Origin of the sequence: Vibrio sp. 10N.239.312.D08, assembly GCF_041466145.1 — a bacterium.
In the GTDB taxonomy this organism is placed as follows: Bacteria; Pseudomonadota; Gammaproteobacteria; order Enterobacterales; family Vibrionaceae; genus Vibrio; species Vibrio crassostreae_C.
In genome coordinates this window covers 1-50,088 of record NZ_JBFSSD010000039.1, presented here as the reverse complement: position 1 = coordinate 50,088, position 50,088 = coordinate 1, and the positions used below count along the sequence as shown (strand labels likewise).

Genomic DNA, 50,088 nt, shown 5'->3' with positions numbered 1-50,088 from the left:
GCTTGTACGGTGGTGTGAGAGGACGGAGGCCGTGAGGCCTCCTCCTACTCGATTTGGAGAATCAATCATTTCAAGCTGAGAGGTAAAGATCGCGCCAGCTAACCAACAATCCACATATAGACTTTCTATTATCGTTGTTGAATATCTAAGTTTTGGTTCTATTTGTAACGCCAGTAATAAACTTATCTACTTCCGCATAGAACTTGGCCGGATCGTTTTGCACCCAGTGGTTTGCGCCCTCAAATGAAACGTTGTCTAACGTACTAATAAACTCTTTCGCACGCTCACAACCCTCTAGGCTGTCAGCACCCCAAAAATATACTTTAGGTATGGATAAGTTTTCGAAAATTTGTCCCCAGCCAACCACGCCACGGATATCTTGAGTCGCATGTTGTCCGTAGATTTCACTGGCGGTTTGACCAAGAACCTCTGGCTCACATCTTCTAACTGACGAAAGATACTTAACACCTGCTCCGTGTCCCCAAGCCATGGGAAAACGTTTTGAGAAACCTTCTCCTTTCACCCAGTTCGCAAACTCGTCAGTGCTTAGTTCAGAATATGTATCTGCAATAATCTGGGATAGGATGATGCTTTCTTCGTGCAGTCCGCCTTCAGCATTAATGAAACCACGCACGATGCCTCTCGTGTCGTATTCACAAATCAACGTCGATGTATCGCCTCCCCAAGAGTGCCCAAGTAGAAAGCAACCATGGATGCTCAATAAGTCGAGTGCTTTCAATATTCGATTTGCTTGAGTTTCTGTTGAGTGGGATATATTCGAAGCAGGAGAATAGCCATAACCACACAGGTCGAACATGACTAAGTTGTAATTCGGTAGCCAGTCAAACACATCGGCAAAACATAAATGCGACTCACCCAACCCATGAATCAACACCAGTGTTTCCTGAGACTCTTTGATATCAGTCGACAAGCAATAAAGCTGATCACCATCGATCTCTAACCACTTTTCTATCAACACATTATCCTCACACTTCTAATCGCAGACTTTGGATTTATCTTAACGAATCCAACACGATAAGAAAGGTTAATTTGGTTAAGTTTTATAAACTTATTGACCTTACTGTAAGGGGAAGGTTTAAGGTCAACTCACGAGCTCAATATAACTAGGAAACGATTATGGGATGTTGCAATAAAGCGCCAAAAGGTGGAGCCCCTCTTGGCTTACTTTTAAAAGTCACGCTTGGAATTGGGTTATTTGTGTTTCTGCTGGCATTGTGGCAATAGGAGAGTTATCCAGCACTAGATTTGAAGCTAAGACGTGGCGGTATATATCAGAGCAACTTGAACTCTATAAATCCAATGCTTGACCCTATACGGTAAGGTGTTTATATTGTCGCCCGCCCAACGGGGCACATCCTAAAATGCACACCGGCCATCCTGCCATCATTCGTGTATTTATATTGGTGTTGTGAACTTCCATGCTAACGAAACTTCGTCCTTTTACTCGTGAATCGGGTGCGCTTATGCATCTTTCGATTCCAATCATTTTGACTCAAATAGCTACCCAAGCGATGGGATTTGTCGATACGACAATGGCTGGCCAAGTAAGCCCTGCCGATCTTGCCGCTATTGCACTCGGCACTAGCCTTTGGATCCCAGTGTTACTGCTACTGCGTGGCGTGATTATGGCGTTAACGCCGGTTGTCGCTTACCACCGCGGCGCACGTGACTTTCAAAGTATCTCTGTTGAATTTTTTCAGATGGTTTGGTTGGCATTAATTGCGAGCGTATTACTCATAGCCTATTTGGTGAGTGCGAAACCGATCTTAGAGTGGATTGGTGTAGCCGCTGAGATCATCCCTATCGGCAGTGACTATGCGTTTGCCCTCGCCTTTGGTGTGCCGGGTATTGCCCTGTTCTACACTTTGAACGGCTTCTGTGAAGGGATGAACAATACCAAAGTACCAATGATCATTTCTGTGGTTGGTTTGTTGGTGAACATTCCGGTCAACTACGTGCTTATTTACGGTAAGTTTGGCTTCCCTGAAATGGGTGCTGTGGGTTGTGGCTGGGCAACAAGCTTGGTGTATTGGTTGATGTCGGGAATGCTGTATTCCTACATTAAAGGCCATCACCACTACAAAACTATTATTAGTTTTACAGATGCGAAGCCAAAAGCAAAAGAGATGCTTCACCTTCTAAGATTAGGTTTACCTATCGGGATGAACATCGCGGTGTGTGGCAGTATCTTTGCGGTAATCGCACTGATGATTGGTCGTATTGGTGCAGAGAACGTGGCAGCGGCACAAATTGCTCTGAATATTTCGAGCCTGACTTACGTGATTCCTATGAGTATCTCATTTGGCATTACGATTCGTGTTGGACATGCACTAGGCGAGAAAGACGAACTAGGCGCAATTGAACGCAGCAAAGTCGGTATCTTGGTTGCGGCGTTGATATCGTTGCTTTCGGTTGCGATGTTCTTGCTGTTCCCTGAGTGGATCATTAGGCTTTACACCACCGACCCTGCAATTAGCGCAACAGCAGCAGTATTGTTGACCTTTACGGCGATGTACCAATTCAGCGATGCATTGCAAACGTCTGCTAACGGCGCACTGCGTGGCTATAAAGACACTAAGATCCCGATGATCTTAGCTATCGCTTCATACTGGGGCTTAGCACTACCATTAGGTATGGTGTTGGGCTTAACAGACCACATTGTTCCAGCAATGGGTGAAGAAGGCTTTTGGATTGGTATCCTAACGGGCTTGAGCGTTTCAGCGACGCTGATGTTAATTCGCTTACGACACGTGATTAAGAAACGTGACTTGCCACCAGCAAGTGCTCCATTGGCAAACTAAGATAGGCCAATAAGCTAGTAGAAAAAAGCGCGTTATTGCTACTCGGCAATAACGCGCTTTTTTATTGAATTTCTATAAACCAGATGATGTGCTTGGTTTAACAATCATCATTTACAACGCGGACGGTACATTCACAGCCGCCCTCAGGACATTCGCTCCCATTCGTTCGACCAAAAGAATCATAGATAACATAACAACCCGAAGGTAAGGCATCATCAGTTATGTTATTGCTGTTAAGGTCAGCTTCACTAAATGAATGAGTGTATCCAACGACAGTGTGTCGATTTCCAACAGCTGATGTTAAATCGTCATCTTCAGATAGCGTCAGAAAATCAATCATATCAAGTTTGTCACCTTTGTCGCCTTCACTTTCAGGGCAAAGCGTCCCCCAATCTACTTCAACGCGACCGATACCGAAATCGATAACATAGTCACCTTGGTCATCTGGATTTTCCGCACTAGGATCAAGCCCAACAATAATAGCTTTAGAAGTCACCTGCGTGATAACGCCTTCCATCGCACCAGCAACACCTTCAAGTACCGCTTCTCTTGCTGACTCTTGAATATTGAGGAACCTCGGGGCTGCTGTAACGGCCAATACTCCAAGTATCACGATCACAATGATTAATTCCATTAAAGTAAATCCGTTTTTCTTCATGACATCCGCATCTTTTGATAACTTAAATATTCAATAACCCAATGAATTACCTATAACTATACACCTCAAATAGGACTCATAACACTCCACGGCTATCGCTTTTTATAACGCTGGTTGTGGTATTTGTTCCCTTTAGAGGCTGAAAAGATAACTGGAAGCGTTATCACATAAGGTGTCAGCGGGTTTAAATTCGATCAAATGCGTGGTGCAACTGAAAGTATCGATGGAAGAAGGTTTAATTGATTTATTTGAACTGAGGCTCGCTGCGTATAATCAAAGTTAGACCATTTTTGAGTCGCCCTTTGTGTTTCTACACTTAAGAAAGCAAGAAATGAAATAGAATCCATAAAAAAGCGCGTTATTGCCATTTGGTAATAACGCGCATCTATAATCATTGTACGACTATCGCAACATTAGTTCACTGCTTTCACGTAAGGAAGCACTCGGAATCCATCACGTACTTTTTGGCTTGGAATGTAATGACGGAAAGCTAAGTTAAACACACCAGAATCGTTTTCTGTTTTGATGTTGTTTACTGCATCATCACCACAACCAAAGCTTACGGTGTAAGTGCCGTCTGCATTTTTCTCAGCCGTGTTTGAGCTTACGTTCGCCACTTCACCAAACATGAAACCTTGCTTGTTGTAGACCGTTACCGACCAAAACGCTTGGTTCTTAGGATCATCAAAGGTTGCCTGATGACAAGTGTCTGCTGGGAAGTTACCAGAGACTTCGTAAATATTGTCATCTAACTGCGCGCCACCCCAACCGATAGCCGCACCCACTGCGTACTTCTCTTTGGTAAACATCTCTTTTGAAGCATCTTCAGGGCTGGTAAACATACCAAACGTCGCCTGAGCACCATCGCGTTTCAGTAGTTTCGGCATTTCCATTTTAAGGTTTTTCTCTACCTCATCGAATGATTTCTCATCCACTTGCATTGCCATAAATTTGCCGTCTGCTTTTGCATCAATGCTCATTTTATCTTGGATTTCATGAACTTCATTTTTCGAGAATGTCGCGTCGGTACGAACAATGACGTAAACGTGATCACCGCTATGAGTAGAAAGATCAAACGTACCTGAACCGTATTGCATTGGCTGAATGCGGTGATCTTCAGTAATCACTTCCATCGACATGTACTTGCCTTCAGGGATCTCAGGTAACGTGACGGTCGCCCCCTTTGATACATTAATTACTGCCATTGAGTAGTAGGTGTCTCGGTTCATTCGAACCACAGGCTGTTTATCGGTTGGCGTGAGTTCGCGTTTGTGTAGGAATTTATTAACGCCAACAAGCTCTTGGTTTTTCAAATATTGGCGTGACGTTTCGTACACCGCGTAATTGTCGACGGTAGTCACTTCACCATCGGCATTGAAGAACTCTGTCAGAGTTGAAACTTCTTCAGCTGCGTAAGAAGAAAGAGAAACTGCGCTTAAACCTAAAACTACTAATGCTAATTTTTTCATTGTTGACCTCTAATAAATCGATAACGCTAAATCAATACATAGTCCATTTGTTTTTGTTCGAACAGTTAGTTCGTTAACCGCTCAACTTGTGAACAATGTTATCAAGGCAGCATAAATTCACAAATGACATCGCCGTATAAGAGATATGCATGAAAGTTATGTCACCACTATCGATTTATTCTTAAGATGAACGATTACCTTCAACAGGCTCACTGCTTAACAATAGACAGCTAGGGTAATTAATCCAGTTTAGGGCTGTCGTTGAAATTGGCTGAGCGCAAACCAACTGATGATTAGAAATAATAAAGCAGGAAAGGAAGACGTCATGTTATGAATCACAGGCGCTGAAGTATCTAAACCAGATCCATATGAAAACTGGAGGTCGGTTATTGCTCTAGCTGGTTATTGCTTAGGCCAGCTCTAAAGTCCGTAGCCTTAATCAACTGTCACAAACAACGTCTTCAATCACGGACACGACTAAGTTCTTAAACCATCGGTGTGCTGGGCTGGTAACGGTTCTCTTATGCTCAATCAAAAACAGTTCGAACATTAATTCGGGAACATTATCTAGAGAGAATATCGGCACTATCTTGTCGCCTATTCCCTCTAGCTCCGTCAATTTGTGGGTCGCAACCAAAATTGTATCCGAACTCTGCATCACTTCCACCAGCGTAAGAAGCTGTCCGCTTTTAAAGGCAATATCTCTCTGCATTCCATTCTTAACTAAGTAAGTGTCTACAGGGTGTTGCAGCCCGTAATTCGAGCGAATATCGAGCGTGAGGTCAACAAAACGAGATTCGAGGCACTGCTCAAGCGTTACATTTTCAGCTTTGGCTAAAGGGTGATGTTCAGAAACATAAAATACCGGATAGATCTGCCCAAGACTCACGTATGGAAATTCGATTGGATTGCTAGGGGCTTCGATGTGAATAGTAAAATCTACATCTCGTGACAGCAGTTGACTGGTGGGCGTTTTCGCAATGGGATATTCGATAAGACTGGCGTTTGGAGCATCGTGCATGAAGCGTTCAGCAAGGGGAACAGAAAGCATCCGACTCATTAATGGCGGTACAGAGACAACAAAGGTTTGAACACATTCAGCAGGATCAAACGCAGATTTCGTTACTAGGCTTCGCATAGCCAATAGCAACTCTTCTAAAGGTGCTTGTAGCTCTAGCGCTTTTTGCGTGGGCACTAAGCCATTAGACTCTCGATAGAACAGTGGGTCATCAAACAACTCTCGCAAGCGACTTAAGGTACGACTCATCGCAGGCTGAGACAGATACAAGGTATTGGCAGCTCGCGTTACGTTCCTCTCTTTGATTAAAACACTTAACGACACCAATAAGTTTAGATCCAGCCGAGAAAGCTGTTGTTCGATAGTCATCATAAGACATGCATCTGAGTAATATCACTCGTTAAATAATTGCACCATTGTGACTAACAAACAAGTCTCTGTTTAAACGATGGCATTTATATTGTCTCGTCCTAAAATACGTTGACAGTATTTCTACTAAGCCAACAGCATCAGCTGTTGGCTTTTTTCATGCACCTCATTTGGAGTTTTCATCCTGAGACTAAGGTGCGGCCTCATATTGTTATAGGTACTTATAGACTCTTTTACTAGTTGTTTAAGCTCTCCGAGGTTTTTACACTTATTAAGTAAGAACTCTTGTTTCAGTATTCCATTTACTCTCTCTGCTAATGCATTTTGATAGCAGTCATAACCGTCTGTCATCGAGGGGCTTATGCCGCTACTTTTCAACTTATCTTGATAAACACCGGAGCAATACTGGAGACCACGATCAGAGTGATGGATACACGAACGATGATATTGACGCCCCTTAATAGCCATATCTAGCGCTTTCACAACATCCGTCGCCTTCATTTCGTTGCTCAGCTCGTAGCCCATAATTTTCCGACTAAACGCATCAGTTACCAATGAGAGATAGTGAATGCCTTCATCTGATTGGATATAGGTAATATCACTTACTAACACACCCTCTGGAGTGCATGGTTTGTAGTTCTTTAATAAGTTCGGATGTTTTTTCATCCAATGCTTACTGTTTGTCGTTTTCGTAAAACTACGTTTAGGTCTTACCAATAACCGTTCATCACGTAAGTAGTTGAAAAGAGCATCCCGACCTAACTTGATACCTTGTTCTTGCAACTTTGGCTTAAGTAAAAAGTAGAGCTTTCTAGTGCCAACCCGAGGCATATAACGTCTAATATCCAACACCATTTGTTTGATGGGTTTAAGTTCCAACTGGCGATGAACAGCTCGCTTTTCTCGTTGATAAACGCTTTGTCTCGTTATCCCGCATAGCTTACATACTCGAACTAAACTTATTCCTTCTTGTTCTTGAAGGCTTCTTGCTCCTTGGTGAGATACTTTTTTCTGAGGCTAGTTCCGTGTTCAGCATCAAGAATATCAACCACTCTATTTAAAAAGAGATTCTTGATTTTTTCGTCTTCCAGCTCTTTCTCAAGACGCTTTATTTTCTGTGCTGGTGACTCTTTAGGCTTAGTTGATTGGTGCATGGTATTCATCCTTGGAGTTTGCGCCCAATTCATCTTACCGTGCTTTCGAAGCCAAGTTAAAACAGTTGAACGGCCTTGGATACCATAAATGGTTTGGGCTTGTTTATATGTCATATCGCCTCTTTCTACAGCGGCGACGACCTGTAATTTAAAGCCTAGTGTGTAATCACGCTGAGTGCGCTTAACGTAGGTATTATTTGAAGTAGCCATAATTCGTCCTCAATGTGTAAACACATTTCAGGACGGGACATATCCAACTAAAAAGGCGAACCCATCGGTTCGCCTTTTTGTTTAAAGATTCGTATTTATCGATTGATCGCCAAATATGAGCCAGCAGCAATCATTATTCCACCAGCACTTTGGTTTAACCTTTTATGTGCGCGTGGCGTTTTTAACAAACCTGCCATTCTGCCCGCGCCCACAGCGATAAGCATTAAGCCTGACATCAGAGCAACAGATGCTAAAGCAGAAACTAATACGATATCTTGTGAGCGCAGAACAGTCAGATCAATAAAAGTCGGCAAGAACGAAATATAAAACAGAATCACTTTAGGGTTCGATGCTGAAATCAAAAAGCCTTGCGCGAAACTCGCGAGTTCAGATTTCTGACTCTGTTTGGCCGCAAGTTCCGCAGAGCCTTGCACTTCAGGCAGGCTCTTAAACATCTTGTAGCCCAAGTAAATCAAATAAGCTGCACCAACATAGCGAATCACCTCAAACGCAATCGACCAATTCTCGGCAATCGTTGCTAGACCGAAACAGGCAAGCGCAAGGTAAATAAGATCACTGCATATCATACCTAACGAAAGCGTGACGCACTTTCGCCATCCTTGAACCATAGCACGAGCTAAAATGGCAAAGACGCCAGGCCCCGGAGTAATACCAAATACAAACATGGCAATAAAGAATGTAATCGCACTTTCTAATGACATTGGACTGTCCTTTTCTATAACCCAACATAATTGATCATGAACGTATCATGGAGCTTCGATTCTGGTAAAGAACGTTTTTTACTAAATACGATTTACACAACTCATGTATTGAATAAGTGTCGCACGTAATTTACCCACCAGACTTAATTAAACCTAAACCTAAGTACTTTTCGTTAGGGCATAAAAAAGGCGAACCTATTGGCTCGCCTTAATCATTTTGTTCGCCAGAATCGTTTAGTCGTTACGAATGGGTGATAACAACTCGGGGTTAACCACCAAGTTTCTCACACCGTGGGCGTGATCTTCGTTAAAGTCATTGCCTTCACACCAGCTACCTACTGTCGCGATATTTACTTTCGCGACTTGTGGTCTAACGCTCCATGTTACTTGGAAAGGTGAACCTTGCTCATTATAACCAGGACCCGTTGTAGAGCCTGCGTATTGGATCGCTGAGCCCGTATCTTGTGGGATGTTTGGTGCTTGGTGTAAGCCGTTCACTTTTGAATGTTTAGCGAGCGCTTCAAAGTCGGGTGCTTTGTCGTCATTCACTAATACGTATACTTGGGTTTCTACACGCAGTTGCGGGTTGGTAATCGCATCGTTAAAACAAGCACCCAGTGTTTCACCCGGTTCAACTTGCGCCGTTGAATAAACATAGTGAACTTCAATGGTGTCACCCGAATGCAAAGAACCATGCTCGCTCGGACAAACCTTGCCCTCAAATGGTTTCAGCTCAGCAGAACTCAGCTTGCCTGTGTATTTAAAGCCACTCTGGAATCCCTTACCATCACCGTTACCAGCGTATTGAGTAAACTCTCCACCTTTATGCTCAGCATTTTTATGGAAGTGAATATTACATAAGTTCATCGCTGTTGAATCAGGGGCATCCGAGAACAGCCTAGTATTTTTACCTTCTAATGAACCCAAATCTCGTGGAGCTTGCGGTCCAAAACCTTGCCCTTGGGTGTTTTCAGAAAGCTTCGCTCTTTGTTCTGCGATAACACCATCTGATACAGACTCATGGCTCGCGTCTGATGCATTTGCATGAGCAGATAACATCACCACCGCGACGCTTAAAAACACACTCTTGTTGTTCATATTTCTTCCCTAGAATATTGATAACTAAACCTAACCGCACTTAACAGCAAACATCTTACTATGCTCGTAAGTGAATATAAGATTTGTCTTTGTAAGATTAGATTTTATTGCTTACTTTGGGATGAGTATTAGAACCCTTGATGCATATAACAAGTCAAACAAGGTAAATTCGGCGAGTCCCTTCCAGAACTAATAATTTCCTATTTTCGTTAACCGTCGCCTGACTCAAATGCCTAGATAAGTGAACACGATGATTAGGCGCAACGATGGCTAGATTTAAAAGATCAAAAAAGGCGAACCACTGGGGTCGCCTTCACGTTTCATTCTATCTATTAGGTTGGCGTTCTTGGTTAACGGTTTAACCATTACCGGTGGCAAATATTCCAAACGTCATGACGTTCAATGCATCTGTCACGCCCTCTAGTGATTTAATCACCGTCTTAGTCGGTTTATTATGACGAATAAAATAGCTTCCGATGCCTTTTTCACCGCCACTCTTAGCATCGCTTTCAGTTGTTTCTGTCGCTTCTATTTGAGAAGGCTCCACTGATTCTGGCTCTGCATTGGCGTGAGCTATCGTGTCTTTATTTGAATCAAGGTTAGTGAGTGGTTGATGATTAACGATTGAATCATGGGAAGAATCAACGCTGGTCTCAGCGTTTGTATCCTTTGAAGTCTCGAGATTACTCTCTCCCTCTATACTTTTCGACATAGCGTCTTCGTTGCTCAATGTCTCGTCGTCTAGCTGACGATTACTCGTTGAAGAACAGGCTGTTAAGAAGAACAGGCTAACGATGAATATGAGTAAGTTTCTCATCATAGTGATAAAGCACGAATTAATAAAACGTCGTTCGATTGTAATTTATTTGGTTGACTACATCCAGCACCAAGCAGCGTAAAAGTGAAATGTCATGTACTTGAAGAGTAAAGAAAAGCGTACGATTGTAGGTCTAAAACTAATAATTCGAGACTTCAATGAGGTTGCCATCAGGATCTCGAATATAAACAGAGACAATTTTTCCCGTCGCACCGGTTCGCTGTACTGGTCCCTCTTCTATCACGACGCCTTGTGCTTTGATATGTTCAGTGGCTTCAGCAATTGGCATATTGGTAATAAAGCAGAGATCTGCACTACCGACCTGCACACGCCTTGCCTTTGGCTCGAACTCGCTACCTCTGAGGTGTAAATTGATCTTCTGCGTTCCAAATGACAACGCCAACCTGCCCTCGCCAAATTCGATAGGCTTCATTCCAAGTACCCGTTGGTAAAAGTCGACCGTAACTTGTAAATCTTTCACGGTTAAGACCAAATGATCCAACTGACTGATTTCCATCATTACCTTCCTGTAACTAAGAGTGATAAGGGCTTATTGGCGGTGACTAGGCACAGTTAGGTGAACAATGTCATTCGACAACCCACATAACTCATAACAGAAATGTAGGTTGGAATTACTGAACTTAGCCTTTGCGCTTACTGAGCGTGTAGGAAACTAGACTATCATCACCAATCTTGAACACCCAAACATTCTCGCCATCCACAAACTGAAATTGATTGGTTGATTCAGTCAGCTTTAGTTTCCCAATAAATTCAGACAATGCTGGCTTGTTGATGATGAAGCTTCCTTCTGAAGTATTCGCATCCAGATCGTTATTCACTTCAATCTTCACGGTAGATTTAGGCAAAATGTCGGGTAACCAACCTCTGTCAAACAATCGCTCTTGTTTGGCTTGCGCATAAGTCGAGTACTCATCGCTGACCACATCTGAACAGCCAGACATTAAAACCAAAGCCGAAAATAAGATAGAGAATAAAACGTTAATTTTCATTTGATTACCATAACTTGAAAGCTGGAGTTTGAGATTATGCGTTGCCATACAACCTCATTTACATTCACCGAAATCTATTTTATAAATCAATCGTACTCGGCATTCAAATTAATTGACTTTATTTACACGTAACCAGTGCTAGATAATATTCAGACCAAAGGCGTCTTTTACATCGAACAGTACCTTTTGCGTTCTTTCCCTAGAGACTTCGCTACCATTTCGCAAAATATCGATGAGCTGCGCTTTATCATCCAGTAACTCAGCTCTTCTTTCACGAATAGGACGAAGCATCTCCTGTAAGCACTCTTCCAACACTTTCTTAGTTTGTCCATCGCCTAACCCACCTCTTTGGTAATGTTCTTTTAGTTGACTTACATAGTTAGCGTCACTGTGAAAAGCATCAAGATAAGTGAACACGATGTTCCCTTCTACTTTGCCTGGGTCTTCAATTCGTAGATGATTTGGGTCGGTATACATGGATTTAACGGCAGCTCTGATCTCTTTCTCTATTGCACCCAAATTAATGGCGTTGCCCATCGATTTAGACATCTTACTTTTACCATCGGTACTAGGGAGACGAGATGCATTGCTGAGAAGCGGTCTGCATTCATTTAAGATTGATTTGCCAGCGAGCGAATTCACTTTCCTTACTATCTCATTGGTTTGTTCTAACATCGGCAATTGATCATCGCCAACAGGCACTAAAGTCGCGTTAAAAGCAGTGATGTCTGCCGCCTGTGAGATTGGATAAGTGAGGAAGCCAGCTGGAATAGAGCGACCAAATGCCTTGTTCTGAATCTCGTTTTTGACCGTTGGGTTGCGCTCCAAGCGGGCGATAGAAACAAGATTGCTGTAGAACATGGTGAGCTCAGCTAACACCGGCAACTGTGATTGCAGACAAATCGTGGTCTTGGTCGGGTCGATACCCACCGCAAGATAGTCAGCGACTACATTGAGAATGTTGGAAGAAACCTTCGAAGGATTATGGGCGTTGTCGGTAAGCCCTTGCATGTCAGCGACCAATATCGTTTGGTCGTGAATATGCTGCAAAGAGACTCTTTGTTTAAGTGAACCGACGTAATGACCCAAGTGCAAAGGCCCAGTAGCTCTATCGCCAGTCAGAATGATTTCAGGCTTGTTGGTATTGTTCTTACTGCCAATATTATTGCTGTCGGTATGGCTGTTTGAGTTGGTATTCATGGTGTATCTCCAAGTTAAAAAGGCTACTGGAGATAAAAAGAGGCGACATTTTTGATGACATTCTTAGCTACCGTCCAGCAGCTAAAGAATGTAAGTATTCCGTGCTGCTCTATTGAGAGCACCACCAAAAGAAAATTGAAGTTGAAGCAGAATTAAATTTCATGGTTAAAACCTATCAACAATACAGACGAGCGACAACTGTTATTTACGCACACCAAGAAAATAGGTTTAAGATTAACAGTTTATAGGCTTAATCTTTACTGGAACACAGTTCAGAGATTCGGTCACACATGGCTTGGTTGACTGCGAAATGGGTGTTGAGGAATGCTAGTTGGGCAAGTGCCGATTCAGCGGTGCGCTCGTAGCCTTGGGTAAAGGTTGGTAGCAATTGGGCAAACTTAGGGAAGCGTGCTTCTAGCCTTCTATCCGACATAAATTCATCAACGAATTCAGGCTCAGACTGTTCAGTTTGATCCACAAGATCGATCAAACGATCGAGTGCGTAAGATTGAACGAACCGACTGCCCGACAGCTTTTCGCCTCGGTTATAACGAGACATACCCACATAAAGATTGGTTAGAGCCTCACCAATGATCCAATCTTGGGAATTAGTGTCTGTCTCCCCTTTTATTGGTGAAACACAACACTGTGTATCAAATTCATGTTGCTGCCAAACAATACGCCCTTCAGCAAACGAAATGTGCGCTAACTCGTGGGGTTCAAACACTGCAAACTCACAAAAGATTCCGTCAGCGTACAGAACTTTATAGCCATCGACGGTATTTCTCACTGCGTAGTCGATTGAGTGAATATCAGATAGCCAATGCAAACTGTCTAAGAAATACTGCTTGTGCCCTGTTTGCACTATTGCGAAAAAATCGACATCTGAATACTGATCAAGTCGTTCTGTTTCAATACCTACTGAGCCCAATCCCAGCAAAGCATGAGCCTTACCCGATGCTTCCAAAGACTCCCCAATCGCATCTAAACGCTGGAGTAATTTTTCTGGTGTGTTTATGTGTCTTGTCTGTATCACTTTGTCCGTCTGCATTGCTCAATCCCTATCAAGTTGAATGCCACTCAACCTAACTGATAGTTAGAACATCTAAGAAGCTTAATTTATAAAATGTGTGTTTTGGATAACGATCTGTGCAAGTTATTGTTTGAATTAAGGTGGGATTTAGAGGTGAGAAAGAGTGTGTACAAGCTATAAACAACACTCTTCTATCATGACTTATCTTTTTAGCAGCTCATATTTGCAACAACGTTGACGCCATGCTCACGAAGTTTGCTTTTCTTCCAAGATCTCGCGTCTGCCGACATATGAACAGAGACAGTAAAGCCCAATTTTGCACTCATGATACCGATCGACATGCCTAGATTACCCGTTGAACCTACCGCAATGCTGTATTGTTGGAAGAAGTTACGAAACTCAGGTTCGAGCAGCTTGCTGTAGTCATCGCTCTCACACAGTAACCCCGCTTCAATCGCAAGCTTGTCGGCATGTGTTAGTACTTCATAAATACCACCACGCGCTTTGATTGAACCTGAAATCGGCAAATGGCTGTCTTTCTTCATCATCAAACGCCCTTTTATTGGCTGCTGATAATGTGCTCCCAATGCTGATTTCATAGATGGAATGTCAACAAGCTCAGACTCGATGATGCCATTGGTCGCTTGAGTTTCAGGAAACGCCTTGGCTAGATAAGGAGCAAACCTTTGCAGCCTCATGCTCGCATCGTGAATATCTTGTTCGCCTAAACCCACATAAAGCAAACCGCGCTCCAGAGTCGTCACATTTGGGTTAAACCAAACCACTTCTTCCAATGCAATAATTGTTGAAGCAGTGGGAAGTCCGAGATGAGCTTGTCGATATTTAATACAGTCATGGGTGACTTTTCTGGCTAAGCGCGTACTGCGCAGGTTCAATCATTAGTAAACCTATTTAAACGGTATTTGTGTAATCATTCAATGATCTGTAGGCTAGCCTGTCTTCTCATAAGCAAACAGTAGAACAACCTATGAGCGCCTCTCTTCGTAATAGCATTTTCGTGATGTTAGGGATTCTATTCCTAGCACTTAACCTTCGTGGGCCTTTTACGAGCTTGGCTCCTGTGCTTTCTCAGGTTATGGAAGGCCTCAACCTTACGTCATCGGCTGCAGGCTTCTTAACAGCTTTGCCACTGTTAACTTTTGCCTTATTCTCACCATTAGTCACCAAGATATCCCAACGAATTGGTCTAGAGCCTAGCCTGTTATTAGGCTTAGTTCTGATCACTACGGGTATTACACTGCGCTCTGCTGGGTTAACCCCAACCTTGTATATCGGCACGGTGATGATCGGGCTTGGTATCGCGATTGGTAATGTGTTGTTGCCTGTAGTAGTGAAAGTTAGCTTCCCGACACGCATCGCTACTGTGACTTCTCTGTACATCTTTACGATGGGCATCGGGTCGACGTTAGGCTCAAGTTTGATGGTGCCGTTTTCAAATCTAACCTTATTTACGATCACGGGTTGGCAATTAGCACTGTTAATGAACCTAATATTCCCAATATTAGCTTTGATGATCTGGTTGCCTAAAATCAGAAAACGCTCACCTTCAGCCAACAATAACAAGCAACAAGACAAACCTCTGCCGATGAAACAGATGATTAAAAGCGGCGTAGCGTGGCAAGTAACGTTAGCGCTTGGGCTTAACTCATTTACCTTCTACTCTTTGGCTGGCTGGTTGCCACAGATATTGAACGATCTTGGCTACAGCGAAATCGACGCGGGCTACATTTATGGATTTCTGCAATTTTCGACTATGGTTCCGGGGCTGCTGTTACTGCCGTTCTTAGCCAAAAGTGACAATCAACAATGGCTCATCACTCTATGTGCATCGAGTGTATTTGTTGGATTGATTGGTCTTCTGTATTTGCCTGAGTTTGCGATTTTTTGGGTGGGACTGTTCGGATTAGCCAACTGCTCGACGTTTATTATCGCGCTCTCTTTTGTTGGCTTGCGTACATCGAATAGCAGCCAAGCCGCATCATTGTCGGGTATGGCTCAGGGAATCGGTTATGCGTTGGCAGCCACTGGTCCAACGCTGGTGGGTAAGCTTCATGCCCAGACAGATTCTTGGAGTGTGCCGATTCTGCTGATCGCATCTGTTGCCTTTGCGTGTACGATTTTCGCGGCATTGGCAGCACGAGATAAGAAAGTAAGCGTTTAGGCCAAACAGAATGATTATGGCGTCGCGACTTTATTTGCTCGCGACTCTATGGCTGACGACGGTTTTGATGTATTCACTTGGCGACAAACCAAATTTGCCTTTAAAGCGCTGACTAAAACGCCCTTCCGATTGGTAACCGCAAGACTGAGCCAACATCGCCACATTCTGCTGTCCGTTTTGCATCAGATAAAGCGCGTGACTCAAGCGAACTTCAGCCAGTACCTCTCGATATTGCATGCCTTCCAGTTTGAGCTTCCGAATCAATGTCCCTCGGCTCATCGCAAATCGCTCCGCCACCGACTCTAATGGATGTTTCTCATCTGGTGAATGTGAAAGGTAATGGCTGAGCTTTTGGCTAAACGAGACGTTGGCACTGACAAACAATAGATGCAACACCCCTTTTTCAGCTAATTGCTGGTACAAGCCCTGCAACCAAAACTGTTGAGTCTCTTTGCTCATGCTCTGTGTATCAAAAGAGAACAGAGCATTGAGTGAGTCTTGTAAGTTTCGATCCGCTTTTACTGTAGGCAGTCCCAGATCATTCGAGCGTTCCTCACTTAAATCAAGCATCGCCTGAGAAGGTTGGAATTGAAAGCTGAACACTCGCGACAAGAAGCGCCCTTTGTGGGGCATGTTCTCAAAACTTAGTGAAGCTGATGCCTCACACAACAACAGCTCAGAATGTGAGAGCTCTGCCGCTGAATCTTTCCAAAACAGGCGCTTACTGCCTGTAATAATCTGAATGATACTAGGGGATAGAATCCTCACATTACGCAGTTTTTGTAACTGCTCTGCACGAAAGATCGTCACTTGATATTGATGATTCATCTCATCCCCTTGTTTACTTATTATGTACGTGTATAAGCTTTAACGTACATAAGCTATTAACGTGTATAAGTTGCGGTCAGTTTAGCTTTGTCTAAAGCCATGCTGTTCAACGTGAATCCAACCACAGCCGACGGCGTATTTTCGTCGAGGTTAAGTTTGTCCGTTGGTAATGCCCAAACCGTGAACTGGTAACGGTGCATACCATCTTTTTCTGGAGGACAAACGCCACCGTAGCCAACTGTACCGTAATCAATGCGACCTTCTTTGCCACCGACTTTAGAGATGTCGACACCGCGAGGTAGCTCGTTCACAGTTGCAGGGATATCAAACGCAACCCAATGCCAGAAGCCACTTTCAGTCGGTGCATCTGGATCATAAGCTGTGATAGCAAAGCTTTTGGTACCTGCTGGTGCATCTTTCCACATCAATTGTGGTGATTGATTATCGCCGTCACAACCCCAACTAGAGTATTCAAAAGTCTTTGCCATTGGGTGACCTTCTTGAATATCGTTGCTGGTTAATTCGAACGCATGAGCAGAGCCTGTAGCCAAAATACTGATTGCCAATACTGATTTGATGATGAGTTTCATGATGGTTCCTCTTATTAGGTATGAGCCCAGTATAGTCCCCTCATTTCGCCCAATAATGACAGTAAGTACACAATTATCTATTTTATTTCAAATAAATGATACTTACTGTATTTGTACTTTATTATTTAAAAGCATGACCCACTCGACAATTTGTTGTTAAAAGAACACTTGTTGACATTCAGGTTACAAATCGCGCCCAAAACTCTTTAGACTCGCCCCACGACTTTTAACGAGAATGATTGGATGCGCAGGTTTACATTAGCTCTTTGCTTGATCTTTTGGCTCCCAACCCTAGTCAATGCCCAAAGTTTGCAAGATAAGTGGCAAACTCTGTATCAACTGAGCTGGCAATCATCCCCACTCTTAGTATCTCAACAAGAGTTGGCTCAGTATCCGAAAGTTCTGCTCCATGAAAATAGCCGCTATCCTGATTTCAACCAATTCAGTTGGGACGACATCGCAGCGTTAGCGTCAATACAAGATCACTGCCAAGCGATTGAAAGCAGTAACCCTTCATTACATGAAGCCATCGAGTTCGAGCTCGCTCTGTGTCAGCAACAAACATTGGATTCGATTTGGTTTGCAGCACACTCCAAACGTCACCCTGCCGGTGGCAGCTTTGCTGGTCGTTATTTAGCCGCTTACCCAGATATGACCGAGCAGATACGCCCATTTTTGAGTCTTACCAACCCTCAGCACCCTTTATATAACAAACTAGAAAGCCTAAGTGCACAAGGCAGAGAAGCACTGCTCAATGGATACCGCGCTTGGCAACAAGATGATGTGCTTTGGTTAAGTGGCGAACAAGGCTGGAAAGCTATTCCCTTAGATGTTTGGCAACCTATCGCAGAGCAACAAGAGGTATCTTTGGCAGGTGAAACCTGTACTTTTCGTTACAGTAACGTGTGCTTAAACGAGCCTAGCAATGACAATCTGATCATGAAAACGTTGATCTTTACATTGCTGCTAACATTGCTTTCCGGGCTCGCTAGAGTCTTATACCTAAGAACAAAACAACGAAAAGAGAGGCAGTTCGTTTTACAGCTTCTTACTCATGAACTGCGCACGCCTATTACTAGCCTAGGCTTAACCGTCGAAATGTTTAGAAATCGCTACGATGACTTTTCTGATGAAACTCAAAGTGCGGTTTGGCGTTTAATATCTGACTATCAAAGGCTTTCTCAGCTCACCGAAAACAGCAAAGTGTACCTAAGTTCGGATCAGTCAGAGCCTTTGTTGAAGCAAAACGCTTCATTAGAAGAGTGGCTCGATCATGTCTGTGAAAAGCACAATATTTCTTATCAATGTGAAGCGCGTGAAGTTGAACTGAACCTTCCCTATTACTGGCTAACCATCTGCTTGGATAATCTAATCAAGAATGCCAAACAACATGGTAAAGGTGAGGTTTTGGTAAAGGTCGAACTCGGTGACAAGCTGACGATTGAGGTACAAGACGAGGGGCACTTCCCTTCACCGATACAACGGCTCATGTCTGGTGTCACGCCAAGTGAAACGCACGAACTGGATAACATGGGCATTGGCCTGACTATTGTCGAGCACTTGATGAAGCAAGCGAATGGCCGCCTCATTATTCTTCGTAACCCAACCCGATGTATTTTGGAAATTGCTTATGAACACCCTACTGCTGATTGAAGACGACCAACTGCTTGGACAAGGCCTCGTCAGCATCTTTGAATCCAATGGTTACCAATGCCTTTGGGCGAAGGATTCAGAGAATGCCAGTAAGAAATGGTTTCGAGCCGATCTTGTGATACTGGATCGACAGCTTGAAGATGGGGACAGCTTGCAACACCTTCCAAACTGGTTGCTCCTCAAAGCGCTGCCTGTGATTGTGTTGACCGCTAAAGTAGAAGTTCAACAACGTGTTGAAGGTTTAATGGCGGGTGCCAAAGACTATGTGACTAAACCATTTTCGAACGACGAATTACTCGCTCGAGTCATTACCCAGCTACGTCCGTTAGGTGTGAGCCTCTTAACTTACGCAAATATCCAAATCAACTTGTCGGAACGGATCGCTTATCTGGATGAAAGCCCTGTAACACTAAAACCTAAAGAGTTTCAGCTATTGGTACTGTTTGTTCAGAACCAAAGTCGTGTGTTTCACCGAGATGAATTACTCAATAAGATTTGGGGATATCAGGCTTTTCCTAGTACCCGAACTATTGATAATCACATACTGCGCTTACGCCAGAAGCTGCCAACATTGAATATAGAAACACATCGTGGCGTTGGTTACCGCTTGGCCGGGGAATCATAATGAAAGTTACTTCGTTAACCGCACTGATCTACACATTGCCGCTCGCAAGTCATGCGGCATGGTTTACCGACACGCCATTGCAGCACACCTATCAATCTCTACTTGATGACCAACCTCAAGTTGCGTGGCAAGAGCTGCAAATCGCACTCGATCACAAATCACTCGATAGTGAGCTTTGGCTGCCAGTCAAACAAGAGATCCTGAGCCAGACTCAATGTGGAACCTTACTCAAACAAAGTGCTGAGCCAAAACACCACATCCAAGTCAGCTTCATTCGACGCTATGGCCTGTCGTCGCACGGTTATCAAATCAAAGTCTCTGCCGAGCAACTCAGCAAAGGCTCAGAAACTCAAACTCTTTCTTTGGTATCGCCTAAAGGTAAAGTCCTTCTCGATGGACAACTCGCTTCCAATAATGAGTATCAAGAGATTGAAACCAATGAAATGTTCATCAAACCCGAATCTGGTGTTTATCAACTAAAGATAGGTTCAAATCACTACCCTATTATTGTCGCTTTAAATAACAGTAATCGATGGCTGACGCTCGAAAGTAAACTCAGCGAACCACATATCGTGCTCTCGCCTCCAAAGGTGATCGACAACTGCCCCGACGCTAACGTGAGTTGGCAATGGTTTGATGAAAACTACAACCTGCTGGGTTACAAAGTGCCAATCAAAACAGCGCAAGCACCCGTTCCCACAGAAAGTCCACTTGGAACCAAAGCCAAGCACTTGAGTGCTTCGGTTGAAATGTTTGAATACCAAGGCGCTATTGAAGTCCAATATGTGCAGCGCGTCGCCGTGCCTTTCTAATGGAAAACCACTAAAGCCAAACAGAAAATAGAGACATATAGGTGACAAAGCACTAGCGCTACTTAGGTGTAATAACCGTAGTTACCCTTTACGGAATCTAAATATGCTCAGCGTACGTCACCCACTCAATCTTTCTAATTTTGCCATTGTGGCTTTAACAACAGCTTGTCTGTTTTCATCCAACGCACAAGCGAGCCAAATAACGCTCACCAGTAACAACAATACCGTCGCTACCTCATCGAATACTTTAGAGGTCGATTGGAACGGCTTAAGCGTTAACAGTGCTGCTCTCACCGTTGATAGCCAACCACAGAAAGCGACCAATCTGGTCATTGGCTTTTCCGATAAAGCTGACTCAGCAAAAATCGCCACTTGGACCTTAGTACCCAGTGGAATAAACGTTAAGGCAGAGCTTAATCAAGACCAGCTCACTTTTCAGTTCAGCTTACCTTCAAATATACAGGTGAAACGAAACAAACCCATCGAATTGGCGTGGTTTGATCTTGCCGAACAACAAACTCAGACACTATTTCTTCCGTTTAGTGAAGGTATGCGCGTGCCTACTGACAACAAGCTTTGGGCAAGTTATCTCGTCGGTAACCATTCTGGAAGTAACACTACTCAAGACTTGAAGATGCCTTTTTGGACAGTACAGCAAAACAATCATTTCATTAGCTATCAAATGGTTAATGCAACCAACAATCAACTGTTCTTTTCAGATGCATCCTCTAATGCTTCCTCAAATACAAAAACCAATTTCGAATACGTAAAACAGCGTGCTCAAGACATTATGAGATTCGGCAACTTCAACAGCTTGTTCTTAGATGTTGATGCAACCGCCATGGCACGTGAAGATTACCGCGTCTCTATAGACAGTAATGGCAATACAAACGACGAATCAGACATGCTTTCTGCGTTCAACAACCGAATGAAGTGGCTTAGCGAGCAACCTTCGTTAGTATTAGGCTCTGAAGACGGCAACAGCCTAACAACAAAAGGCATCGCGTTTGCACACGGCTTAGAAACGGTTGGTTTTGGTTGGACAGACAAAGACATGAAAGAGAACCGCCAATCTCCCTATTACTTAGGTCGTTGGTACCCAGACCACAAGCCCGACTTCTTCTTTAAGCCGGCCGAGGTTAAAGAGCCCTATAAGTCGCTACTGTTTTCGCCTCAATATCGAATTCCACTTTACCAAGCCGTTTTCCATGATGAAGTAATCAATACGCACCATTGGCATTCAGACAGCCTTAAGTTCACTAATGTACAAGCAGAACGTGACTTAACCGCCATGCTGTACAACACACCACCGATGGTTCACTTGACCAGAGATGAAGCTTTATCAAGTTCAAGCCAGAGAATCAAAGCACTCAAACACTATCAAGATGGCTTTGAACCAATGCACGAACAGTTATGGGATAAACAGTTAGTCGATTCCGAATGGTTAGATAAGAGCGGCGATGTTCAACAAACTGAGTTCAGTGACGGAAGTAAGATCATTGCCAATTTTTCAGATCAAACCTTTCATCAGAGAGGCCTTAAAGTCTCGCCGAGCGCTATAAAAGCCGTATTGAGCAACGGACAAACGTTAGAGTGGAAATCAGAGCCTAACTAGTTTGAACGTGCCGTTTTTAAGCCTCACCTTATTCACTATTACGGGTTAGCAGGTAGTGTTGTTAACGAGCAAAAATCCACACCTTTGACACTCAGGTACCAATCCCAATCGACACCTAATTCTCTCTATTTTTGTACAAGAAAATTGGGTGCCGACCACAATTTCAAACACAGATGTTTTCACATAAATCTCAAAAGTGATATCAATGCTTATATTGAATGATAATAATACAAAAGAGATATTTTTGATGAAAAAGACCCTACTCACTTGCTGTGCCCTTCTTGCCTTTTCTTCTTCGGCAATCGCTAATGTTCAGTTTTCGAATCCAGAAGGAGCTTTAGGCGAACCTTCTAATTACTCTCAATACCAAAATGTTTTGTCAGTTTCTGAACTTCAAATTTCAGATCCAAACGGAAAGAAAGGCAACAAAGACTATTTTGCGCTCGATAATAACTACGACGGCATTGTGAACAACAACTTCTATGTCGACAAAGAAAGTGAAGCGCTAGTCTTTACCATGAAGAATGACCACCTGCGCAACGAGCTACGCGTTCAGGAAAACTTCCGCACAGACTTAACAAATGAAACATACACATTAAGTTCGGAGGTGGAGATCATAAAACCTGAAGAGTCGATGAAGAACTCAGACTCTAAGCAAGACGAGATTACATTCCTACAAGTACATAACAAAGGCTTAGATGATCTTGGTACTCACAATGTCCCTCACCCTTTGCTTCGTGTTGTATGGAAACGTGACAATAATGGTATTGAAGGGCATTTCTGGGCAATCATTAAAAACAACGCTGTAATTTGTAAAGGATCGTTCGGCAAGAAAAACCAAGACAAGGAAATGTGCAAATCAGACGTAGCATATTCTCAGTATGATTTAGGCAAAGCACCACAAGGCAAACCAACAGCGTTTGATTTAATCGTGGGTGATAAGAAACTTATTGTTGACGTAAACGGTGAACGTAAAGTTGAGCAGGATATTGACTACTGGCGTCACCTATTAAGCTACTTCAAAGCTGGCGTATACAACCAATTTACGAATGGACAAAGTGAAGCTCACTTCTACAAGCTAGAGTACACAGAGAAAAAGAGCTAGTTCGGTACTTAGCCTACAACTACATTAGCAATCAGAAAAAAACGAACTTGTTAACAAGTTCGTTTTTCTCTTTTCAATGTTATTGGTCATTGTCAATGAATTACAACTAATCAACAGTTAGGCAGCCGATTCCTTCTGTTGCTCCCAATACAATATGCCTTTATTTCGTTATTTGATTGGCTCTATTTTGAAAAGCAGTCAGTAGATAGTCGATAAAGACCTTCTTACGTTTCGGCATCAACTGCCTGTCTGCATACACTAGGCTTACTGAAACTTCCGGCATCTCATATTCAGGTAGCAAACGAATCAACTTACCTGTCTTGAAGTGCTCACGACAAATGAATTCAGGAAGCACCGCCAAGCCGAGCCCATCTACACAAGCTGTTAGGCATGCCGTGATGGTATTCACCCGTAACTGACACGGCAGATCGATCAAAATCGACTCTCCGCCTTCTAATTGTAAATGCCACTTGGGTAGACGCGCGGCCTTGTTCACCACCTCAATCATTCTGAATGGCGGTTCAAGATCATCGGGTGAAGAGACGTCATCGAACTGCTCTAAATACTCAGGGCTGGCTGCCAATACACGCTTTGATGTTGTGAGGTAGCGAGAAACCAAGCTCGAGTCCACTAGCTCACCAATTTGTGCGTAAAGATCGATCCCCTCCGCAATGATGTCGACTTCTCGATTCGACAGTTCTAAGTTCAAAGTCACGTTTGGGTGCTCTTTTAGGAAGCTGTGGATGTATTTAGCTAATACTTGATGCCCCAATTCGACAGGCAACACAACATTTAACTGCCCTCGGATCAAATCCTGATTGGCTGAAACCTCTAGCTCAGCTTGGTTCATGATCTCTTGCATCTGCATGCTCGACTGATAAAAGCGCTCACCCTCTGGCGTTAAGACTAAACTTCGTGTCGAACGAGTGATCAACCTCACACCTAGATGCTGTTCCAGCTCGTCTAGCTTTCGGCTGACGGTCGACTTGGTCATGTTCAATGCTTCAGCTGCGTGCGTGAAACTCCCACAATCAACAACTTGTGTAAAAACAGTCACAGCATTTAAGTCCATCGTACTTCTCCCAAAGCGCCATTAGTTAGATTTTTGCAACAGTGTTTCCCTTTTTTCCTATCTTATCAATCAATCGAATTCATTTACAATTCGTTACATCTAAATAAAAACAAAATGAGAAAGAAAAAATGACAGAGAACAACAACGCTTCGCAAACAGTAAGCACAAAAAAACGTAAAAAAGCTCCGCTTATTGCTACTGCGATCATGCTGTCATTGGGTTTAGCCGGTGCTGGATACTGGTACGGCTATGGCCAGTACTTTGAATCTACCGACAATGCCTACCTACAAGGCGACATCACGAATATTAGCCCTAAGGTCTCTGGCTATATTGTTAAGTCTTATGTGAGTGATAACCAATCGGTTAAAGAAGGTGATTTGCTGGTTCAAATCGATGACCGTGATTACCAGTCAGCACTCGCTCAAGCAAACGCCCATTTAAGCGTCGTGCAATCAGACGTCAAAAATCTAGTGGCACAACAAACGTTACAACGTAGCAAGATCAATCAAGCAGAAAGCCGCGTTGATTCTGCACAAGCTGAATACGAACGCGCGATTCAACAAGTGGTACGTTCTCGTAGCTTACTAAAGCGTAACTACGCGTCTCAAGATGAAGTCGATAGCATGGTTGCACAACAAAAAGTAACTCAGGCAGATTTAGAAGAAGCAAAAGCAAACCTCGTTGCAACCAATGACCAATTAACCGTTATCGCTAGTGAGATTGAGCAAGCAAATGCATCCGTGACCGAAGCTCAAGCCCAGAGAGATCAAGCACAGCTTAACCTTGATTACACCAAAATTTACGCGCCAGCAGATGGCGTGATTGGTAAACGCAGCGTACGTGAAGGCTTGCTGATTCAAGCAGGCGCACCACTGATGAGCTTGGTACCAAACAACCAAGTGTGGATTGAAGCCAACTTCAAAGAGACACAGCTAAGTGGTATTCACAAAGGTCAGACGGTTGAAGTAGAGCTGGATGCGTTCCCGGGGCAGCCTCTTGAAGGTGTGGTAGACAGTTTCTCCCCTGCGACTGGCGCTAAATTTGCGCTCCTACCACCAGAAAACGCGACCGGTAACTTCACTAAAATCGTTCAACGTGTACCGGTTAAAATTACTATTCCAGATCAGCAAGAGTTGAAAGGTCGACTGCTTCCTGGTTTGTCTGTGGTAGCGACCATCGATAAACGAGGCTAGACCATGAGTAACGCTGGTGTTGTCACCCAAACAAATGATGATGACGAGGTTTCGAGACGCCATTGGATCGCCCTATTTGGCGGCTTGATTGGCGCGTTTATGGCGATCTTGGATATTCAGATCACCAACTCGTCTCTCAAAGATATTCAAGGTGCGCTATCAGCCACCTTGGATGAAAGCTCGTGGATCTCTACGTCTTACCTAGTCGCAGAGATGATCGCTATCCCACTCAGTGGTTGGCTTTCTAAAGCGCTCGGTAAACGCCGTTATATCACGTGGACGACAGCCATTTTCACCATTTCATCTTTGTTGTGTTCGTTCTCTTGGAACATGACCTCGATGATCGTTTTCCGCGCGATGCAAGGCTTCAGTGGTGGTGCTCTAATCCCGCTTGCTTTCTCGCTGGTGATTCAGTTATTGCCGGTCAACAAGCGTGCTGTGGGTATGGCACTGTTTGGTGTAACCGCGACCTTTGCTCCATCGATTGGCCCTACCTTTGGTGGCTGGCTGACGGAGAACTTCTCGTGGCACTATATTTTCTACATCAATATTCCGCCAGCTTTGCTTGTGATCACCATGATCCGATATGGCTTGGACGATGAAAAGCTCGACCTTGGCACGCTGAAAAAAGCCGATTGGTTTGGTATCGCCACCATGGCATTAGGGCTAGGTTGTTTGGAAGTGGTGTTAGAAGAAGGTAACCGTGAAGAGTGGTTCAGTTCGAGCTTTATTATTGGCTTGAGTATCGTGTCGGCGGTGAGTTTGGTTTACTTCGTGATAAACGAACTCCAACACAAGAAGCCATTGGTTAACCTGCGGCTATTGCGGGATGGGCAATTTGCGATGTCTTGTATCGCCTATTTGATTCTAGGAATGGCATTGCTCGGCTCTATCTATGTTCTACCGATGTATCTCACTCAAATTCAGCAATATAACGCGATGGAAATTGGTGAAGTGCTAATGTGGATGGGTTTCCCACAGCTTCTGATATTCCCAATTGTGCCAAAGCTAACACAGATCATTAAGCCTAAGTACTTGGTTACCTTTGGCTTCGCGATGTTCGGTTTTAGTTGTTACGTAAATACACACATGACAATCGATTTTGGCGGGCAACAGCTGATTTTATCTATGGTTCTGCGTGCTATTGGTAGTCCGTTCATCATGGTTCCGCTGTCTTTGGTTGCCATGAAGAACATCAGCAAAATGGACACGCCAGACGCATCAACGTTAACCAACGTAATGCGGAACTTAGGGGGCGCTTTCAGCATCGCGATTATCGCTACGCTATTGGATAACAAAACCCGTGAGCACTTAGCACACATCAAGGAGTCGCTACCTTCAGTGAGTCAACTTGGTTGGCAGACGCTTCAGCAACAACAAGCGTTTTTCATTCAGTCAGGAAGTGATGCCGCAACTGCGATGCAACAAGCACAAGCAAGTTTGCTCGGCACAATGCAACGTGACGCAGCCATCATGGCTTACAACGATGTGTTCTTAATGATGACGGCGTTCTTGGCTCTAGCGGCAGTATTGATTCTAAACATGCGTGATTAACGCTAGAGTTTCGGTAAATAAAACTTCAAGCAAAGAACAACATTTCGAATAAAAACTCGAACAATAAAACAGATAGGTGAGCTTATCGGCTTGCCTCTTTTTTATTTCTAAAACACGTATAACCCCACTAAAATCAGGTAAAAGTCACCTGCGTTTGAAGGCTTTCATAAATGTTATCTAATACTCTTTAATTACCAATAGTTTATTGAGTGTTTGTATGTGATATAGGCACCTTGACAATGTGCAACTTGACACCTAAATTAAAAAATAACATTTGGTATTAAGGAAAATGGATTTGACCTTACCAACAGACCTTCGAATTTTGATCGTCGACGACTCTAAAAGCGCAACAATACTTATTAAGCAGCAACTGGCTAGTTTGGGAGTTTCGCGCGACTGTATTTTTATTGCGACCGACTATCGAAAAGCCATTAAAGCGGTCGAGACACACTCTTTTCATGTACTCCTCATTGACTACCACTTAGAACAGTCTTTTACTGGCTTTGAGCTGTTGGGCATTCTGTATCGAAACCGCCTCATCGATCATACTGTGGCGACAATCTTGCTCTCTGGGGATATGCGTCAGGAAACAGTATTAACCGCCCTTTCAGGTGAAGCACACCACTTCGTTTCTAAACCGATTAATACTCAAACGTTGGGTAAAAAGATCCAAAGTGCCGTGTCCGTTTCAAAGAAACTCACCCAACTGAATGATTTGTATCCCATTGCCAGTCAAGAGAGATTAGCTCAAACTTTGGCGATCTCCCCTAATGGTACTAGCGTTCAGTTCGAAGCGACATTGATTGAACATTTAATTGCAGGTAAGAAATGGCAGTTACTCTCTAGCGTCATTAACAACTCCAAAACCAACATGCACCCAACCAAATTGGTGGCTGAGGCGCTGATTCTCGACAGCTTAGGCAAGCCAAATTTAGCCATAGATAAGCTCCACAATTTTCTAATAGCACAGCCACTCTCATTGAGCGTGATTGACTGCTTAAGCTGTATCTATGAAAAACATAAAATGCTGCTGCCTGCTCTTAAATTAGCGATTCGTGCATTTGAGATGACTCCCAGCATCAGCCATCGTGCAATCAGGGCCATCGACTTAGCTGAGAACGCAGATAACACACATATGATCATAAAGTTAGGTGAGATGTATGCAACCCACATTTCAGCTGCTGACATTGATGTCATCCATTCCATTGGTGCGCACTTTAATTCCTTAAAAGCAACGTATCAGCGCGAGACGCAACTAAAGTACAAACGTATTTTGCTTGAGCACGCCAACCAATTCACCGAGTTGGTAAACCTGAAACTTCCGGTAAAACAACAGCAGCAAGTTTTGGCCAGCCTTGCCCTATTTCAGAGCAGCATATTGCTCATCGAAAATAGCCCTCAGATTGCCCACAAAAAAGTGATTAGAGCTTCGACACTGTTAGCGAACAATTTCCACAGCCAACCGACTTATTTGCTCACTCAGTTATTACCCATGCTCGCCCACTTTGGTGAGTACTCTCTTTATCATTTAACAGTGGAATGTCTCAAATCTCGTGGAGAAGCCATAAATCACCAACTTGAGTCCAAAAATGTCGACCCTTCAACGTGTATAAACATTGAAAATTTGGGTTCGATCCAAGAAATAAAGGACTACATTCACAGTTACCCATATTCAGTTGCCGCCAAACTTGACTATATATACGCCGTCAATAAAGCTCATATAGATGAGAAACTTAGCGACGACTATCTAGAAGAAATCTTACAGTTAGAACTTCCTCCAAAATGGAATCAATGGATTAGTGATTCATCAAGGTATGGTTTTTCCACTAAGCCGCCTAGCCCATTTTCAACATTCAGCCGACAGGAGTCCACATGCTAGACTTTGATGCTTTAAACGCCTATTTAGACAATGACAGAGACGTCATTTACGCCGTTTTGTCTACATATCAAGAAGACCATGGCAATTCGCTACAAGAGATCGAAGAGTTGGTTCAACAACAAGATTGGGGCAAGCTTCATTTTACCGTGCACACCTTAAAAGGCATTTTAGCCAGCTTTGGTGAAGAAACGGCCACAGTTGCATTGGAAAGAGTAGAACAAAACACACTCAATAAGCTTGCGCCGCAAGATGATGATCTTTCGGTTATCTACAGCGAAATGAAGATCATTAATCAGCAAATCGATGAGGTTCTTAGCACTTATTAGTCGATAGAATTAAAACGTGCATGGCGATACTTAACAGCCGACACAGCTAAAAGAGTTGAGGTGCTTGGAAACATTGAACCTCGACTCTTAACATTTTTCTCATCATTTCTCCTCTCAATTATAGTTCTAACCCACACCTATAAATTCACGTCATTTATCTAGATAAACCGATGTATAACACATGCTTTATAAACTATCCGTCTTAATGTTTTAAACGAAAAACCAACACACTTGATGAGATGCAAAATAGTTAAATATTTGTAGATCTTTTTGTGACATAAACATACGAAATTGCATTTTATTTATTGGTAAAGAAGAAATTGTTATCTACACTCTAATGAAACCAAGCGTTAATCACTTGGTGGCATAATAAAAAAAACTAAAACGTTCAGTCGGCTAGATAAGGACAAGGAAATGAACAACGATAGTTTTGCTGCGTTTCAGGGGCTCACGGATGAAACACCCATTACCGAATCATTTTCTACCAGTGCAGACCCTTATGCTCATTATCTGAAAGATATTGTTGGCATTGATCTGCTGTCGCGTGAAGATGAGGTGTATTACGCAAAATTGAATCGCGCGGGTGATAAAAAAGCGCGTGATGTCATGATCGAATCAAACCTGCGCCTTGTTGTGAAAATCGCAAAGAGTTACCTAAAACGTAAAGGCAATAATTTCACCCTGCTCGACCTGATCGAGGAAGGCAACATTGGCTTGATTAAGGCCATCGACAAATACGATCCAGAACCAGGCTATCGTTTTTCAACCTATGCTGTTTGGTGGATCCGCGAAAACATTGAAGCCGCACTCATGAACACGGGTCGAACCGTTCGATTGCCAGCCCACGTGTGTAAAGAAATAAACAACCTCGCCTCAAAAAAGCTCGATGCAAGCAAAAAAATGAGTAAAGAGGTTTCAATTTCTGAGCTATCAGACAGTTCAGGTGTAAAGGCCGAACGCGTCGATCAACTGGTGGCGTTGAGCGGGTTTATTGACGTGACGACAACGGTTGGAACTAGCCATGCGCCTATGGTGCTTGATCAATGCGAAAGTGAATATATCCCAGACCCTCAACAAGATTGTGAGGATCAATCCTTTACCCAAGCTCTAGAACAAATCATCTATACACTTCCTCCAAAATTACAAAAGGTGCTCATCCACCGTTTTGGTTTCTTTGATAACAAGGTGAAAACGCTGTCTGAGGTCGGACAAATGTTGGATGTGAATGTTTCTAATGAACGTGTTAGACAAATGCAGAAAGAAGCGGTCGAAAGAATTCAAAAACGACTCAAATTTGATGGTTGGGTGTAAGTCGTAACCCAGTTGAGAATTAGTTGAAAATAACGTTAAGCCAAAACAAAGACCTTTAGGGTGAGCCTCCAAGCTTGCCCTTTTTGTTTGCTGATTCGTTAGAAAAATAAAAAGATCGTAAGCACACGAACCCTAAGTCGCTAATCCCTAATGCCTAATGCCTAATGCCTAATGAAAAATGACAAATGCCACACCATTAACTTACCTTAAAGAAGTGACTCGCTCACTGCGCAAAATGAGATAATTGATATAAGTGGTTTCAAGACAATCTTGTTCCCACACTGATAAAATCCGTTTAGCCGCAAAATAATAATCTTTGTTTCTCAACAACATCCCAACGGTGCGGCTAAGCTTTTCAAATCGAACGTGATCGCTCGCAGAGATGTAGTCATCGTCACTTTCAATAATGGGCGCTAAACCATCAGCAAACCAATTATTCAATATTTCTCGCATCTCTAATTCAGACTCAGGCACATCCACACTCGACAACTCTCGATGTTGAGGCGGTGGCACTATGTACTTCGACGCTTGCGGTGAACTGACATAACGATACATGTCGTCCCTCCTGTCTAACGGACCCTTCTAATAATTAAGGACATATTTACCTGTTCTCAAGTTTATTTAGCGAAACAAAAAAATAAATAAAAAAAAGCCATGTATCAATAACTCTACATGGCTTTAATGAGGGCAACTTTACGCTGCCCTATCTGCTTGTCGGTTTAGACTAAAACTAAGCCCTCTCGATTAAATCGAGCTTTGGTCGAAGTCGTTGCCTTGATCCGTTCCAGTTTGAGAATCTGAATCGAAGCTTCCAGAGTCGTCCGTGAAGTCAACACCTTGATCTTGACCACCTGAACTTGTCCAGTCGCTGCCACCAGATTCCATACCCGCCATGTCCGGTTGCTGTTCTTGCGTAGAACCTTGCATGGTGTATTGATCATCGACCTCAACTTCAACAGAACCGCTAGCACCGTCTATTGAGCTACCCAATTCGTCGTAACCTTGGAATTGGATCTCGCTAGTACCTTCGTAACCTTCTGGGAGTTCGACAGATACAGGCTGCTCTAGGTTGCCACTGATTGTGAAGCTACCATCACCGTTATCCAGTGCATTGCTCACAGTAGCGCCCTCAGGTAGACCAGACATATCAGCGTAATCAACCGATTCGTTACCACTCACCTCATCTGGAATCGAGATAGAGATAGTATCGCCCGGTGCCGCGGTTACATCTGCTGTACTGTCTTCAGTTTCAGCATCTTGAGCTTGGTCATCAGCTTGTTGAGCCACTTCCACTTGTTGCTCTTCTGTTGCTTGAGCAGCTTGGACTTGTGGTTCATCACTTTGTACTGAATCATCTTCAACTTGGATGCTTAAGCTGTGACTTGATACTTCACCGCCGTCGTTAACTTCAACATTCATCGCTAAATTGCCATCGAAGTCTTCGTTCGGCCAGTAAGTCCACTCACCTTCACCTGATTCGGCAAAGAAGCCAGCATCGTTCGCGTCTGCAACATCAACAACTTGTGCAGAATCACTGACGCCTAACTCATCCACCAGCTGTGCATCCGTGATAGTTAGTGAACCATCATCAGCTAAGGTATAACCTTCGCTCGCCGCTGCTTCATCGCCACTTTGGATATCCACATTGAAGAAGCTTTCGATGCGATTTTCGCCATCGGTCGCTATAAACCCAACTTGAACATCGCCGGTGTAGTCTTCAGCAGGAGTGAATTGATAGTTACCTTGGTTATCGCTCTCAATTACGCCCTGACCTTCCATCAAGCTTACTGACTCAATGCTCAAGCTGTCGCCTTCTGCATCGCTCAGATTCGCTAACATGTCTTCATCAGTGAACGACAAGGTGGCATCCGCTGCGATTTCCGTCGTTGTGATGCTGTTAACTTCTGGTGCTGCATTCCCTTGCGAGTCACCTTCTTTCACGACTACGCCAGTTTGCTCATCATGAAGCACGCCATCTTTATCAACTACGTACGCAATGTCTGCTTCGCCCGTGAAGCCTGGTGCTGGTGTGAACGTCCAAGTGCCATCGCCATTATCGACAATCTCACCTTGGCTGCGGTCGGCAAGATGAACCAGTTTCACTTCATCATCGCTGTCTGCATCCACATTCTCAGCCAAAGCAATTAGGTCGTCCGCCGTTAGGATGATGGAATCACCCGCCACAGTTTCGAAATCACCTGAATCGATACCATCATCAAACGCTTCCGGCTCATCTCCGTAATCAACCGTTGTTGCGCTTACGGTTACGAAGAACTCACCATGGAAGTCTTCCGGCGGCGTCATTTGAATGTTTGAGATATCCCAGTCGAACAGGTCGATGTATTGACCCGGCTCGGTGATCATCACGGTATTCACACCATCTGTTACCTCGAATCCAACAGGGAAACCTGTCATCACCAAGTTACTTAGTGTTTCTGAATCATCGACTAGGCCAACGTTCAGTCCCAAGTGACCCGTTTCATCTTCGCCGAAGACTAATGGACCGTCATGGTCAGTTGAAATAACCGCGCCATCTGCGACAGGACGTACGTACACAGGAACATCGAGAACCGTTTCGAACTCACCGTCACTCACGACAACTTGTAGGTCAGAAACACCCGCAAAGTCGCCTGTTGGTGTGAATGTCCAAGTACCATCACCGTTGTCTGTAACTTCTCCGCCATCTTCACCGTCTGCGGTGATAATGCGAGAAACAACAAGGTCTGCGGTATCAATGTCACCGAACAAGTTCATCAAGTCGCCAGCATCGAAGGTGAACGCGCCATCTTCGTCTGTGGTCATCATTGCGTTGCCGACATTGAATGGTGCGTCGTTAACCGGAATGACATCCACATTCAGCGAGCCATCAACCACTTCTTCACCGTCAGTCGCTTGATAACCGAGTTCTACTAAGCCATTAAAGTCTTGAGTAGTCACTAAGTGATACATGCCGTCTGGTTGCTGAGTTAAGGTCGCATTCGCTGGTGCTCGTACTGTGATGCTCTCAATGCTGATCTCGTCGCCATCAAGGTCTGTCACTTGACCCGCGATGTAAGCAGGGTCAATCACCATGACCACATCTTCTTCGCCTTGCATCTCAATGGTTGGCGCTTCAGGTGCATCATTCACTGGCGTAACATCGATGTTGCCGTCGACTGAAATTGTCTCTTGGCCATCGCTAACGTTAAACGTCATTGGCACATCGCCATTGAAGTTTTCGTTTGGTGTAAATGACCAAGTACCATCTTCGTTATCTAGCAACTCACCCAAGCTAGGGTCGATTTGTAGACCAGAAGCCGACAGCTCGTCTGCGGTGTTATCGATGTCGGTAGCTTGAGCTAACAACATGTCTTGTGTGATAAGAATGGTGCTGTCTTCGGCTGTGGTTAGTTTCACATCCTCAGATTCAGGTCCATCGTTCACAGCCAGAACTTCGATACCTGCCGTTGTTGTTGCCGTTGCACCGTCATCATCGGTCACGACCACATCTAGGCTGATATCACCATTAAAGTTCTCGTTTGGCGTGAAGGTCACAGACCCATTATCGTTTTGAACCAAGGTGCCGTCAGAGCCTGAGTAAGTCACGCTTTCAAGTGACACTTCACCATCAACGTCAGAGCTATTAGCAATTAACTGCTCAGGGCTGATTGTGATGGTGCCATCTTCGTTCATTTGGTAAGACGTAGAACCCGCTACCGGCGCATCGTTAACATCCGTTACCGTCACACCAATATTGGCATCGACTGTCTCAGTGCCATCAGTCACTGTGAAGCCTAGGTTGACATCGCCATTGAAGTTCTCGTTCGGAGCAAAGCTATAAGTGCCGTCACCGTTATCAGTGAACACACCTTCTGCGCCCGTGTAAGACACGTCAACGATAGACAGGTCATCGCCGTCAATGTCTGCAGCACCTGCTAGTAGGTCTGCATCCGTGAAGATTAGCGTTCCATCTTCCTCAACAGTAAAGTTTTGGTCTTCTGCTGTTGGTAGGTCATTGGCTGGGTTAACCGTTAGGTCGACTCCAGCTTGAACAGTTTCAAGGCCATCTGACACATCGAAGCTCAAATCAATGTCACCGTTGAAATCAGCATCCGGAGTGATAGTAAATGAACCATCTTCGTTCGCTGTTACGGTCGCATTGTCACCTGCAGATAGGTTGCTTGCGGTTAGTGCATCACCATCAACATCGGATGCGTTAGCCAGCAACTGCTCTTGAGATAGCGTAATTGAACCGTCTTCATCAACCGAGTAAGCCACGTTTCCGGCCACTGGTGCGTCGTTAACTGCAATAACTTCAATACTAGCGGTAGTCTGAGCCGTTGCACCGTCGTCATCAATAACCGTCACATCAAGGTTGATGTCGCCGTTAAAGTTTTCGTTTGGTGCGAACGTTACCGACCCATCTTCATTTTGAACCAAGATACCGTCTGCACCTGAGTAGCTCACGCTATCAAGCGACACTTCACCGTCCACATCGGAGCTATTAGCAATCAACTGCTCAGGGCTCAATGTGATGGTGCCATCTTCGTTCATTTGGTAAGACGTTGCGCCTGCCACTGGTGCATCGTTAACGTCTGTTACCGTTACGTCGATGTTAGCATCGACCGTCTCTGTACCGTCAGATACTGAGAAGTCTAGGCTTACGTCACCGTTGAAGTTCTCGTTCGGTGCAAAGGTGTAGGTTCCATCGCCATTGTCGGTAAACACACCCTCTGCGCCAGTGTAAGACACGTCGGCAACTGAAAGCTCATCACCATCAATATCAGAAGCACCTGCTAGCAGTTGCTCGTCCGTAAAGGTAAGCGAACCGTCTTCTTCAATGGTGTAAGCGACATCTTCTACAACTGCGATGTCATTCACTGGATTCACAGTAAGGTCAGCCGTTGCAACAACCGTTTCAGTACCATCAGAAAGGTCGAAGCTTAGGTCAATATCGCCATTAAAGTCAGCATCCGGGGTAATGGTAAATGAACCATCATCGTTTGCCGTAACGGTCGCGTTATCACCGGCGGTTAGGTTGGCAGCGGTAAGATCATCGCCGTCCACATCCGATGCTTGAGCAAGCAGCTGCTCTTGGCTTAGTGTGATTGAACCATCTTCATCCACTGAGTAAGCCAAGTCACCTGACACTGGCGCGTCGTTAACCGCGATAACTTCAATACCCGCAGTGGTTTCAGCCGTTGCACCCTCTTCATCAGCAACGGTGACATTTAGGCTGACATTGCCGTTGAAGTTTTCATTTGGTGCGAAGCTGTAAGTACCATCACCATTGTCAGTAAAGATACCGTCTGCGCCTGAGTAGGAAACGTCGCTAACGGATACATCACCTTCAATGTCTGAGCTGTTCGCAAGAAGCTGTGCTTCAGAGATGGTAATCACGTTATCTTCGTCAACGCTGTAGGTCGTTGAACCTGCAACTGGCAAGTCATTAACGGCAATGACGTCGATACCTGCGGTTGTTTCAGCGGTTGCGCCATCTTCATCCATAACAGAGACATCAAGACTGATGTCACCGTTAAAGTTTTCGTTTGGAGCAAAGGTGTAAGTACCATCACCATTATCAGTGAATACACCATCAGTGCCGCTGTAGCTTACATCGCTGACAAACACTTCCCCTTCAACATCCGAGCTATTCGCTAGAAGTTGTGCATCGCTTAGGGTGATACTGCCGTCTTCTTCAACACTGTAAGTCGTAGAACCCGCTACCGGTACGTCGTTGATTGGAACCACTTGAACATCAATATTCGCCGATACAACATCTGTACCATCACTCACATCGTAAGTTAGGTCGACATTACCATTGAAGTTCTCGTTTGGAGCAAAGGTATAAGTACCGTCGCCGTTATCCGTGAACACACCGTCTGTACCTTCGTAGTTAACCGACTCGACAGAAAGGTCATCGCCATCAATATCCGTTGCACCAGCCAATAGCTGTTCATCGGTAAAGGTCAGCGAACCATCTTCATTAATGGTGTAGTCGTGGTCGTAAATTACAGAAAGGTCGTTAACTGCTGTTACGGTCACGTCTAGTTCCGCTGGAGTAACCCCACCGTTGCCATCGTCTACGTTGTAGCTAATCGAGAATTCACCATTGAAGTTCTCTTCCGGTGTAATGGTGTAAGTACCATCACCATTGTCAGTGATAAGAGCGTTCTCAATGGAAACATCTCCAACACTTGGTTCGTTACCACCCGTTTCACCAGAATCATCACCTTCCTCGCCGGTTAGCAATTCAGAGATATCAATGCCGTTTTCATTCGCGAGCGCTTCTTCTGCCGTTGGTAAATCAAACGCATTCTCGCTGCCTACATCTTGGCTTGGAACAATAACGCCGTTCACGATATCAAATACATGCCAGTGGTCACCCGATGGGCTTTCAGATAAATCAGGGCTAAAGGTTTCAACCAATGTATCGCCAACAAATACCTGAACCTGTACATCTTCAACACCATCTACATCCCAACTTCTGCTGGTGTAGTTGTGTACTGAATAGTGCATGTCAGCATCTTGATAATTTGGAATAGTGATGGTTTCAGGACCACCGCCATTCGTGTCATCTACATCTTGCTGAACGACATTACCTTCACCCAAATCATGGCTCATGTCGCGATAGTAAATATGGTCTAGCTCACTGCCATTCTCTGTATCGTAGAGCCATAGGTGGTTGTCCATATCACGTGGACTGTCACCCCATGTGACCACGATACGCATATCTGTTTCTTCAAGGACTTCAGATATTGCAGTCACGCCACCATTGGTATCTTCGCCTGCTGGAACTAGGAAGCTGCTAGTAATTGAGCCTTCTTGTTCAATCGTAACGGTACCTTGGTCAACAACTGGACCGCTCACAGAGTAGTTACCAGATTGATCGGTCACCGCTGTGTAAGAATGACCTGCGTTGTCGGTTAGCGTAACATCCGCACCTGCGATTGGATTGCCAGTTTCAGCATCCAACACTGTACCGGTTACGGTTGTTTCATCGCCCTGCTCTCCGATAATTGCGGTCATGTCATCGTCTTCGATGTCAGTCGCGAATTGTAGGAGCTCTTCTTGAGTAATGGTGTATGAACCGTCTTCTTCAATGGTTATCGCCACATCAGCAGAAACAATTGGCGCGTCGTTAACTGGGTCAACGGTTAAGCCTAAGTTAGCGGCAATTGGTGTGTCGCCATCGCTGATGCTGTAGGCAACATCGATGTAGCCATTGAAGTTTTCGCTTGGAGTGATTGAGAACGTGCCATCGCCATTGTCGACAATCGTTGCATCGTCGCCCACTAAGGTTAAGTCGGAGGCGACAAGGTCATCGCCCTCAATATCAGCGGCATTCGCAAGTAACTGCTCCTGCGTGATAGTGATGACATTATCTTCATCAACGTTCGCATAAACATCAGATGTCGTTGGCAAGTCGTTGACTGGGTTTACCGTCAGATCGGCGTTCGCCACAATCGACTCAGTGCCGTCCGAAATATCAAAGCTTAGGTCGATATCGCCATTGAAGTTCGCATCTGGCGTTACCGTAAAGGTGCCATCGCCATTATCAACAACAGTTGCATTATCGCCTGCGCTTAAGTTGCTTGCGGTTAGGTCATCGCCATCCACATCAGATGCTTGAGATAGCAACTGCTCTTGAGTCAGAGTAATGGAACCATCTTCATCAATGCTGTATGCCAAATCACCCGATACTGGTGGATCGTTAATTGGAAGAACATCAATACTTGCGCTGGTGGCTACTGTCGCACCGTCTTCATCTGTCACCACTACATCGAGGCTAACATCACCGTTAAAGTTTGCGTTCGGTGCAAAGCTGAATGTACCGTTACCATTGTCAGTAAAGATGCCGTCAGCGCCTGTGTAAGTAACGCTATCAATCGCCACTTCACCTTCAATATCAGAAGAGTTCGCCAACAGTTGCTCTGCACTGATGGTGATAACTTCATCTTCGTTGACTGAGTAACTGGTTGAGCCTGCGATTGGCGGATCGTTCACCTCAAGTACGGTGATTCCCGCGGTGGTCGCTTCTGTTGCCCCTTCTTCATCGGTAACAACAACCGCTAAGCTCACATCACCATTGAAGTTCTCGTTTGGCGAGAAGGTGTAAGTGCCGTCACCGTTGTCTTCGAACACACCGTCACTGCCAGTGTAAGTCACGCTATCAATCGCAACCTCACCTTCAATATCTGAAGAGTTGGCTAATAGCTGTTCGTTACTGATCGTGATTGAGTTGTCTTCATGCACAGTGTAAGACGTGCTACCCGCCACTGGTGGATCGTTCTCAGGCGTCACGCTCACATCAATGTTGGCTTGAACCGTATCCGTGCCATCTGACACATCAAAGCTGAAGTTCACATCACCATTGAAGTTCTCGTTTGGCGCAAAGCTGTAGCTTCCGTCACCATTGTCGGTAAGCACACCATCAGCACCCGTGTATGTCACACCTTCGACTGTTAGGTCATCACCTTCAACATCCGTCGCACCCGTTAACAGGTCAGCGTCAGTGAAGTTAAGAACCCCATCTTCACCAATAGTGAATGCTTGGTCTTGTGGCTCTGGCGCATCATTGACAGGTGTTACCGTCAAGTCTAGGCCAGCCGCGACCATGTCTTCTCCATCGGTTACATCGTAACTAAATTCGATATTACCGTTGAAGTTTTCACTCGGTGTAATGGTGAAGCTGCCATCGTCGTTCATTTGAACGGTCGCATTTTCATCATTGGTAGTTAGGTTGATTGCTGATAAATCATCACCATCAATGTCAACAGCGTGCTCTAGCAACTGCTCTTGAGTTAGCGTGATGCTGTTGTCTTCGGCTGTCACAGCACTGATGTCACCATCAACTTCTGGAGTATCATTCGCTGGCGAGATATGAATCGTCACATCTTGGGTTGCCGTCGCGGTGGTGCCCGTATCAACATCAGTCGATGTCGCATTTACAGTTAGAACCACATCACCATTGAAGTCACCTGAAGGGATAAACTCTAGCCCTTCTAGCTCGCCTGGTTGCAATGACCATGTGCCATCACCGTTATCGGTACCTGCAGAAAGCGAGCTGCCTTCCGGCACATCTTCAATCAAAATAGCAAGGTTTTCTGAACCATCGGTATCAGTAAGCGCCGCATCAATATCAAGTGGTACAGGTGTATCTTCGGTACCAATGATTTGGTAATCCGCGTCAGACACTGTGATTTCAATGTTATCGATGCCAAACGACTCATCACTTACACCTTGATTCAAGGTTGAACCGAAGCCTAACTCAAGTTGGCCGTCTTCAACGGGTACCGTTAGGTTGATTTGGTGTGCTTGGTCATTCCAACCACTGAAGCCCTCACCTTGCGATACGCCGTGAACCACTTCGCCGACTTCATTTCCTTCTGAATCGTAAAGCGTTGTTGTGCCATCTTGAGTACGGAACGCAGAATTATCTAATGTCGTTAGCTCTTCGCCGCCGACAAAGATTTGGAACGACTCACCATCCCAAGAATCAATTTCGTAGAAGTTGAACGAGATATTAACTTCGCTCACATCACTTGGAATATCGTAAGTTTTGCTAACAGCCTCCTCGCCACCAGTGCCACCAATACGACCTAGCATGTCACCAGATTCGAAGCCTTGTGAGCTTTCAGTACCTGTATTCCAACCGTTGGAGCCAGACTCGAAGTTGTCTGAAGCAATCACTAGGTCAGAAGCAATCGACAGCTCTGGCATATCAACCACAGATTGAACATCAATCGTCGCTTCTGCTGGTACTGTCGCTGTACCGTCATTCACGTCGAACGTCACATTCACATTGCCGTCGAAGTTTTCATTCGGTGCAAATGTATAAGTACCGTCGCCGTTATCAACCAAAGTACCGCTATCTGAAGCCACATTTTCAACCGATAAGTTATCGCCATCAATGTCGCCCGCATTTTGCAGCAGTTGCTCTTCAGTGAAGGTAAAGCTGGTGTCTTCTTGAGTCACAAATTGTGGCTCACCGACTGTTGGCAAGTCATTAACTGGGTTAACCGTTAGGTCAGCCGTTGCTTGAAGCGTCGCATCGCCATCGGTAATGTCGAAGTTCAAATCAATGTCGCCATTGAAGTTAGCATCTGGCGTGATAGTGAAACTACCATCATCGTTTGCTGTAACTGTCGCATCACCACCAACGGTTAGGTTAGCCGCTGTTAAGTCATCGCCATCAACATCACTCGCTTGAGCAAGTAATTGCTCTTGGCTCAAGGTAATTGAGCCATCTTCGTCCACGCTGTACGCCAAGTCGCCCGATACCGGAGCATCGTTAACAGGCAGAACATCAATGCTTGCGTTGGTCGCTACGGTTGCGCCTTCTTCATCTGTCACCACTACATCGAGGCTAACATCGCCATCGAAGTTTGCGTTCGGTGCGAAGCTGAATGTTCCGTCACCATTGTCGGTAAAGATACCGTCTGAACCTGTGTAGTTAACGCTATCAATCGCCACTTCACCTTCGATATCAGAAGCGTTTGCCAACAGTTGCTCTGAACTGATGGTGATAACTTCGTCCTCGTTGACTGAGTAGCTGGTTGAGCCTGCGATTGGTGGATCGTTCACCTCAAGTACAGTAATACCCGCGGTGGTCGCTTCAGTTGCGCCCTCTTCATCAGTTACGACAACATCAAGGCTAACTTCGCCGTTGAAGTTTTCGTTTGGTGAGAAGGTGTAAGTACCGTCACCGTTGTCTTCAAAGACACCGTCAGCGCCAGTGTAAGTCACGCTATCGACTGCCACATCACCTTCAATGTCAGAAGAGTTAGCAAGTAACTGTTCGTCACTGATGGTAATTGAGTTGTCTTCATGAACGGTGTAAGACGTGCTACCTGCAACCGGTGGATCGTTCTCTGGTGTCACGCTGACATCAATGTTGGCTTGAACTGTATCCGTGCCATCTGACACATCAAAACTGAAGTTCACATCACCATTGAAGTTTTCGTTTGGCGCAAAGCTGTAGCTTCCATCACCATTATCAGTAAGAACACCATCCGCACCTGTGTAAGTAACGCCTTCAACCGATAGGTCATCCCCATCAATGTCGGTCGCACCTGTTAGCAAGTCTTCATCTGTGAAGTTCAAGATGCCATCTTCGCCGATGCTGAACGTTTGATCTTGTGGTTGTGGAAGGTCATTGACTGGGTTAACGGTTAGGTCAGCCGTCGCAACCAGCGTATCTGTACCATCGCTAATGTCGAACGTTAGGTCAATGTCACCATTGAAGTTCGCATCTGGCGTAACGGTAAAGCTGCCGTCATCGTTAGCAACAACCGTCGCGTCTCCATCAACAATCAAGTTAGAAGCAGTAAGGTCGTCGCCATCTACATCACTCGCTTGAGAAAGAAGCTGCTCTTGGCTCAAGGTAATCGAACCGTCTTCCTCAACACTGTATGCAAGGTCGCCTGATACTGGTACATCGTTGATTGGTAATACATCAACCGTAATAAACGTATCAACTTGAGCGCCGTCTTCATCTTGAATGGTTACATCCAACTGCACTTGGCCGTTGAAGTTTTCATTCGGAGCGAAGCTACATGTACCGTCACCATTGATTGAGAAGATACCGTCTGGGCCATCGTAGTTGATCTCAACAAGCTCAACATCACCTTCAATATCAGAAGCGTTCAACAGAACTTGAGACTCATTGAAAGTCAGTACTGAATCTTCATCGATGGTGTATGACGTAGGGCCAGCAACTGGCGGATCGTTCACCTCAAGGACAGTAATACCCGCCGTTGTTGCTTCAGTCGCTCCATCTTCATCCGTCACGACAACATCTAGGCTAACTTCGCCATTAAAGTTCTCGTTTGGCGAGAAGGTGTATGTACCGTCACCGTTGATTTCCAGAACACCGTCGCTACCACTGTAAGTCACGTTATCAATTGCGACTTCGCCTTCAATATCCGAAGAGTTCGCTAGCAGTTGTTCGTTGCTGATTGTAATAGAGTTGTCTTCATGAACCGTGTAAGACGTACTACCCGCAACCGGAGGGTCATTCTCTGGCGTCACGCTTACATCAATGTTAGCGGTTACCGTATCGGTACCATCTGATACATTGAACGAGAAGTTGACATCGCCATTGAAGTTTTCGTTTGGCGCGAAGCTGTATGTGCCATCGCCATTGTCGGTTAGGACACCGTCTGTGCCAGTGTACGTTACACCTTCAACACTTAGGTCGTCCCCTTCAATGTCCGTCGCACCTGTTAATAGGTCTTGGTCATTGAACGTTAACACGCCATCTTCGCCGACTGTGAATGTCTGGTCTTGTGCTTCTGGACCATCGTTCACTGGTGAAACCGTTAGCTCTAGGTTGGTAGAGACAACATCATCACCATCAGACACATCAAACGTAAAGTTAACATCGCCATTGAAATCAGCTTCTGGCGTTAATGTGTACGTACCATCACCGTTATCGGTAATCGTAACGCTCTCATCATCGGTTGCTAAATTCAGAGCCGTCAACTGATCGCCATCTAAATCACGCGCATTAGCCAATAAGTCTTCTTGCGTAATGATGATTGAACCATCTTCTTCAACCGTTGCAGAAACCGGAAGTGCTTCAGGTGCGTGCTCAATGTGCGCGCCTGTCGCGTTAATGTAGATGGTTTGAGAGACCGTTTCAGAATCATCATTCGATAACTCTGTCGCAGTTGCGGTTACATGAACTTCAAGCTGCTCATTGAAGTCTTCTGGTAACTGGATTTGTAACGCATTTTCGATAGCCGTTGTTGGTAAGTTCACCGTACCATCAGGGCCAACCGTTACTTCACCGCTGTAGATTTGGCTGTTCACTTCACCGACATCGATTGTGAAGTTGAAGTCAGAATAGTCAGCATCACCGCCGCCATACAAATCTTCAAATCCGTAAACCAGCTCGCCGTCTTCATTAACCGTAGTACGAGTATGTTCGATACCATCTTGGTTTAGCTGAGAGCTTGAACCACCATGGAAGATCGCGTCACCATTTTGGCCTTGAATCACTGTCTCGGTTCCATCAGCAGCCACAAAGACAAGTTGAGGATCAACCGTATCCATGTTCGCAGGCGAACCATCCTCAGCACGGAACTCGTACTGACCGTCTTGCATCGCATCAAAGTCGTTGTGCTGATGTCCGTTTGGAATTAAGAACAGGTTAAAGCTTTCGCCTTCCTCGACTTGGAAGCTGAATTGATCTTGCCCTGGAACAAGGTCGCCGCCACCACCAACTTGTGATGCGTTTTCGTAAACAACTTCAACACCTGTGATGTTGCCGTCTTCGTCTACTTTGTAGTAACCCGCAGCGTTTTGGTAGCCAGCCGTCTCACCTTCAAACGTTACTGTGATTTCAGTGTCGTTGTAACTGGTGATACCGTTCTCTTGGTCATTCAGAACGCCTTCGTTATCGTATTGAATAACCGAACCTTCTGGCACACCATCTACTGTAACAGTGAGTGTTTCAGACAAGTCTTGGTCGACAAGTGCCGCAGCAATGTTCAGTTCAACAATACCGCCTGGCTCAACCAAAATCGCCTGGTCGTCGACGTTAACACCATCACCATCCGTGATAACTAAGTCAGGCGCATCAGCAACTGCTTCAATGTGAACATTAATGTCTTGTTCAACTTCATCCGTACCGTCTGTCACAGTAAAGCTGAACTGCAGATCACCACTGAAGTGCTCTTCAGGAACGAAGCTGAACGTGCCATCGCCGTTGTCGGTTACTGTGCCTTCATCACCAGAGTAATTGATGCTGGTAACGCTTAGGTCGTCGCCATCAATATCAATTGCAGCACTCAATAGATCTTCTTGAGTGAACAGGATGCTGCCATCCTCTTCGATGTGGTACATTCCTGGAGCAACAATTGGAATGTCATTCACCGGATTAACGGTCAATGTCATATCATTAGACGTGCTCAGCTCACCGTCGCTCACCTCATAAGTGAATGCAATATCGCCATTGAAGTTCTCTGAAGGTGTCACTGTGTACGTGCCATCACCATTGTCTACAATGCTGGCATTTGGATCGTTAGTTTCAAGCGCGCTTGCAAACAACTCATCGCCATCTTGGTCGCTCGCGTTCTCCAACAACATTTCTTGTGTAACGAGGATTGAACCATCTTCGTCGACATCTGCCACCATTGGCGTCGCTTCTGGCGCATCGTTGACGAACTCAACTTTTAGGTCGATGTTTGCGGCAACCACATCAGTGCCATCGCTCACATCAAACGCTAAGTCAACGTTACCGAAGAAGCCCTGCTCTGGTGTTAATGTGTATGTTCCATCGCCATTGTCTGTGACTTCTACCGTGTCGCTTGCACTCGTCACATTCACAACTGACAGTTCGTCGCCTTCAATGTCTGTCGCTTGTGCTAATAGTTCAGCTTCGGTAATGGTAATCGCTTGACCGTCTTCCGTAGTGAAAGACATGTCAGGCACGTCTGGAGCATCGTTGATAGGGTTTACGGTTAGGTTGAGGTCAGCCGCAACAGTTTCGATCGCGTCAGTGACATCATAAGTAAACTCAATCTCACCAAAGAAATCTGCACTTGGTGTAATAGTGAAGCTACCGTCTGGGTTTTCTACAACAACCGCATTTGGATCGTTGGTCGCTAAGTTAACGGCTTCAAGGTTGTCGCCATCGACATCCGTCGCATTCGCTAACAGATCCTCTTGAGTGATAGTGATTGAACCATCTTCATCAACAGCGGCTTCAATTGGACCACCAACCTCTGGGCCTTCATTGACAATTTCAACGTCAACTCTTGCTGTACTTGGTGCGCTTGCTTGGCCATCACTGATATCGAAAGTCAGATTCACTTCACCGTAGAAGTCTTCTGCAGGTTCGAAGGTAAAGGTATTATCACCGTTATCCGTTAACGTACCTTGCGTTTGGTCTGCAAGTAATAGGTTTTCGACATGAAGAATGTCGCCATCAACATCGGTAGCACCAGACAATAGGTCTTTCGCTTCGATGATCATGGAGCCGTTTTCAAGCATTTGGGTGTGCAATGGTTCACCAGGAACTGGCACATCATTGACTGGTACGACCGTTAGGTCTAGATGCGTTGCAACTTCATCAGTTCCATCAAACACCTTGTAGTCGATGTCGATTTCACCATTGAAGTTTTCATTCGGCATGAAGGTAAACGTACCATCGCCGTTATCAACTAGCTCACCGTTATCACCACCGTAAGTGATGTCAGAAATAGACAGCGTATCGCCTTCCACATCTGTGGTGTTCGCTAGCAAGTCATCTGCACTGAACGTGATACCTTCATCTTCATCTGTCGATAGAACAATCGGGCCAGAAACGATTGGCGCATCATTTACTGATTCGAAATTGATATTGATGATATTGCTGTCTGTCAGCTCACCATCGGTAACTTGGTAACCAAGTTCGATTTCACCATGGAAGTTTTCATCCGGTGTTACCGTCCAAGTGCCATCACCATTATCGGTGAGTGTTGCATGCTCTGAGTTTTCACCCACTAGCTCTAGATTTTCAATATCAAGGTCGTCGCCATCAATATCAGATGCTTGCGCCAGTAGTTGCTCTTCGGTAATCACAACCGAAGCAAACTGGGCAGAACCATCGGTATCGACAGTAATATTCGGAAGATCAGCCGTTAACTCGATTTCGTTGTCACCCGCATGGATATTCAACTCAACCGTTTCAGTAATCTCTGAACCATCTACACCAATCGATGTAAACACCGCTTCATCATGACAAGTTTGTGACACTGTCATGTTTTGAACGACGTAAGTACCATTACCTTGCACGGTACCAAGCTCAAAGTAGGACACTGGTTGATCAACCGTTAGCGTGTAATCTGTCTCGAAAGTACCACGGTCTTCTTTGTGGTAAGTCATCGAGTCAATTAGGTCGCCATCCTCATTGAACGCTTTGATTTCTACTTCTGTAAAGTGACGAGACTCTTCCATGAACCAGCCACCCAAACCATCTAGGTGGAAACTGATTTCATTGATGTCTTGACCTTCAACTGAAACCGTCAGTTTCTCATCACCACTTAAGCCTTGGCGGTCAGTATCACCGATACCATGACCAATGTGGGTGTTGCCATTCCAGGCACCAAGAGGGTCATCGTTACTTTGAACAGTTACCGTTAAGTCACCATCTGAGAACTCACGCGTATAAGGGTCAACTTCTGTACCCCAATCATCCACACTCGCGTTATCGTCAAACGTACCGATTTGTGTGGTGTGTGTACCTTCAGCAAGAGCATCTTCACTTGGAACAAAGCGCACTTCGGTATCTGCAGGAACTTCTTGTCCTACTTCCAGTACCACCCATTCGTCATTCACATTTGCTTCAATGATGCCGTTTTCTGGCGCTTGGTCTAAACGTAGTGCTGGTTCTTCACGAAGTGTCACACCAACTGTTTGGTCTTCTTGCGCTTGGATGAAGATTTCATCGCCCGCTTCTGGCGCATCGTTGACAGGGTTAACCGTCAAGTCGAGTGTCGTCAGAACTTCATTCTCACCATCACTGATGCTGTATGTGAAGTCCAACTCGCCATTGAAGTTTTCTGTGTGCGTAATAGTGAATGAACCATCGTCATTAGTAACAATTGTCGCATCTGGATCGTTGGTTTGTAGGTTAGATGCCGTTAACTCATCACCTTCAACATCGGTCGCATTAGCGAGTAACTGCTCTTGAGTAATGGTGATTGAATTATCTTCATCGACTTCAGCCTGAATGCCCGAAGTTTCAGGTCCGTCATTCACAGCGATAACATCGATGCCAGCGGTTGTGGTTGCGGTTGCACCGTCTTCGTCAACGACAACAACGTCTAGTGAAATATCACCATCGAAGTTTTCATTTGGCGTAAAGGTGTAAGTACCATTGCCATTATCAACAAAAGAGCCGTCATCACCGGAGTACGATACTCCAGACAGTGAAACATCACCTTCTACATCGGAAGAGTTTGCCAATAATTGCTCATCACTGATCGTGATTTGGCCATCTTCTTGAACTGTGTAAGATGTCGAGCCCGCTACCGGTGGATCATTCTCAGGCGTTACGCTGACATCAATAACAGCTGATGTTGAATCAGTACCGTCAGAGACATCGAATGAGAATTGAACATCACCATTGAAGTTCTCGTTTGGAGCAAAGCTATATGTGCCGTCGCCATTATCGCTAAGAACACCATCTGCACCTGTGTAGAGTACGTTTTCAATCGACAGTTCATCACCATCAATATCCGACGCACCTGCAAGCAGGTCAGCATCGGTGAAGAGTAACGTACCGTCTTCTTCAATCGTGAACTGTTGATCTTGCGCTTGTGGCAAGTCATTAACCGGATTCACGGTAATGTCTAGGCCAACTTGAACTGAACCACCATCGTTATCGATGATATCGAAGTTCAGATCTAGGTCACCGTTGTAATCTGCGTTCGGTGTGATGGTGTAGCTGCCATCATCATTGTGTTGGATGGTCGCATTTTCATCAGTAGATAGGTTGATAGCTTCTAAGTTGTCGCTATCGATATCACCTGCTCTTGCTAGCAATTGCTCTTGGCTTAGCGTGATGGAGCTATCTTCATTGATGGTGTAAGCCAAATCGCCCGATACTGGCGCATCATTGATTGGCAATACATCAACGTTAATGTGTGTTTCAACCGTTGCGCCATCTTCATCTTGAATGGTCACACCCAGTTGAACCTGACCATTGAAGTTTTCGTTGGGTGCAAAGCTGCATGTACCATCACCATTTACAGTGAAGATACCGTCAGAGCCATCGTAGTTAATGCCAACAAGTTCTACATCTCCTTCGACATCCGAAGCATTCACAAGAATCTGAGATTCACTGAACGTCAGAACCGAATCTTCGTCAATGGTGTATGACGTTGGACCCGCAACTGGTGGATCGTTCACTTCAAGAACGGTAATACCTGCTGTGGTTTCATCAATTGCACCTTCTTCATCTGCAACAATCACATCAAGGCTGATATCACCGCTGAAGTTTTCATTAGGAAGGAAGGTATAGCTGCCATCGCCGTTATCTTGGAACACACCATCAGTGCCACTGTAAGTCACAGTATCAACCGACACCGCACCTTCAATATCCGAAGAGTTAGCTAGCAACTGTTCATCAGAAATTGTGATGGCATTGTCTTCATTGACCATGTATGAGGTTGAACCCGCAACTGGCGGATCGTTCTCAGGAGTCACACTCACATCAATGTTAGCGCTGACTGTTTCTGTGCCATCAGACACATCGAAACTGAAGTTCACATCGCCATTGAAGTTCTCGTTTGGCGCAAAGGTATAAGTACCATCACCGTGGTCGGTCAGTACGCCATCACCACCTGTATAGCTAATACCTTCAACGGTTAAGTCGTCGCCATCAATATCGGTGGCACCGGTAAGTAAGTCGACGTCTGTAAATTGAAGCGTACCGTCTTCTGCGATACTGAATTGTTGGTCTTGAGGAACCGGCAAGTCATTAACTGGGTTAACAGTAAGATCGGCGGTTGCTTGAACCGTGTCAGTACCGTCAGTGATGTTGAATTGAATATCAATGTCACCATTGAAGTTCGCATCTGGTGTGATGGTGAAACTGCCGTCATCGTTAGCTACAACCGTCGCATCACCACCAACTGTTAAGTCACTTGCGGTTAGATCTTCGCCTTCTACATCGGACGCTTGAGACAACAGCTGATCTTGGCTCAGTGTGATTGAACCATCTTCGTTAACGTTGTAAGCCAAATCACCAGACACTGGCGCATCATTGATTGGTAATACGTCAACATTGATGACGGTTTCCACTTCTGCACCATCTTCATCACGAATGGTGACATCAAGCTGAACTTGGCCATTAAAGTTCTCATTTGGAGCGAAGCTGCAAGTGCCGTCACCATTTACTGAGAAGATACCCTCAGGGCCATCGTAGCTAATACCAACAAGCTCAACATCCCCTTCTACATCTGAGGCGTTAAGCAACACTTGAGACTCACTGAAGGTAAGTACTGAGTCTTCATCAATGGTGTAAGACGTAGGGCCTGCAACCGGCGGATCGTTCACTTCAAGAACATTGATGCCCGCGGTCGTTGAGTCGGTCGCACCATATTCATCAGCAACAACCACATCCAGTGCAATTTCACCGCTGAAGTTCTCATTTGGCGAGAAGGTGTAAGTGCCGTTACCATTGATTTCGAGGACACCGTCGCTACCAGAGTAAGTCACGCTGTCTATCGATACATCACCTTCAATATCTGAAGATGTTGCCAATAGTTGTGCATCAGAAATGGTAATCGAATTATCTTCATTCACCGTGTAGGACGTTGAGCCCGCAACAGGCGGATCGTTCTCAGGAGTCACGCTAACATCAATGTTTGCAGACACGGTATCGGTACCGTCTGACACATCGAAGCTAAAGCTCACATCACCATTGAAGTTTTCGTTTGGAGCAAAGCTATATGATCCCTCACCCAAGTCAGTCAGTACGCCATCAGTGCCTTCATAAGTGATGCCCTCAACCGTCAGGTTATCACCTTCAATGTCTGTCGCGCCTGTAAGCAGATCCGCGTCTGTGAACAGTAAAGTACCGTCTTCTTCAACACTGAATTGCTGATCTTGAGGTACTGGCAGGTCATTGATTGGGTTAACCGTCAGGTCTGCTGAAGCTTGAACGGTATTGGTGCCATCTGAGATATCGAAGCTGATATCGATGTCACCGTTGAAGTTTTCATCTGGCGTAATCGTGAAGCTGCCGTCATCATTAGCTACAACCGTCGCATCTCCACCAACCGTTAGGC

29 protein-coding genes and 1 pseudogene are annotated in these 50,088 nt (G+C 44.9%); 12 read left to right on the top strand and 18 right to left on the bottom strand.

Annotated features, from left to right (window positions below; genetic code table 11):
• Nucleotides 1-145: 145 nt before the first annotated feature.
• Nucleotides 146-979: an alpha/beta fold hydrolase gene (locus tag AB6D58_RS18360; protein ID WP_017071757.1), complete on the bottom strand. Its 834-nt coding sequence runs from the start codon at nt 977-979 to the stop codon at nt 146-148.
• 460 nt (nt 980-1,439) lie between these two features.
• Here AB6D58_RS18360 and AB6D58_RS18355 point away from each other — a divergent pair, with 460 nt between their 5' ends.
• Nucleotides 1,440-2,822: an MATE family efflux transporter gene (locus AB6D58_RS18355; protein WP_108122564.1), complete on the top strand. Its 1,383-nt coding sequence runs from the start codon at nt 1,440-1,442 to the stop codon at nt 2,820-2,822.
• 97 nt (nt 2,823-2,919) lie between these two features.
• Here the strand turns inward: AB6D58_RS18355 and AB6D58_RS18350 are convergent, their stop codons facing one another.
• The 12 genes and pseudogenes from AB6D58_RS18350 to AB6D58_RS18295 form a co-directional block, all read right to left on the bottom strand.
• A complete protein-coding gene (locus AB6D58_RS18350; RefSeq protein WP_108099267.1) occupies nt 2,920-3,480 on the bottom strand; it encodes a type II secretion system protein in 561 nt (186 codons plus the stop codon).
• Nucleotides 3,481-3,893: 413 nt separating this feature from the next.
• Nucleotides 3,894-4,949: a DUF1254 domain-containing protein gene (locus AB6D58_RS18345; protein ID WP_372157976.1), complete on the bottom strand. Its 1,056-nt coding sequence runs from the start codon at nt 4,947-4,949 to the stop codon at nt 3,894-3,896.
• 439 nt (nt 4,950-5,388) lie between these two features.
• Complete coding sequence (locus AB6D58_RS18340; RefSeq protein WP_372157973.1) at nt 5,389-6,339, bottom strand: LysR family transcriptional regulator; 951 nt, start codon at nt 6,337-6,339, stop codon at nt 5,389-5,391.
• A 123-nt stretch (nt 6,340-6,462) separates the two neighbouring features.
• A protein-coding gene (locus AB6D58_RS18335) for an IS3 family transposase (RefSeq protein ID WP_102319877.1) occupies nt 6,463-7,700 on the bottom strand; the annotation gives its coding sequence in 2 pieces (ribosomal slippage) (nt 6,463-7,328 and nt 7,328-7,700; 1,239 coding nt in all).
• A 95-nt stretch (nt 7,701-7,795) separates the two neighbouring features.
• A complete protein-coding gene (locus AB6D58_RS18330; protein ID WP_017066602.1) occupies nt 7,796-8,422 on the bottom strand; it encodes a LysE family translocator in 627 nt (208 codons plus the stop codon).
• Between the two features lie 234 nt (nt 8,423-8,656).
• A complete protein-coding gene (locus AB6D58_RS18325) occupies nt 8,657-9,520 on the bottom strand; it encodes a delta-class carbonic anhydrase (protein WP_372157970.1) in 864 nt (287 codons plus the stop codon).
• A 358-nt stretch (nt 9,521-9,878) separates the two neighbouring features.
• On the bottom strand, nt 9,879-10,340 hold the full coding sequence (locus tag AB6D58_RS18320) for a hypothetical protein (RefSeq protein ID WP_372133300.1): 462 nt from the start codon (nt 10,338-10,340) through the stop codon (nt 9,879-9,881).
• A 136-nt stretch (nt 10,341-10,476) separates the two neighbouring features.
• Nucleotides 10,477-10,854 (bottom strand): VOC family protein, encoded by a 378-nt coding sequence (locus tag AB6D58_RS18315; protein ID WP_372157980.1) that lies wholly within the window; start codon nt 10,852-10,854, stop codon nt 10,477-10,479.
• 124 nt (nt 10,855-10,978) lie between these two features.
• Nucleotides 10,979-11,347 (bottom strand): hypothetical protein, encoded by a 369-nt coding sequence (locus AB6D58_RS18310; RefSeq protein ID WP_017068673.1) that lies wholly within the window; start codon nt 11,345-11,347, stop codon nt 10,979-10,981.
• A 138-nt stretch (nt 11,348-11,485) separates the two neighbouring features.
• Nucleotides 11,486-12,547 carry a tryptophan--tRNA ligase gene (trpS, locus tag AB6D58_RS18305; RefSeq protein ID WP_372157967.1) on the bottom strand — a complete coding sequence of 354 codons (1,062 nt, stop codon included), beginning with the start codon at nt 12,545-12,547 and terminating at the stop codon, nt 11,486-11,488.
• Nucleotides 12,548-12,797: 250 nt separating this feature from the next.
• Nucleotides 12,798-13,598: a hypothetical protein gene (locus AB6D58_RS18300; protein ID WP_372157965.1), complete on the bottom strand. Its 801-nt coding sequence runs from the start codon at nt 13,596-13,598 to the stop codon at nt 12,798-12,800.
• A 209-nt stretch (nt 13,599-13,807) separates the two neighbouring features.
• Nucleotides 13,808-14,436, bottom strand: a pseudogene (locus AB6D58_RS18295) (D-serine ammonia-lyase); the annotation flags it as partial.
• 132 nt (nt 14,437-14,568) lie between these two features.
• On the opposite strand from AB6D58_RS18295, the gene AB6D58_RS18290 reads away from it, so the two are divergent.
• Nucleotides 14,569-15,762 carry a CynX/NimT family MFS transporter gene (locus AB6D58_RS18290; RefSeq protein WP_372055142.1) on the top strand — a complete coding sequence of 398 codons (1,194 nt, stop codon included), beginning with the start codon at nt 14,569-14,571 and terminating at the stop codon, nt 15,760-15,762.
• Between the two features lie 30 nt (nt 15,763-15,792).
• Here the strand turns inward: AB6D58_RS18290 and AB6D58_RS18285 are convergent, their stop codons facing one another.
• Together AB6D58_RS18285 and AB6D58_RS18280 are read right to left on the bottom strand one after the other, a co-directional pair.
• Entirely contained in the window at nt 15,793-16,590 is a 798-nt protein-coding gene (locus AB6D58_RS18285; RefSeq protein WP_017060497.1) for a helix-turn-helix transcriptional regulator, read from the bottom strand.
• A gap of 56 nt (nt 16,591-16,646) precedes the next feature.
• Nucleotides 16,647-17,180, bottom strand: coding sequence for a YbhB/YbcL family Raf kinase inhibitor-like protein (locus AB6D58_RS18280; protein WP_017060498.1), 534 nt, complete (start codon nt 17,178-17,180; stop codon nt 16,647-16,649).
• Between the two features lie 243 nt (nt 17,181-17,423).
• Here AB6D58_RS18280 and AB6D58_RS18275 point away from each other — a divergent pair, with 243 nt between their 5' ends.
• From AB6D58_RS18275 to AB6D58_RS18255, 5 genes are all read left to right on the top strand, one after another.
• Nucleotides 17,424-18,833, top strand: coding sequence for a DUF3404 domain-containing protein (locus tag AB6D58_RS18275; protein ID WP_372157963.1), 1,410 nt, complete (start codon nt 17,424-17,426; stop codon nt 18,831-18,833).
• Entirely contained in the window at nt 18,811-19,458 is a 648-nt protein-coding gene (locus AB6D58_RS18270; protein ID WP_372136476.1) for a response regulator transcription factor, read from the top strand. The genes AB6D58_RS18275 and AB6D58_RS18270 overlap by 23 nt, the downstream gene beginning before the upstream one ends.
• Nucleotides 19,458-20,270 carry a DUF2861 family protein gene (locus AB6D58_RS18265; protein ID WP_017060501.1) on the top strand — a complete coding sequence of 271 codons (813 nt, stop codon included), beginning with the start codon at nt 19,458-19,460 and terminating at the stop codon, nt 20,268-20,270. The genes AB6D58_RS18270 and AB6D58_RS18265 overlap by 1 nt, the downstream gene beginning before the upstream one ends.
• A 103-nt stretch (nt 20,271-20,373) precedes the next feature.
• Nucleotides 20,374-21,885: a glycoside hydrolase gene (locus tag AB6D58_RS18260; RefSeq protein WP_372157960.1), complete on the top strand. Its 1,512-nt coding sequence runs from the start codon at nt 20,374-20,376 to the stop codon at nt 21,883-21,885.
• Between the two features lie 247 nt (nt 21,886-22,132).
• Entirely contained in the window at nt 22,133-22,990 is an 858-nt protein-coding gene (locus AB6D58_RS18255; protein ID WP_017060503.1) for a polysaccharide lyase family 7 protein, read from the top strand.
• Between the two features lie 160 nt (nt 22,991-23,150).
• On the opposite strand, the gene AB6D58_RS18250 is transcribed toward AB6D58_RS18255, so the two are convergent.
• Nucleotides 23,151-24,062 carry a LysR family transcriptional regulator gene (locus tag AB6D58_RS18250; protein ID WP_017060504.1) on the bottom strand — a complete coding sequence of 304 codons (912 nt, stop codon included), beginning with the start codon at nt 24,060-24,062 and terminating at the stop codon, nt 23,151-23,153.
• 128 nt (nt 24,063-24,190) lie between these two features.
• Between AB6D58_RS18250 and AB6D58_RS18245 the strand changes: the two genes are divergently transcribed.
• The 5 genes from AB6D58_RS18245 to AB6D58_RS18225 all read left to right on the top strand — a co-directional run bounded on the left by AB6D58_RS18245 (nt 24,191) and on the right by AB6D58_RS18225 (nt 30,325).
• The gene (locus tag AB6D58_RS18245) at nt 24,191-25,255 is read left to right on the top strand and encodes an HlyD family secretion protein (RefSeq protein WP_017072190.1); all 1,065 of its coding nucleotides are present in this window, start codon (nt 24,191-24,193) and stop codon (nt 25,253-25,255) included.
• Nucleotides 25,256-25,258: 3 nt separating this feature from the next.
• Nucleotides 25,259-26,809, top strand: a complete 1,551-nt coding sequence (locus AB6D58_RS18240) for a DHA2 family efflux MFS transporter permease subunit (RefSeq protein WP_017060506.1) — start codon at nt 25,259-25,261, stop codon at nt 26,807-26,809.
• 289 nt (nt 26,810-27,098) lie between these two features.
• Nucleotides 27,099-28,688: a response regulator gene (locus tag AB6D58_RS18235; protein WP_372157958.1), complete on the top strand. Its 1,590-nt coding sequence runs from the start codon at nt 27,099-27,101 to the stop codon at nt 28,686-28,688.
• Nucleotides 28,682-29,014, top strand: coding sequence for an Hpt domain-containing protein (locus tag AB6D58_RS18230; RefSeq protein WP_017060508.1), 333 nt, complete (start codon nt 28,682-28,684; stop codon nt 29,012-29,014). Before AB6D58_RS18235 ends, AB6D58_RS18230 begins: the two co-directional genes overlap by 7 nt.
• A 414-nt stretch (nt 29,015-29,428) precedes the next feature.
• Nucleotides 29,429-30,325: an RNA polymerase sigma factor RpoD/SigA gene (locus AB6D58_RS18225; protein WP_372157956.1), complete on the top strand. Its 897-nt coding sequence runs from the start codon at nt 29,429-29,431 to the stop codon at nt 30,323-30,325.
• Nucleotides 30,326-30,526: 201 nt separating this feature from the next.
• Here the strand turns inward: AB6D58_RS18225 and AB6D58_RS18220 are convergent, their stop codons facing one another.
• Both AB6D58_RS18220 and AB6D58_RS18215 read right to left on the bottom strand, forming a co-directional pair.
• Nucleotides 30,527-30,880, bottom strand: coding sequence for a hypothetical protein (locus AB6D58_RS18220; protein WP_017060510.1), 354 nt, complete (start codon nt 30,878-30,880; stop codon nt 30,527-30,529).
• 189 nt (nt 30,881-31,069) lie between these two features.
• A partial coding sequence (locus AB6D58_RS18215) for a tandem-95 repeat protein (protein WP_372157953.1) occupies nt 31,070-50,088 on the bottom strand: 19,019 nt, incomplete at its 5' end.

Bases quoted from the DNA above. Each gene is read 5' to 3' on its own strand.
- AB6D58_RS18355 (WP_108122564.1), top strand. From the start codon at position 1,440: ATGCTAACGAAACTTCGTCCTTTTACTCGTGAATCGGGTGCGCTTATG.
- AB6D58_RS18265 (WP_017060501.1), top strand. From the start codon at position 19,458: ATGAAAGTTACTTCGTTAACCGCACTGATCTACACATTGCCGCTCGCA.
- AB6D58_RS18225 (WP_372157956.1), top strand. From the start codon at position 29,429: ATGAACAACGATAGTTTTGCTGCGTTTCAGGGGCTCACGGATGAAACA.
- AB6D58_RS18260 (WP_372157960.1), top strand. From the start codon at position 20,374: ATGCTCAGCGTACGTCACCCACTCAATCTTTCTAATTTTGCCATTGTG.
- AB6D58_RS18285 (WP_017060497.1), bottom strand. From the start codon at position 16,590: ATGAATCATCAATATCAAGTGACGATCTTTCGTGCAGAGCAGTTACAA.
- AB6D58_RS18270 (WP_372136476.1), top strand. From the start codon at position 18,811: ATGAACACCCTACTGCTGATTGAAGACGACCAACTGCTTGGACAAGGC.
- AB6D58_RS18280 (WP_017060498.1), bottom strand. From the start codon at position 17,180: ATGAAACTCATCATCAAATCAGTATTGGCAATCAGTATTTTGGCTACA.
- AB6D58_RS18235 (WP_372157958.1), top strand. From the start codon at position 27,099: ATGGATTTGACCTTACCAACAGACCTTCGAATTTTGATCGTCGACGAC.
- AB6D58_RS18330 (WP_017066602.1), bottom strand. From the start codon at position 8,422: ATGTCATTAGAAAGTGCGATTACATTCTTTATTGCCATGTTTGTATTT.
- AB6D58_RS18325 (WP_372157970.1), bottom strand. From the start codon at position 9,520: ATGAACAACAAGAGTGTGTTTTTAAGCGTCGCGGTGGTGATGTTATCT.
- AB6D58_RS18340 (WP_372157973.1), bottom strand. From the start codon at position 6,339: ATGATGACTATCGAACAACAGCTTTCTCGGCTGGATCTAAACTTATTG.
- AB6D58_RS18240 (WP_017060506.1), top strand. From the start codon at position 25,259: ATGAGTAACGCTGGTGTTGTCACCCAAACAAATGATGATGACGAGGTT.
- AB6D58_RS18255 (WP_017060503.1), top strand. From the start codon at position 22,133: ATGAAAAAGACCCTACTCACTTGCTGTGCCCTTCTTGCCTTTTCTTCT.
- AB6D58_RS18245 (WP_017072190.1), top strand. From the start codon at position 24,191: ATGACAGAGAACAACAACGCTTCGCAAACAGTAAGCACAAAAAAACGT.
- AB6D58_RS18230 (WP_017060508.1), top strand. From the start codon at position 28,682: ATGCTAGACTTTGATGCTTTAAACGCCTATTTAGACAATGACAGAGAC.
- AB6D58_RS18350 (WP_108099267.1), bottom strand. From the start codon at position 3,480: ATGAAGAAAAACGGATTTACTTTAATGGAATTAATCATTGTGATCGTG.
- AB6D58_RS18220 (WP_017060510.1), bottom strand. From the start codon at position 30,880: ATGTATCGTTATGTCAGTTCACCGCAAGCGTCGAAGTACATAGTGCCA.
- AB6D58_RS18290 (WP_372055142.1), top strand. From the start codon at position 14,569: ATGAGCGCCTCTCTTCGTAATAGCATTTTCGTGATGTTAGGGATTCTA.
- AB6D58_RS18345 (WP_372157976.1), bottom strand. From the start codon at position 4,949: ATGAAAAAATTAGCATTAGTAGTTTTAGGTTTAAGCGCAGTTTCTCTT.
- AB6D58_RS18320 (WP_372133300.1), bottom strand. From the start codon at position 10,340: ATGATGAGAAACTTACTCATATTCATCGTTAGCCTGTTCTTCTTAACA.
- AB6D58_RS18315 (WP_372157980.1), bottom strand. From the start codon at position 10,854: ATGGAAATCAGTCAGTTGGATCATTTGGTCTTAACCGTGAAAGATTTA.
- trpS (WP_372157967.1), bottom strand. From the start codon at position 12,547: ATGAATACCAACTCAAACAGCCATACCGACAGCAATAATATTGGCAGT.
- AB6D58_RS18300 (WP_372157965.1), bottom strand. From the start codon at position 13,598: ATGCAGACGGACAAAGTGATACAGACAAGACACATAAACACACCAGAA.
- AB6D58_RS18275 (WP_372157963.1), top strand. From the start codon at position 17,424: ATGCGCAGGTTTACATTAGCTCTTTGCTTGATCTTTTGGCTCCCAACC.
- AB6D58_RS18250 (WP_017060504.1), bottom strand. From the start codon at position 24,062: ATGGACTTAAATGCTGTGACTGTTTTTACACAAGTTGTTGATTGTGGG.
- AB6D58_RS18310 (WP_017068673.1), bottom strand. From the start codon at position 11,347: ATGAAAATTAACGTTTTATTCTCTATCTTATTTTCGGCTTTGGTTTTA.